A 57,671-nucleotide genomic window follows, 5' to 3' on the forward strand; every position below is an offset into this window, starting at 1 on the left:
TGGCTCAGGCTATAACTGACCGAGTGATGACCGCGCTGACCGAATTCCAGACGCAAGTCACTGGTCTTGTGCTGGTAGCTCAAGGCATCCAGAGGCACGAGGCGCTGAATTTCGCGGAAAAAGAGCCCGAGAATGCGTTGCGGCTCAAGACTGGTTTGCAGCTGCAGGCCCAGTTGCTGGCGCAATTGCGCGAGACTGACTGGCCGCTCCAGGAGAGGAGGCTGCTGACCAAAGCCCAGGCATTGCAATTTGGCGCTATCGAAGTCAATTGCGTTGGTCTGGGAAGGTGATTTCATATGGCGTGAGCCCCTAAGCAGTAAGGCTGTCTTACAGGCTGGGTGAGAGCGGCTTTGGGCTGCGCGTCATACTGGTCCATCAGTCCCGTAGGACATTTGGTACGAGTTTAGTCCGCTTTGTCGAAGATAAGGAATCTCCCGACTCAGGCGCCACCGCCAACTACTTTCACACTGCTGTCTGAACAAAATTAGAGCGAAAGTCGTGCCATTCGGTTCATTCGGATAAAAGCCGTTCAAAATCATTGGATTAGAGCGGCTATTGGAAAATGCTGATGGAAGCAGCGGCATTTGTTTGACTGTAAAGGGCGGAAGTTGCAGCGGATATTGCGTGCCGCGGCAAATAAATGCCGCGGCACAAAAGCGACGTGCGGCGTTACTGGGCGTTGAACGCCTGGCCATTGATGCCCGTGCTGTCCGGGCCCATCAGGTACAGATAGACCGGCATGATCTCTTCCGGCGTCGGGTTGTTCAGCGGGTTTTCACCCGGATACGCCTGGGCGCGCATGCTGGTGCGGGTCGCGCCGGGGTTGATGCTGTTGGAGCGCACCGGTGCCACGGTGTCGACTTCATCGGCCAGGGTTTGCATCAGCCCCTCGGTGGCAAACTTGGAGACGCCATAAGCGCCCCAGTACGCCCGACCCTTGCGCCCGACGCTGCTGGAGGTGAACACCACCGAAGCGTCTTGGGACAGCTTCAGCAGAGGCAGCAAAGTGCTGGTGAGCATGAACATGGCGTTGACGTTGACGTGCATGACGCGCATGAAGTTTTCGCCGGACAACTGCTCGATCGGCGTGCGCGGGCCGATGATCGAGGCGTTGTGCAGCAGACCGTCGAGATGGCCGAATTCGGTCTCGATCATCGCCGCCAGCTCATCGTATTGATGGGGCAGGGCAGTTTCCAGGTTGAACGGGATCACCGCCGGTTGCGGGTGACCGGCCGCTTCGATTTCGTCGTAGACCTGCGTCAGGTTGGCTTCGGTCTTGCCCAGCAACAGCACCGTGGCGCCGTGGGCGGCGTAGGTTTTCGCAGCGGCAGCACCGATGCCACGGCCTGCGCCGGTAACCAGGATGACCCGGCCTTTGAGCAATTCAGGGCGGGCGGAATAATCAAACATAAAAAACCTCTACACAATTAAGGCGAACACCGAGCCTGTGGCGAGGGAGCTTGCTGTGGCCAGGGGGCTTGCCCCCGTTGGAGTGCGAAGCGCTCCCTGCCTTCTCCCCGCTAAGTGTGTTCATCAGCTTTTACGACTGCTTCGCAGCCGAACGGGGGCAAGCCCCCTCGCCACAGGTACTCATCAAGCAGTGCGGATCAGCAGCTACACAGCGCGCTATCGAGAACTTTGCGCAACTCCAGCGGATGATCCACCACCACATCCGCACCCCAATGCCGCGGGTTGTCATCCGGATGGATGTAGCCATAGGTCACGGCGGCGGTCTTGGTGCCGGCGTCGCGCCCCGACTCGATATCCCGCAGGTCATCGCCGACAAACAGCACGCTGGCCGGATCGAGGTCGAGCATCTTGCAGGCCAGGATCAACGGCTCCGGGTCCGGTTTGCTGTTCTTCACGTGATCCGGGCAGATCAGCAGCGCCGAGCGCTCGGCCAGCCCCAGTTGCTGCATGATCGGCTCGGCAAAACGCAGCGGCTTGTTGGTCACCACGCCCCAGATCAGGTTGGCTTTTTCGATGTCGGCCAGTAGTTCGCCCATGCCGTCAAAGAGTTTGCTGTGAACCGCGCAATCCTTGAGGTAACGCTCCAGGAACTCCAGGCGCAATTCCTCGAAACCTGGCGATTCCGGGTCCATGGAGAACGTCACCGCGACCATCGCCTTGGCGCCGCCGGAGATCTCGTCGCGAATATGCTTGTCGTTCATCGGCGGCAAGCCGCGATCAGCGCGCATCGCCTGGCAGATGGCAATAAAGTCCGGCGCGGTGTCGAGCAGCGTGCCGTCCATGTCGAAAAGGACTGCTCTGATTCGCATCGGCTTACTCCTCGCGCAGGGTCTGGATCATGTAGTTGACGTCCACGTCGGCCGCCAGTTTGTAGTGCTTGGTCAGCGGGTTGTAGGTCAGCCCGATGATGTCCTTGACGGTCAGGCCGGCCATGCGGCTCCAGGCCCCCAGCTCGGACGGGCGGATGAATTTCTTGAAGTCGTGGGTGCCGCGCGGCAGCAACTTCATGATGTATTCGGCGCCGATGATCGCGAACAGGTACGCCTTCGGGTTGCGGTTGATCGTGGAGAAAAACACCTGGCCGCCGGGCTTGACCATCTGGAAGCAGGCGCGAATCACCGAGGACGGGTCTGGCACGTGTTCGAGCATTTCCAGGCAGGTGACCACGTCGAACTGCTCGGGCATCTCTTCGGCCAGGGCTTCGGCGGTGATCTGGCGGTACTCGACGCTCACGCCGGATTCCAGCTGATGCAACTGCGCGACCGCCAGCGGCGCTTCGCCCATGTCGATGCCCATGACGGTGGCGCCGCGCTGGGCCATGGCCTCGCTGAGGATGCCGCCGCCGCAACCGACGTCGAGGACTTTCTTGCCGGCCAGGTTGACCCGTTCGTCAATCCAGTTGACCCGCAGCGGGTTGATGTCGTGCAGCGGTTTGAACTCGCTTTCGCGGTCCCACCAGCGATGGGCCAGGGCTTCGAATTTGGCGATTTCGGCGTAGTCGACGTTGCTCATGGTTTAAGTCCTCTAAAACTTGAAAAATCCTGTTGCCCCGGGTTTGCGCCCGAGGTGCTTACGATTCGGTGTGTCCGCTGATGCGTTGGCCCCAGGCCTTGGCCGTGGCGCACAGTTGTGCTTCATCCAGGCGCGTCAGGCGCTTGTCATCGAGCAATTGCTTACCGGCGACCCAAACGTGTTTCACGCAGTCGCGGCCGGTGGCGTAGATAAGTTGCGAAACCGGGTCGTAGACCGGTTGCTGGGCCAGGCCGGACAGGTCGAAAGCGACGATGTCCGCAGCCTTGCCGATTTCCAGCGAGCCGACTTCAGTTTCGATGCCCAGCGCGCGTGCGCCGTTGAGGGTGGCCATGCGCAAGGCGCGATGGGCGTCCAGCGCCGTGGCCGAACCGGCGACAGCCTTGGCCAGCAACGCGGCGGTGCGGGTTTCGCCGAGCAGGTCCAGGTCATTATTGCTGGCCGCGCCATCGGTGCCGACGGCGACGTTAACCCCGGCCTGCCACAAGCGTTCCACCGGGCAGAAACCGCTGGCCAGTTTCAGGTTCGATTCCGGGCAATGAATCACATTGGTGTTGCTTTCTACCAGCAAGGCCAGGTCTTCATCGCTGATCTGGGTCATGTGAACCGCCTGGAAGCGCGGCCCGAGCAAGCCCAGGCGCCCGAGGCGGGCCAGCGGGCGTTCGCCGCGCTGTTCCAGCGATTGCTGGACTTCGAAAGCGGTTTCGTGGACATGCATGTGGATTGCGGCGTCCAGTTCTTCGGCAATCACCCGGATCTTCTCCAGGTTTTCGTCGCCCACGGTGTAGGGCGCGTGGGGGCCGAAGGTGACTTTGATGCGCTCGTGGTGCTTGAGATCGCCGAACAATTCGACGCCCTGACGAATGGCTTCATCCGCCGTGGCGGCACCCGGAATCGGAAAATCGAGGATCGGAATAGCGATTTGCGCGCGAATGCCGCTGTTATGCACGCGTTCGCTGGCAACCTTCGGGAAGAAATACATGTCAGAGAAGCAGGTGATGCCGCCTTTCAGCTGTTCGGCAATCGCCAGGTCGGTGCCATCGCGCACAAACTCTTCATCGACCCACTTGGCCTCGGCCGGCCAGATGTGGTTTTCCAGCCAGGTCATCAATGGCAGATCATCGGCCAGGCCGCGGAACAGCGTCATCGCCGCATGACCGTGGGCGTTGACCAGGCCGGGGCTGAGCAGAACATCCGGGAGCTCGCGGACTTCGGTCGCGTTACACTTCAGCGCTTCGGCACGCGGGCCGATAAACACGATGCGACCGTCGCGGATGCCCAGGCCGTGTTCTTTGAGGACCACGCCAGCGGGTTCGACGGGTACCAGCCAGGTCGGCAGCAATAATAAGTCGAGCGCAACGGCAGGTTTCGGCATCGAGGGTCGGTTCCAGTGCTTTTGTAAAGGATGGCGAAGTATACCCGAGCGTCTTCGCGGGGGGATCGCTATAATCGGCGGCTTTTGTTCATGAGTGCGGGGTGAAGGATGCGCGATCGACTATTGGCTGCAGAGAAAGTTAAGGCCATCGATTGGCGTGATGGCGCCCTGTACCTGCTGGATCAGCGTATTTTGCCGTTCGAGGAAACCTGGATCGCCTACACCAGCGCCGCGGGTGTGGCCGAGGCCATTCGTTCGATGGTGGTGCGCGGTGCTCCGGCGATTGGCATCAGTGCCGCGTATGCCATGGTGCTGTCAGCCCGCGCCCGAATTGCCGAGGGCGATGACTGGCAGGCGTCGTGGGAAGAAGATTACGCGCTGCTGGCCGATTCCCGTCCCACCGCGGTGAATCTGTTCTGGGCCTTGAATCGCATGCGCGATCGCCTGGATCGTCTCAAGGGTGATGCAGACCCGCTGGCGGCGCTGGAGGCAGAAGCCATCGCCATCCACCAAAGCGACCGCGAAGCCAACCTGACCATGGCTCAGTTGGGCGTGGACCTGATCCGCAAGCATCAAGGCAACGCCCAGGCCATCCTGACCCATTGCAACACCGGCGCCCTGGCCACTGGCGGCTTCGGTACGGCACTGGGGGTGATTCGCGGCGCGTTCATTGAGGGCATGGTTGAGCGTGTCTATGCCGACGAAACCCGTCCGTGGCTGCAGGGCTCGCGATTGACCGCGTGGGAGCTGGCCAATGAGGGCATTCCGGTGACCCTCAACGCCGATTCCGCCGCCGCGCACATCATGAAGACCAAAGGCATTACCTGGGTGATCGTCGGCGCCGACCGGATCACCGCCAATGGCGACGTGGCCAACAAGATTGGTACTTATCAACTGGCGGTGAGCGCCATGCACCACGGCGTGCGTTTCATGGTGGTGGCGCCGAGTTCGACCATCGACATGAACCTGGCCAGTGGCGACGACATTCCTATCGAAGAGCGCGACGGCAGCGAATTGCTGGACGTCGGTGGCAAACGGGTCGGGGCGGATGTGGATGCCTTCAATCCGGTGTTCGACGTGACGCCTGCGGATCTGATTGATGCGATCGTTACCGAGAAGGGCATCGTCGAGCGGCCGGATACCGCGAAAATGGCGCAGTTGATGTGTCGTAAGCGTCTGCATTGACGGTATTTGTTGTCAGTTAAAACGCCTTCGCGGGCAAGCCTCGCTCCTACAGATTCCACATTCCTGTAGGAGCGAGGCTTGCCCGCGAAGAACGATGACTCGATCTCTCCTCCCTACTGCCCCATATTCTGCTAGCGAATAGAGGGTTGTGCCGGCTCTAAGCCTCTCTCGTCCCCGTTAAGCCTGTCACCGGTCAACTAACTATGCTCCATGCGCATCAGGGGGATAGGTGCGTGGCGGCTCTTGTGATAACATCCGGCGTTTTCCGAGGCAGTCCCACGGGGTTGTCTTTACTGCGCAGATCCATGGCATAACTCGTTGATTTGTCGTAAGTCGGTGCATGGCACTCAGCCTGCGTCGGCGAGCTTCGTTCGTCCCATATGGATGTGACGAAGTTTCACCAGAAAAAGGAATCAGGCTTCTCATGGGCGAACTGGCCAAAGAAATCCTCCCGGTCAATATCGAAGACGAGCTGAAGCAGTCCTACCTCGACTACGCGATGAGCGTAATTGTCGGGCGGGCACTGCCGGATGCGCGCGATGGCTTGAAGCCCGTGCACCGGCGTGTGCTGTTCGCGATGAGCGAGCTGGGCAACGACTTCAACAAGCCGTACAAGAAATCTGCCCGTGTTGTCGGTGACGTGATCGGTAAGTATCACCCGCACGGTGATACCGCGGTGTACGACACCATCGTTCGGATGGCGCAGCCATTCTCCTTGCGCTACCTGCTGGTAGACGGTCAAGGCAACTTCGGTTCCGTGGACGGCGACAACGCCGCCGCCATGCGATACACCGAAGTGCGCATGACCAAGCTGGCGCACGAGCTGCTGGCTGACCTGCACAAAGAAACCGTGGACTGGGTGCCGAACTACGACGGCACCGAAATGATCCCGGCGGTCATGCCGACCCGTATTCCCAACCTGCTGGTCAACGGCTCCAGCGGTATCGCCGTGGGCATGGCGACCAACATCCCGCCGCACAACCTCGGTGAAGTCATCGACGGTTGCCTGGCCCTCATCGACAACCCCGAGTTGACCATCGATGAGCTGATGCAATACATCCCGGGTCCGGACTTCCCGACCGCCGCGATCATCAACGGTCGCGCCGGCATCATCGAAGCCTACCGCACCGGTCGCGGCCGCATTTACATGCGCGCCCGCTCGATGATCGAAGACATCGACAAGGTCGGTGGCCGCCAGCAGATCGTCATCACTGAACTCCCTTACCAGCTGAACAAGGCCCGTCTGATCGAGAAGATCGCCGAGCTGGTTAAAGAGAAGAAGCTGGAAGGCATCACCGAACTGCGCGACGAGTCCGACAAGGACGGTATGCGCGTCGTGATTGAACTGCGTCGTGGCGAAGTGCCTGAGGTGATCCTCAACAACCTCTACGCCCAGACTCAGTTGCAAGCGGTGTTCGGTATCAACATCGTCGCGCTGATCGATGGCCGTCCGCGGATCCTGAACCTCAAGGACCTGCTGGAAGCCTTCGTGCGTCACCGTCGCGAAGTCGTGACCCGTCGTACCGTGTTCGAGCTGCGTAAAGCCCGCGAACGTGGCCACATTCTGGAAGGTCAAGCGGTTGCCCTGTCGAACATCGACCCGGTCATCGCCCTGATCAAGGCCTCGCCGACGCCGTCGGAAGCCAAGGAAGCGCTGATCAAGACCGCGTGGGAATCTTCCGCCGTGGTCGCAATGGTTGAGCGCGCCGGTGCCGATTCTTGCCGTCCAGAGACCCTGGACCCGCAATACGGCCTGCGTGAAGGCAAGTACTTCCTCTCGCCAGAACAGGCGCAAGCCATTCTGGAGCTGCGTCTGCACCGTTTGACCGGTCTGGAACACGAGAAGCTGCTGGCCGAGTATCAAGAGATCCTCAACCAGATCGGCGAACTGATCCGCATCCTCAGCAGCGCCACGCGCCTGATGGAAGTGATCCGCGAAGAGCTGGAAGTGATCCGCGCCGAATACGGCGACGTGCGCCGCACCGAAATTCTCGATGCCCGTCTCGACCTGACCCTGGGTGACATGATCCCGGAAGAAGAGCGCGTCGTGACCATCTCCCACGGTGGCTACGCCAAGACCCAGCCATTGGCTGCGTACCAGGCCCAGCGTCGTGGCGGTAAAGGCAAGTCGGCTACCGGCGTCAAGGATGAGGACTACATCGCTCACCTGCTGGTCGCCAACAGTCACACCACGCTGCTGCTGTTCTCCAGCAAAGGCAAAGTGTACTGGCTCAAAACCTACGAAATTCCGGAAGCCTCCCGCGCTGCCCGTGGTCGTCCGCTGGTCAACCTGCTGCCGCTGGACAGTGATGAATACATCACCACCATGCTGCCGGTCGACGAATACACCGAAGGTCACTTCATCTTCATGGCGACCGCCAAAGGCACCGTGAAGAAGACCCCGCTGGAATCCTTCAGCCGCCAACGCAGCGTCGGTTTGATCGCGCTGGAGCTGGATGAAGGCGATGTGCTGATTTCTGCTTCCATTACCGATGGCAGCCGCGAAGTCATGCTGTTCTCCGACGGTGGCAAGGTGACTCGCTTCAAGGAAACCGACGTTCGCGCCATGGGCCGTACCGCTCGCGGTGTGCGCGGCATGCGACTGCCGGAAGGGCAGAAGCTGATTTCCATGCTGATCCCGGAAGAAGGCAGCCAGATCCTCACGGCTTCGGCCCGTGGATACGGCAAGCGCACGGCGATCACCGAGTTCCCTGAGTACAAGCGTGGCGGTCAGGGCGTTATTGCCATGGTCAGCAACGACCGTAACGGCCGTCTGGTCGGTGCAGTTCAGGTGCTCGACGGCGAAGAGATCATGCTGATCTCCGACCAGGGCACGCTGGTTCGTACCCGCGTCGACGAAGTCTCCAGCCTGGGTCGGAACACCCAGGGCGTGACCCTCATCAAACTTGCCAGCGACGAAACGCTGGTTGGTCTGGAGCGGGTGCAGGAGCCGTCGGAAGTCGAGGGTGAAGAGCTCGAAGGCGAAGAGGGTGAAGAAGGTGCAGTGTTCGACGGTGAAGTCGTGATCGACAACGTTGCCGAAGACCAGCAACTCGACGCTGCAGCCGACGAAGAACCGCAGGAATAAGCGGACAAGCAGGGGGGCGGATGAGAATTCGCCCCCTTCTTGTTTCGCCTGTTTGAATAGGGAATGTAGGAGCTGTCGAGTGAAACGAGGCTGCGATCTTTTGATCTTGCTTTGTAGGATCCAGGAAAAGATCGCAGCCTCGTTTCACTCGACAGCTCCTACAGGATTTCGAATTTGATCAACTGATATGTTTGTACGATCCACCAAATCAGAGCGAGATTGGATGTGAGCAAGAGAGCCTATAACTTCTGTGCCGGTCCTGCGGCGCTTCCTGAAGCTGTCCTGAAGCGCGCTCAGGGTGAACTCCTCGATTGGCACGGCAAGGGCCTGTCGGTCATGGAAATGAGTCATCGCAGCGATGAGTTCGTGTCCATTGCCACCAAGGCCGAGCAGGATCTGCGTGATCTGCTGAATATCCCCTCGAACTATAAAGTGCTGTTCCTGCAGGGCGGCGCCAGCCAGCAATTTGCCCAGATTCCGCTGAACCTGTTGCCTGAAGGCGGCTCGGCCGACTATATCGACACCGGTATCTGGTCGCAGAAAGCCATCGAAGAAGCTTCGCGCTACGGCCGCGTCAACGTTGCCGCTACTGCCAAGCCTTACGACTATTTCGCCATTCCCGGCCAGAACGAATGGAAGCTGTCGAAAGACGCGGCCTACGTTCACTACGCGCCGAACGAAACCATCGGCGGCCTGGAATTCAACTGGATCCCGGAAACCGGCGACGTTCCGCTGGTGGCCGACATGTCTTCGGACATTCTCTCGCGCCCGGTAGATGTCTCGCGTTTCGGCATGATCTACGCCGGCGCCCAGAAAAACATCGGCCCGAGCGGCATCGTGGTGAACATCGTCCGCGAAGACCTGCTCGGTCACGCCCGTTCGCTGTGCCCGACCATGCTCAACTACAAGGTCGCGGCCGATAACGGCTCGATGTACAACACCCCGCCGACCCTGGCCTGGTACTTGTCGGGTCTGGTATTCGAGTGGCTGAAAGAGCAGGGTGGTGTTGAAGCCATCGGCAAGCTCAATGAAGTCAAACAGCGCACGCTGTACGATTTCATCGACGCCAGCGGCCTGTACAGCAACCCGATCAACAAGTCGGATCGCTCGTGGATGAACGTGCCCTTCCGCCTGGCCGACGATCGCCTGGACAAGCCGTTCCTGGCCGGTGCCGACGAACGCGGCCTGCTGAACCTCAAGGGTCACCGTTCGGTCGGCGGCATGCGCGCCTCCATCTATAACGCCGTCGACATCGTTGCGGTCAACGCACTGATTTCGTACATGGCAGAGTTCGAGAAGGAACATGGCTAATGTCTGAGCAAGAACTCAAGGCACTGCGGGTTCGCATTGATGCCCTGGACACCAAAGTCCTGGAGCTGATCAGCGAGCGCGCACGCTGCGCCCAGGAAGTTGCGCGAGTAAAGATGGCCTCGCTGGCCGAAGGCGAAGTGCCGGTGTTCTATCGTCCTGAGCGCGAAGCTCAGGTGCTCAAGCGCGTGATGGAGCGTAACCAGGGGCCGCTGGGCAACGAAGAGATGGCGCGGTTGTTCCGCGAAATCATGTCCTCGTGTCTGGCCCTCGAGCAGCCGCTGAAAGTGGCTTACCTCGGCCCGGAAGGCACCTTCACCCAGGCCGCAGCCATGAAGCATTTCGGCCACGCGGTGATCAGCAAGCCGATGGCGGCGATCGATGAAGTGTTCCGTGAAGTGGCGGCCGGTGCGGTGAATTTTGGCGTGGTCCCGGTGGAAAACTCCACCGAGGGCGCGGTCAACCACACCCTCGACAGCTTCCTCGAACACGACATGGTCATCTGCGGTGAAGTCGAGCTGCGGATTCACCATCACTTGTTGGTCGGTGAAAATACCAAGACCGATAGCATCAGCCGCATCTATTCCCACGCTCAGTCCCTGGCCCAGTGCCGCAAGTGGCTGGACGCCCATTACCCGAATGTCGAGCGCGTGGCGGTGTCCAGCAACGCCGAAGCGGCCAAGCGGGTTAAAGGTGAATGGAACTCGGCGGCGATTGCCGGCGATATGGCTGCAGGCTTGTACGGGCTGACCCGTCTGGCTGAGAAAATCGAGGATCGCCCGGACAACTCCACGCGCTTCCTGATGATCGGCAGCCAGGAAGTGCCGCCGACCGGCGACGACAAGACTTCGATCATCGTCTCCATGAGCAACAAGCCTGGCGCGCTGCACGAGTTGCTGGTGCCGTTCCACGACAACGGCATCGATCTGACACGGATCGAGACCCGTCCGTCGCGCAGTGGTAAATGGACCTACGTGTTCTTCATCGACTTCGTCGGCCATCACCGTGATCCATTGATCAAAGGTGTGCTGGAAAAGATCAGTCAGGAAGCAGTGGCACTCAAAGTGCTGGGTTCCTACCCGAAAGCAGTTCTCTAAGGGGTAGCAAATGAGTGGTGACTTCCTCGCTCTGGCACAGCCGGGCGTGCAACAACTTTCGCCGTACGTTCCGGGTAAGCCTGTGGACGAACTGGCGCGCGAGCTGGGCATTGATCCGGCCAAAATCATCAAGCTGGCGAGCAATGAAAACCCGTTGGGCGCCAGTCCCAAGGCATTGGCCGCGATTCGCGAAGAATTGGCTGAGCTGACCCGTTATCCGGACGGCAACGGTTTTGCGCTCAAGACTCTGTTGGCCGAGCAATGCCGCGTCGAACTCAATCAAGTGACCCTGGGTAACGGCTCCAACGACATTCTGGAGCTGGTTGCCCGCGCGTATCTGGCTCCGGGCTTGAACGCGGTGTTCAGTGAGCACGCATTCGCGGTCTACCCGATCGTGACCCAGGCCGTCGGTGCTGAGGCGCGCGTTATTCCTGCGAAAGAGTGGGGCCACGACCTGCCGGCCATGCTGGCGGCGATCGATGCTGATACTCGCGTAGTGTTCATCGCCAACCCGAACAACCCGACCGGGACCTGGTTCGGCGCCGAGGCGCTGGACGAATTCCTGCAGGACGTACCGGCCCATGTGCTAGTGGTGCTGGACGAGGCCTACATCGAATACGCCGAAGGCAGCGACTTGCCGGATGGTCTGGATTTCCTCGCGGCGTACCCGAACCTGCTGGTCTCGCGCACCTTCTCCAAGGCCTATGGCCTGGCGGCGTTGCGGGTCGGTTATGGTTTGTCGACCGCTGTTGTTGCGGATGTGCTGAACCGCGTGCGTCAGCCGTTCAACGTCAACAGCCTGGCTCTGGCCGCGGCGTGCGCTGCGCTGCAGGACGCTGAATACCTGGCCGAAAGCCGTCGCCTGAACGAAGCCGGTATGCTGCAACTGCAAGCGGGTTTCCGTGAGCTGGGGCTGAGCTGGATTCCATCCAAGGGCAACTTCATCTGCGTCGATCTGGGCCAGGTCGCTGCGCCGGTCTTCCAGGGCTTGCTGCGCGAAGGCGTGATCGTGCGTCCGGTGGCCAATTACGGCATGCCGAACCACCTGCGCATCACCATCGGTCTGCCGGCTGAAAACAGTCGCTTCCTTGAGGCGCTGACCAAGGTTCTGGCTCGTGGTTGATGTCACTGCACTGCAATCTGCTGAACCTATGATCGGGCGCCTGGTGGTGGTCGGTCTGGGGTTGATCGGTGGTTCGTTTGCCAAGGGTTTGCGTGAAAGTGGCCTGTGCCGCGAAGTGGTTGGGGTTGATCTCGATCCGCAGTCGCGCAAGCTGGCGGTTGAGTTGGGCGTGGTGGATCGCTGCGAAGAAGACCTGGTGGCTGCTTGCCAGGGCGCTGACGTGATTCAACTGGCCGTGCCGATCCTCGCCATGGAAAAAATGCTGGCCCGTTTGGCTGGCATGGACCTGGGGCAAGCGATCCTGACCGACGTCGGCAGCGCCAAAGGCAATGTGGTGCGTGCTGCCACCGAAGCATTCGGCGGCATGCCGGCGCGTTTTGTGCCGGGGCATCCGATTGCCGGTTCCGAGCAGAGCGGGGTGGAAGCCTCCAATGCCGAGCTGTTCCGTCGCCATAAAGTGATTTTGACGCCGCTGGATCAAACCGATCCGGCAGCCTTGGCCGTGGTCGACCGTTTGTGGCGTGAATTGGGCGCCGATGTCGAGCACATGCAGGTAGAGCGCCACGACGAAGTGTTGGCGGCAACCAGCCATTTGCCGCACTTGCTGGCGTTCGGTTTGGTCGATTCACTGGCCAAGCGCAATGAAAATCTTGAGATCTTCCGTTACGCTGCGGGCGGTTTCCGCGATTTCACAAGAATCGCCGGGAGCGACCCGGTCATGTGGCACGACATCTTCCTCGCCAACCGCGAAGCTGTCCTGCGCACACTCGATACATTTCGCAGCGACCTCGACGCCTTGCGCGACGCGGTCGATGCAGGGGATGGGCACCAATTGTTGGGCGTATTCACTCGCGCCCGGGTTGCCCGCGAACATTTCAGTAAAATCCTGGCCCGCCGGGCTTATGTGGACGCTATGAACTCCAACGACCTGATTTTCCTGGCACAACCTGGTGGCCGCCTGACTGGGCGGATTCGTGTACCGGGCGACAAATCGATTTCCCACCGTTCGATCATGCTCGGCTCCCTGGCCGAAGGCACCACTGAAGTGGAAGGTTTCCTTGAGGGCGAAGATGCCCTTGCGACCTTGCAAGCCTTCCGCGACATGGGCGTCGTGATCGAAGGTCCGCACCACGGTCGTGTGACCATTCACGGCGTCGGCCTGCATGGCCTGAAGCCGGCGCCAGGTCCGATCTATCTGGGCAACTCCGGCACTTCGATGCGTCTGCTGTCCGGCCTGTTGGCTGCGCAGAGCTTCGACAGCACCTTGACCGGTGATGCCTCGCTGTCCAAGCGCCCGATGAATCGCGTGGCCAATCCGCTGCGTGAAATGGGCGCCGTGATCGAAACCGCCGCAGAAGGTCGTCCACCAATGACCATTCGTGGCGGCAACAAGCTCAAGGGCCTGACCTACACCATGCCGATGGCCAGCGCCCAGGTTAAGTCCTGCCTGCTGCTGGCCGGTCTGTACGCTGAAGGCAAGACCACCGTCACCGAGCCGGCGCCGACCCGTGACCACACCGAGCGCATGCTGCGTGGTTTCGGCTACCCGGTAACCGTTAACGGCGCTACGGCTTCAGTCGAGTCCGGCCACAAACTGACCGCGACCCACATCGAAGTGCCAGGCGATATCTCGTCGTCGGCATTCTTCCTGGTGGCTGCGTCGATCGCCGAAGGTTCGGAGCTGGTGCTCGAACACGTCGGCATCAACCCGACCCGAACCGGCGTGATCGACATCCTGCGTCTGATGGGCGCGGACATCACCCTGGAAAACCAGCGTGAAGTCGGTGGTGAGCCGGTGGCTGACCTGCGCGTGCGAGCAGCTAAACTCAAAGGTATCGAGATTCCCGAGGCGCTGGTTCCACTGGCGATCGATGAGTTCCCGGTGTTGTTCGTGGCAGCGGCCTGTGCCGAAGGGCGCACCATCCTGCGCGGCGCCGAAGAGCTGCGAGTCAAGGAGTCGGACCGGATCCAGGTCATGGCGGATGGCTTGCTGGCACTGGGCGTCAAATGCGAACCAACCCCGGACGGCATCATCATCGACGGCGGCCAGATTGGCGGCGGAGAAGTGCACGGTCACGGCGATCACCGGATTGCCATGGCTTTCAGCGTGGCTTCGCTGCGTGCCACAGCACCGATCCGCATCCATGACTGTGCCAACGTCGCGACCTCGTTCCCGAATTTCCTTGCGCTGTGCGCGCAGGTCGGTATCCGTGTTGCACAAGAGGCTCAGTCGTGATTATCAAGCCACCGGTCATCACCATCGACGGACCCAGCGGTTCGGGCAAGGGCACTATTGCCGGGATCCTGGCCAAGCGTCTTGGCTGGTGCCTACTGGATTCCGGTGCGTTGTATCGTCTGTTGGCGTTCGCCGCGCGCAACCATGGTGTCGACCTGACCAATGAAGAGTCGCTGAAACTGTTGGCCGCCCATCTGGACGTGCAGTTCGTCGGCGCGACGGAAGGTCATCCGCAGCGAATCATTCTCGAAGGTGACGATGTCACTGATGATTTGCGTAATGAGCAAGTCGGTGCGTGGGCTTCTCAGGTCGCCGCACTGCCGGCGGTGCGTGATGCGTTGCTGCAACGCCAGCGGGCGTTCCAGGAACCGCCGGGCCTGGTGGCCGATGGCCGCGACATGGGCACGGTGGTATTTCCCGAAGCCCCGCTGAAGATATTCCTCACTGCCAGTGCCGAGGAGCGTGCGCGCCGTCGATACTTGCAGTTGAAGGGCAAAGTCGATGGTGTTAGTCTGTCGAGTCTGCTAGATGAGATACGTGTCCGCGATGAGCGTGACACCCAGCGAGCGGTAGCCCCGCTCAAACCGGCGGCTGACGCCATACAGCTGGATTCCACGGAGTTATCCATCGATCAGGTGCTGGAACGCATCATGAGCGAGATCGCCATTCGCGATATCGCCGGGTGACCAAGAAGCTGCGCAGGGGACCAGTCATAGTCTTGCGCTACTTCTTCTAATGAACGTAACCCACGTCGTCTGGGATGTGGAGATGGGCGTATCCTTCGCCCTTATTCAACAGGAATTAAAATGAGCGAAAGCTTTGCGGAACTCTTTGAAGAAAGCCTAAAAACCCTGAACCTTCAGGCAGGCTCCATCATCACCGGTGTTATCGTTGATATCGATTACCAAGCTCGCTGGGTAACCGTTCACGCTGGCCTGAAGTCTGAAGCACTCATCCCGCTTGAGCAGTTCTACAACGATGCTGGCGAACTGACTATCAACGTCGGTGACGAAGTTCACGTTGCTCTGGACTCGGTTGAAGACGGCTTTGGTGAAACCAAGCTGTCCCGTGAAAAAGCCAAGCGCGCTGAATGCTGGATTGTTCTGGAAGCAGCCTTCGCAGCCGAAGAAGTGGTCAAGGGCGTTATCAACGGTAAGGTTAAAGGCGGCTTCACTGTCGACGTTAACGGCATCCGTGCGTTCCTGCCAGGTTCTCTGGTTGACGTTCGTCCAGTGCGCGACACCACGCACCTGGAAGGCAAAGAGCTGGAATTCAAGGTCATCAAACTCGACCAGAAACGCAACAACGTTGTCGTTTCCCGTCGTAGCGTCCTCGAAGCCGAGAACTCCGCTGAGCGTGAAGCTCTGCTGGAATCCCTGCAGGAAGGCCAACAAGTCAAAGGTATCGTCAAAAACCTCACCGATTACGGCGCATTCGTCGATCTGGGTGGCGTCGATGGCCTGCTGCACATTACCGACATGGCTTGGAAGCGTATCAAGCATCCTTCCGAAATCGTCAACGTTGGCGACGAGATCGATGTCAAGGTTCTGAAGTACGATCGCGAACGCAATCGTGTTTCCCTGGGCCTGAAGCAACTGGGCGAAGATCCATGGGTTGCTATCAAAGCCCGTTACCCAGAAAGCACTCGCGTTACCGCTCGTGTAACCAACCTGACCGACTACGGCTGCTTCGCTGAGCTGGAAGAAGGCGTTGAAGGCCTGGTACACGTTTCCGAAATGGACTGGACCAACAAGAACATCCACCCTTCGAAAGTCGTACAAGTCGGCGACGAAGTGGAAGTTATGGTTCTGGACATCGACGAAGAGCGTCGTCGTATCTCCCTCGGCATCAAGCAGTGCAAATCTAACCCATGGGAAGATTTCTCTGGCCAGTTCAACAAGGGCGATAAAATCTCCGGCACCATCAAGTCGATCACCGATTTCGGTATCTTCATTGGTCTGGACGGCGGCATCGACGGTCTGGTTCACCTGTCCGACATCTCCTGGAACGAAGTGGGCGAAGAAGCCGTTCGCCGCTTCAAGAAAGGCGACGAGCTGGACACCGTTATCCTGTCGGTTGACCCAGAGCGTGAGCGTATCTCCCTGGGTATCAAGCAACTGGAAAGCGATCCGTTCTCCGAGTACGTTCAAGAGAACGACAAAGGCGCAATCGTTAAGGGCATCGTGAAAGAAGTTGACGCTAAAGGCGCCATCATCACTCTGGCCGACGATATCGAAGCGACTCTGAAAGCCTCTGAAATCAGCCGTGACCGCGTTGAAGACGCGCGCAACGTTCTGAAAGAAGGCGAAGAAGTAGAAGCCAAGATCATCAGCGTTGACCGCAAGAGCCGCGTAATCCAGCTCTCGATCAAGTCGAAAGACGTTGAAGACGAGAAAGAAGCTATCCAGAGCCTGCGCGATAAGCCAGCTACGGAAGCTGCTGCCACTGGTGATACCACCATGGCTGCACTGCTGCGTGAAGCAATGGCCAAGCAGAACTAAGTTCTGTAAGGCCGTAGAAAAAGGGCGACTTCGGTCGCCCTTTTTTGTGCCTGGAATTTGAGCTCATGAACCAATCCCTCCCGTGCGCTGTCTCTTTCTTTAGTCGGATCAATCGTTTATTTGCAGCTAGGCTTACGCCTGAGGCGAACGAGAGTCGGGTGTAGCGCCCGACATAAGGAAGTGAATGAACAAGCTCATTGTCGCAATAGCGGTGCTGACATTGACGGGATGTGCCACTAACGCCAAGACGCACGTCGTGCGTGGGGTCAGTGGAATCGAGATCGATTGCTCGGGGTTGGGTTCCGGATGGGAGAAATGCCGCAAGCGGGCTGACAGGGAGTGCAAGGCGTCCGGTTACAAGGTGGTTGCTCGATCCGACGATGCCAAAGAGGAGGACGAGTTCCCTTTTGGCTTTAACCCCGCAGGCTACCTGACGCGCACCATGTTGGTCATTTGCAGGTGATAGCGTGGTGCTTATGGTGTTTCGGTGTCCTGGAAATGGGCATCTCGGTACTGGTAACGATATGTCAAACCCTGGGCTGTTCAAATTCCTCCGGGCATGCTAAAACCTTTGAAGCGCTGATCTAGCTGCTTGAAAAAGAAGGGAAAAATATGACGAAGTCGGAGTTGATCGAACGAATTGTCACCCATCAAGGGCTGCTCTCATCCAAGGATGTGGAGCTGGCCATCAAGACTATGCTTGAACAAATGTCCCAATGCCTGGCCACAGGGGATCGTATCGAGATCCGCGGGTTTGGCAGCTTCTCCCTGCACTACCGCGCGCCGCGCGTAGGGCGTAATCCGAAAACCGGTCAGTCGGTTAGCCTCGATGGCAAGTTTGTTCCGCATTTCAAGCCGGGGAAAGAGCTGAGGGATCGGGTGAACGAAGATGAGGATATGGAGTTGCAATCGTGATCTGCGGATGGGTTCTTTTCGATGCGTAATATGAAGCGCATAATTTTCGCTGTGAGTGCGCTGCTAATCGTCTTTGTGACAGTCGTGTTCATGCTTGAGAATAAGCAAGCTGTCTCACTGGTGTTCTTTGGTTGGGCTTTACCGGAGCTACCGGTCGCCGCGTCTCTTATAATGGCGTTGTTGGTTGGAATGATGATCGGTCCTTTCTTGGCTTTCATTTTTGTGCGGAAGAAAAAAAATCCATCTAGAATTAGCTGATTGAGAACTTTGAGTCTCCGAGGTATTGAGTGTGGTAAGGCTGGACGCCGGCGCTGTCAAGTTATCAGCGACTAGTGCAATGTTCATTCAAGTTGCCGCAAGGAGTCATCAATTGTCCGAGAAGCGCAACTCTAAAAATGCACAATAAAAAGGCTGGCCAGAATGACGAATGACCCATCGACCGTACGCGGATCGGAAGAGATAGATTTATTCGAATTGGTGAAATTCCTTTGGGATCAAAAGGTAATGATACTCAGTCTTGCACTGATCGTTGTGATGGGTGCGGCAACCTACGCATTTCTGAGTAAGCCGGTATACGAAGCGCGTGTGTTTCTGCAGCCTCCAACTTTGAATGGCATCGCTGATTTCAACTATGGTCGGACCAAGGAGGCTGAACTCGTACCTTATTCAATTAAAGACGTGTACGAAGTCTTTACTCGTAACCTACAAAGTGAGTCGTTACGTCGTACATTTTTTTTAGACGTTTATTTACCCTCATTGCCTGAGTCTGACCGAAATGGTTCACAGGATGCTTTGTATGAAAAGTATTTGAAGACGCTTACGATCGGGTTGCCCAGTAAAGAGCAGCCAGATCGATATTCTGTAGCAGTTCAAGACGAAGATCCTGCTCGAGCAACAGAATGGGTAAGAACTTTTTCGACAAGAGCGGGTGCTGCTGCCGAGAAGGAAATGATCACAAACGTTACTCGCGAAGCGGGGGTCCGGGCGCGGAATATTGGCCAGCAAATCAGCATTTTGCGCGAAACCGAGAGTAAGGTGCGTAGCGATTCGATCAGTCGTTTAGGAGAGGCGTTGAGGATTGCTCAATCCATTGGTCTTGAAGATCCGCCAATCATTGCCGGCAACGTCGCCGCTGAAGTGTCGGCAACTATGGATGGACAGTTGACGTACATGCGAGGTAGCAAGGCGTTGAGTGCAGAGATAAAAAATCTGCTGGAAAGGAAAAGTGACGATCCGTTCATAGAAAACCTTCGGGCCTTGCAAATCAGAAAAAGCTTTTTTGAGGATCTTCAAATAGATCCGGCCAGTGTGTCTGTTTTTCGACAAGACGGAACTATTGACGTACCTGATCAGCCAATCAAGCCAAAAAAGGCGATGATCATCGGATTAGGCATCATCGGCGGTGCAGCCTTAGGCGTGTTGATCGGCTTGTTTCGATATGTGTGGCATCGTAGGCTGCTGCTTGCTCGAGCTGTTTAGAGGGTATGTAGCCGCATTCCCCCATGTTACACAGCGGGCCAGTCAGCGGCTGCTCCGCTTTCCACCTCTCCGCAGATCGTGCTAGCAACTAGTTACGAGAGGTGAGATTCGACAGGATTCCGTTGTTGGCTTGGCATCTAGGCCGCTTCCAGGTGAGAGAAAATGCTTCTGGTTCCACCCTCTGGCACCCACCAATGTCGGCATGAGTGTATTAATGGCTGTTGTGCGTAACCGATTAATATGGATTGAATGTACAATCGTATGGCTCGTCCTCGGTGGGCGCGGCTATGAACTGGAACGCGCCTGAAAAAGGCGAACAGGAGTGGAATGAAAGGCATAATTTTAGCGGGTGGCTCTGGGACGCGGTTGTACCCTATTACAAAAGGTGTCTCCAAGCAGCTTCTTCCTATCTACGATAAGCCGATGATATTTTATCCGCTGTCAGTATTGATGTTGGCAGGCATTCGCGAAATCCTCATCATCACCACTTCCGACGACCTTGCGGCTTTCCGGCGCCTGCTGGGCGATGGCTCGCAGTTAGGTATATCGCTCGAATACGCTGTTCAGGCTAATCCAGATGGGTTGGCTCAAGCATTTATCATTGGTGAGAAATTTATTGGCCAGGATCGGGTTTGTCTCGTTTTGGGTGATAACATTTTTTACGGGCAAGGATTCACGCCAATGTTGCACGCTGCCAGGGGGCGTCAGGAAGGGGCGACTGTTTTCGGCTATCAAGTTAAAGATCCAGAACGCTTTGGCGTTGTGGAATTCAATACAGATTTGAAAGTTCTATCTATCGAAGAGAAACCAACCCAGCCCAAGTCGAATTTTGCGGTGACTGGGCTTTATTTTTATGATAATGACGTCGTCGAAATTGCTAAGGGTGTCAAGCCATCTTCGCGTGGCGAACTGGAAATTACGAGTATCAACCAAGCGTATATGGAGCGAGGTGACTTGCACGTACAAATGCTAGGAAGAGGATTCGCTTGGCTTGACACAGGCACCCATGAAAGCTTACTTGAAGCGGCACATTTTGTTGAAACGATAGAGAAGCGACAGGGCTATAAAATAGCTTGTCTAGAGGAAATCTCCTTTAAAAATGGTTGGCTGACTGTGGAACAATTATCTGTCATTGGTACTGAGCTTAGTAAAAATAGTTACGGCCAATACTTGCTTAGTATTGCAAAGGAAAATCAGATGATTACAGTGGCGAAACGTTGACCATTTTTTTCGTTCCGAAAAACTAAAGAACGAAACAGGACCGCTGTCAGACTACGCAAGCATGTCATCGCCGGGGAGACAGAGTGATTTCCTAGGATGTTGAGATTGTATTCGGTTGGGTGATCGGCTCAATGGCATTGCTGACTCGATCAACCGAGGCGTGGAGATTAAATGCAAGTGCGCCAGCGAAGCTTACTCAAGCAACGCCAGAAGGACTTGCTGGAACTCGAAGTTGAATTCTTAAACGAGCAGAAAAATGATTCCATTTAATAAGCCTCCTTACACCGGCAATGAAGATCAGTACGTTCTCCGCGCGATGCGCAGCAGCAAAATGTCGGGCGATGGCGAGTTCACTGCGTTGTGTCATAAGTGGTTTGAGAAATCCTTGGGTTGTGTCAAGGCGTTGCTCACCCCTTCGTGCACCCAAGCACTAGAGATGGCGGCAATTCTGATTGATATTCAGCCTGGTGATGAAGTCATCATGCCGAGCTATACGTTTGTCAGTACCGCAAACGCGTTCGTACTCCGTGGAGCCAAGATCGTTTTTGTCGATATTCGCCCAGACACAATGAACATTGACGAAACGCTTATTGAGCAAGCTATTACGCCTCGGACCAAAGCGATTGTTCCTGTGCATTATGCTGGCGTCGCCTGTGAGATGGATACGATCATGGATATCGCCGAGCGCAATAGCCTGTTTGTTATCGAAGACGCTGCTCAGGGTATGATGTCCACATATAAAGGGCGACAACTTGGCTCCATCGGCCACATGGCCGCTTTTAGCTTCCATGAAACAAAAAACTTTACCAGTGGCGGTGAAGGAGGCCTGCTGATAATAAATGACGAGCGCTTCGTTACTCGTGCCGAAATTATCAGGGAGAAGGGAACTAATCGGAGCCTATTCTTCCGCGGAATGATCGATAAATATACTTGGGTTGACGTGGGAAGTAGCTATCTTCCTGGAGAACTCCAAGCTGCTTATCTTTACGGTCAGTTAGAGAAAGCTGAGTATATCAATTCAGCGCGCCTAAGTGTCTGGGGTAAGTACCACGAGCATTTCAAAAGTTTGGAAGAGGGTGGGGTTGTCGATCTTCCGATTATACCTGATGGCTGCGTAGCGAACGCCCATATGTTTTACATCAAGCTCAAGGATATTAATGTTCGTTCGGCGGTATTAAATGAGCTTAGAGAGGCCGGCATTGGTGCTGTATTCCATTATATCCCATTGCATTCGGCTCCTGCAGGTAAAAAACTTGGCGTGTTTGTAGGTCAGGATAAATACACGACTATTGAAAGTGAACGACTTATTCGTTTGCCTCTTTGGCTAGGTATGAGTGACGATGAAATAAATCTGGTTAAAAATACCGTGACGTCTGCGATTATGTCCTGTGATGCGTAATGCATCCAGCGACTCGGTACAATACCGGAAAGCTTTGTCTAGTGCCGTATTGACTACGTTCGCTCAGGCTTCAAAGATTCTCGTCGGCTTCTCGATCCTCAAACTGATAGCCCTATATCTGGGGCCGGAAGGATTAGGGAAGCTCGGCCATTTTATGAGTCTGACTTCTATACTTGCCCTCCTTGCCGGGGGGGGCATCAGTCATGGAGTTATAAAGTATTCTGCTGAATATAAGAATAGTAACTTCAGTCTGTATAAGTTGTTAAGTACTTCTTCAGTATTCGCATTTGTTTTTTCTGTTGTAATTGCTCTAATGTTTCTGGCTTTCTCTCGTCCTCTATCATTATTGATATTTGCGGACGAGCAGCTGTCGTGGGTCATATCGTTGTTGTCGGTTTTTCAGGTGATGCTTGCATTTAACATGCTATTTTCATCTGTGGCCAACGGGTTGGGGGATGTAAAGTCATTTGCATTTTCTCAGATAATAGGCAACATAATTGCGCTGCCTGTTGCTTGGTTTTTTATATATGGCTTTGGCGTTCCGGGTGCCGCTTTGGCGGTTGTTGCAATTTTGGCGATGGCATCGTTTCCGAGTATATATATATATTTAAGATCCTCATTGCGTTTCAGATTCCGATTAAAAAAAGTTGACTCTGTTCTACTTAAAAAACTAAGTTGGTTCAGTCTGATGTTGTGTGTCAGTGCTGTGGCGTTTCCCGTGGTTGAGATGTATATACGACAAAATCTAATTGATAGCGCGGGCTACAATCAGGCTGGTATCTGGCAGGGCGCTATCAGGCTATCTAGCGCGTATCTGGGCTTTTTTAGTGTTTTTCTTGCGTCCTACTTTATGCCAATGGTTTCGGGGATTGATAACAAAAAAGATATTGAACATCTTACCTACAAATTCATTGCTTTGGTGATGGCCGTATTTGCTGTTGGAGGGGCTTCGCTTTATTTTGGTCGAAGTTTCTTTATTCCATTATTGCTTTCTCGAGAGTTTGAAGAGCTTAATGGATTTATTTTGTTCCAGTTGGTGGGGGACCTCTTCAAAACAGCTAACTATGTTATCGGCTTTGTCGCTGTTGCTCGTGCAGCGACCCGAGTTTATATTCTCTCGGAAATTGTTCAGGCTAGTCTATTCGTCTCGCTGAGTATGATTGTGGGGCATTTCATCGCTGGCGCTGAGGGTGTCACAGTTGCTTATATGATTACATATGTCATATATTTTTCTATTAGCCTTGCTGTATTCAGATTTTGGGCGCGTAACTAATGTCCTTTAATTTTGTTTGGCCTATCTATGCTGTCTTTGGTTTCCTGATTATTTCAGGATGCATGGAGACACTAATAAAGCAGGGTTGGGTAAAGCAACTAGCGATTTTCTTCTCCGCTATGGTGTTGGTGCTCTTAGCTGCTTCGCGAAGTTTAGGAGTGGGTAGCGATGATGGCGCGTATGCGGAAATATTTTCTAATGTTCCCCCGTTCTTCGATTGCGATCAGTTTTTGTGTGGTTATCGCTATGCGGACTATAATATAGAACTCGGGTTCTTCATATTGTTGTCTATGTTGCGAAGCTTCAGTAGTGAATACTACGTGCTTTTCGGTGTGGTCGCTTTGATAGCCGTTACTATGAATGTGAGGGCTATCAAGTATTTCTCCTCCAGCGCCGGTGCGGCAATCATCGTATATTTCAGTCATTTCTATCTCAACAAAGAATTGAATGCCATTCGTCTTGGTCTGGCGTCGGCGCTTCTCTTTTGGGGGGCGACGTATATCCCTCGAAAAAAAACATGGACTGTATTGTTCTGGGTTATATGCGCCTCATTTGTGCATGTGTCATCAGTATTGTTTTTGCTACCTTTCGTTGTCTATCGGCTTCGACCAGGACGTGCGCTCTACGCGGTAGTTGCAATTCTTCTTCTCGCTTTCACGGCAACATTCGATATCCAGACTTTTTTCTCATATTTGACTAACTTCGGGTTTGTAGGCGAAAAGCTTAGTTTGTATATTAACGCGGATATCTATAATTATCCTCTTCCACTTCTGAGCGCTGTTAACTTAAAGAATCTGCTTTTTGTGGGCTTGGCGCTAATCTTCTGGAAGAGAATATCGGCTAGGTACGAATACTTTGAGTTGGCATTCTGCTTCTTCTTTTGTGCAGCATTCGTGCGAATAGCGCTGGGTGATTTTGCAATTGTCGCGGGCAGAAGTTATGCTGCAATTTCAATGTTTGAGTACGTGTTAGTACCCTATATCGTTTTTGCCATTTGCGGGCGGTGGTTGGGGTTCCTGCTGATAGTCGTGTACTCGGGGCTAATTTTGTATTTGAATTTAACCGATAACGCAGGTTGGACTGGTGCGGCTCTAAGTTTTTTTAATTTTAATAGTTTATAAGTTGAGAGTGAATTGAAGAATATACTTTTTGTGATGGGCGGGTTGTCAATGGGTGGCGTAGAAACTTATGTAGTTCGCCTGGCCTCTGAATTAAAAAAACAGGGGCATACCATTACTGTTATTCTGCTTTCGAATAAATATGACGATCTACTCTTTGATAGGCTATCGGCTGTAGCCGCCATTCACGTGATTGAATATTTTCCATTTTTAGGCGCGTCAAGTTGGCTTAACACATTGGTGCCCTCGAAGGCGGTCTGCCATACACATTTTGATGTGGTGCACGTTGTTGACCTGTTGACGTTATCGTTTATGTATTTTCAGCGTAAGAAGTATTCTTTCACTACGTTGACTATTGGTATTTATCATTCACGAGAAATTGCTTGGTGGCGTGATCGCGATGTGTATTTCCGGCAGAAAATGCTTGAGTTATATGATAGAAATATCAAGCTCACACTGTTTCCTAATGAAAGTACTGCGGAATTAGCGGCAACGTTCAAGTCGTTGCCAAGCAATGAGGTCAAACTCTTACCATTGGGCATATCTCTTGGTAGTTACAGGGCCACATACCCAAAAAAATCGTCACTCAAGTTATTGTCTGTCGGCAGGCTTGTGGATTTTAAAATTTACAATCGCCACGTTATTTCCATTTTGGCAAATTTGCGCAAGATGGGTGATTTTCAGTATTTTATATACGGCGAAGGGCCAGAAAAAAAATCGCTTGAGGATTACTCCATCGAGTGTGGTGTCTCACAATTCGTCCATTTTATGGGCGAGGTTGAATATTCGGCGCTTCCAGAAGTTCTGAATGAGGCATTTTGTTTTATCGGCTCGGGCACAACTCTTATTGAGGCTTCAGCAGCTGGAGTTCCATCAATTGTTGGCATAGAGTCTATTTCTACACCTGATACCTGCGGATTTTTTTCGGAGATTGAGGGTTATTCTTATAATGAAGCCTCAGCGACTACTCGTCGTGTACCCATTGCCGATTGTATTGAATTGCTATTTAAATGTGTTGAGTCGAGATATCAGGTTATATCTGATGAACATCGCAATAAAGCTTCTCAGTTCAATATCGAAGAAACGACTGGTCAGTTTGTTAGTTTAGCGACGGATCATCCGGATTTCGATGTCCGGTTTAGTAGGTGTCGTGCAATTCTGTCTTTCTTGTGGTCTGTTTGCACATTAGGGTCGAAGGCCCTTAAGTCTCGATTTGATAATGTTTAGTTGAATATCATTGCATATAGGGTGGGTAGTTATTATTTATGAATTGTCGCGGAACGTCTTGTTTCGCGGCTTTTCTGTGTCTTCGTCAAAATTCTTGTTAGTTTGTGCCCCAACGGTCGAAAGGACGAAGGATCGGAGGCCTCCGCTTTTCTGCGCCAGAATTTCTTGTGGGGTGACCCAGTTGCAACCGCTGGCAACTAGTATCAAGCGACGTGGATAGACGACCCTACCGGGTAGGATGGGTTTGCTGACATTGAGCATGTCGTGTGGGAGGCCATAGGCAGCGCCGATGCCTTGCCAATTGAAGCGCCCGGGTGCTGATGTGAGCCGTTAGGCTAAGTAAAGATGTCGACTACGTTCGGACTCAAGGCCGTTTGAAAATGATGATGGCTCCCTGTGTGACATTAGGTATAATTTCGGATTTGCGCAGCTACGACGCTCGTTCAAGGCGCCTGGATGTGAAATGATTTTTCGATCGGCTCAACAAAATGTGACGAAGGGAATTGGCTGTTGATTCGTTTTTTGCGCAAGAGTATCTCCGAAACTGCCTTGGTGAACGTGGTCTCCAGTTACGGGCGACGTGCATTCGCATTATTTATACAGTGTGGATGCACCGCTAGCGGCGTACGTGGTGCCGTTTCAATAGCGGCCGTTCGCTGTAATCGTGACATTCGTCCAGTTTATATATCTGCTAGTGATGACTATTATTTTGCAAGATTCGAGCCCTTCGTTTTTTTTATAAGATTTTTACAGTTTTTAGAGGTTTTTTTTCGAGCTCTAGTGCGAGGTTGCTACTGGTTGCACTTGATTAAAATGTACTCGCTCATCCCGTTCGGTTTGAAATCAATGATCACAACTTCTGGGTTCGAAAAACAAATCATTTTCGTTGCGGATCTCCGTCAGAGCGTTCCTTATCAACCTATGTTGCGCCCCCAAGAAGGTGTTTAATACATGAATGTTCTCGTGGTTTCGCAATATTTTTGGCCGGAATCTTTTATCATTAATGATTTGGTCAAGAATTTGGTTGCCCAAGGGCATGTTGTAAAGGTACTGACTGGCAAGCCAAATTATCCAGATGGTGTAGTTTACGACGGTTATAGTGCTTCCGGATATCAGGAGGAGCAGTATGGGGCTTCCGTTCGCATTTTCCGTGCTCCTCTTAGACCTCGTGGTTCGTCGGGTGCAAAAAATCTGTTGTTAAATTATCTTTCTTTTATTGTGAATGGCCTGAAGTTCTACCCCGGTGCGGTCAAAGGTGAGCATTTTGACGCTATTTTTGTGTTTGCAGTTTCTCCCATTACATCGGTCATCCCTGCGATATACCTGAAGTGGAAGCTTAAGAGCCATCTTGCAGTGTGGGTTCAGGATCTTTGGCCAGAGAGTTTGAGCGCGACCGGATTCATTAAAAATAAATATGCGCTGCGTGTAGTAGGGTGGTTGGTAAAGGGTATCTATAAATTTTCCGATACCTTACTTATCCAATCAAGGGCATTTCATGATCCGGTGGCGCGTTATGCGAACCCTGAGAAGGTTGTGTATTACCCAAACTCTTATCAGGATGTACCTGCCAGTACTGGAGCACCTCAAATACCTGCGCCCTTACTTGCAGAACTTGATAATAATTTCTGTTTGGTGTTTGCCGGAAATCTGGGCACAGCGCAGTCGGTCGAAACCCTTGTAGAAGTCGCAGACAGGCTCCGTCATTTATCCGGGCTCAAAATCATGCTGGTCGGTAGTGGGAGTATGTCAAGTTGGATCGAAAGTCAGAAGCAATCCCGAGGGTTGGACAACCTCCTCCTCGCCGGACGGTTTCCCGCTAGCGAAATGCAGCATTTTTTCAGCCGTGCGGCAGGATTGTTGGTGACGTTGAAGCAGGATGAGGCGTTCTCCTATACCATCCCCAGCAAAGTCCAGGCTTACCTGGCCGCCGGAAGGCCGATCGTCGCTGCGCTAGATGGAGAGGGCGCTCGTGTCATTAACGAGGCCAAGGCCGGTCTGACGTGCCCCGCGCAAGATGCCGAAGGTATGGCGAGCAAAATTGAACAACTTTTTCATATGACTTCTGATGAACGGGAGTCGTTAGGGCAGTCAGGGCGAACGTACTACCTCGAGAATTTCGAAATGGAGCGCCAAAGCCGGCGTCTGATCGAAATTCTCAGTACCAGGATCAATGAATTGAAAGGCAGGTCAAAATGAAAGTTCTTGTGTTAGGGGCCACCGGAATGCTGGGTAGCACGGTGTTCAGGCAATTCCAGGGAAACCCGCACTACGAGGTGTGGGGCACTTTGCGCAACCCTCGTGGCGCAAAACACTTTTCTGAAGACACTCGCTATTCGTTGATCGGTAACGTTGACGTACTTGATCACGATTCGCTGGTTTCGGTGCTGGCACGGGTCAAGCCTGATGTTGTCATCAACTGCATCGGCTTGATTAAGCAACTGGCGGACGCCAAGGACCCGCTTTCAGCGCTTCCAATCAATGCAATGCTGCCGCATCGCTTGGCGAAATTATGCGCGTTGTCCGGTGCTCGCTTGATTCACATCAGCACGGATTGCGTGTTTTCTGGCCGCAAAGGTTTGTACACCGAAGAAGATGTCTCGGATGCGGAGGATCTCTATGGCAAGTCGAAATATATCGGTGAGCTTGACGATGAGCCAAATGCGGTCACTCTTCGGACCTCTATTATCGGACACGAATTGGGAAGCCATTTTTCTCTGGTCGACTGGTTTCTTTCCCAGAGTGGGCCTGTTAAAGGTTACGAGAAAGCAATTTTTTCGGGGCTTCCTACTGTGGAGCTGGCTCGCGTCATTCGCGATTTTGTGATACCGAATCCTGAGCTTAAAGGGCTTTATCACGTTTCCGTGGCACCCATCGACAAGCTGTCGTTACTGAAGCTGGTAGCAGAAGTTTACGAAAAGAAAATTGATATCATTGCTGATAGCCAGGTCACCATAGATCGGTCGTTGGACTCATCTAAATTTCAATCTGCAACCGGTTACGTTCCACCCTCGTGGTTGGAATTGGTCAAATCGATGCGCGCGCTGCGTTGATCATTAAATTCAATCAATTTTGGGAAGGTTACTATGTTCGATAATAAAGTTTTGATGATCACGGGCGGTACGGGTTCGTTTGGCCATACGGTGTTGAAGCGTTTTCTTGATACTGATGTCAAAGAAATTCGCGTCTTCAGCCGTGATGAGAAAAAGCAGGAAGACATGCGTATTGCCCTGTCGAACGACAAGGTGAAGTTCTATATCGGTGACGTGCGCGATCGCGATAGCCTGACCCAGGCGATGGTTGGCGTGGATTATATTTTCCACGCGGCTGCATTGAAGCAGGTGCCGTCCTGCGAGTTTTACCCGATGGAAGCGGTACGCACGAACGTCATGGGCACCGAAAACGTTCTAAATGCGGCCATCGCTTCGGGTGTGAAGCGCGTTGTCGTACTGAGTACAGACAAGGCAGTTTATCCGATCAATGCCATGGGTATTTCCAAAGCCATGGCGGAGAAATTGATGGTTGCCAAATCACGGATGATTCCAGCAACCGGTCCTGTGATCTGTGCCACTCGTTACGGCAACGTAATGGCATCGCGCGGTTCAGTGATCCCGTTGTTCATCAATCAACTGCAGAATGGCGAGCCGCTGACGGTCACTGACCCGAATATGACACGTTTCCTCATGTCGCTCGAAGACTCCGTTGACTTGGTACTGCACGCGTTCGAGCATGCCGAGCAAGGCGATATCTTCGTACAGAAAGCGCCTGCCTCAACCGTTGCAGATCTGGCGCAGGCACTCAAGGAATTGTTCTCTTGCGATAACGCGGTCAAGGTCATTGGTACCCGCCACGGTGAAAAACTCTACGAGTCGCTGATCTCCCGCGAAGAAATGGCCAAGGCCGAAGACATGGGGCGTTACTATCGTATCCCGTCGGATAATCGCGACCTGAATTACAAGAAGTTCTTTGTTGAAGGCGAGCAAGAGATTTCCGATCTGGACGATTACACCTCGCACAATACCGAACGTCTGGACGTTGAAGGCGTGAAAAAAGTTCTTTTGAATCTGGAATACATTCAGGAGAAGCTTGATGCTTAAGGTGATGACACTGGTCGGTACGCGACCAGAACTTATCAAGATGAGCCGCGTCATTGCTGAACTTGATAAACAAGTGAATCACGTGCTGGTTCATTCGGGTCAAAACTACGACTTCGAATTGAATCAGGTTTTTTTCGATGAGCTCGAAATCCGTAAGCCGGATTACTTTCTCGGTGCTGCTGGCGATACCGCGGCCAAAACCATCGCCGAAGTGATTTCAAAGGCGGATGAAGTATTTGAAGCCGAAAAGCCTGATGCATTGCTCCTGTACGGTGATACCAACACCTGCCTGGCGATCATTGCCGCCAAGCGCCGCAAGATTCCGGTATTCCACATGGAAGCCGGTAATCGCTGCTTTGACCAGCGTGTTCCCGAGGAATTGAATCGCAAGGTGCTCGATCACCTGAGTGATATCAATATGGTGCTGACCGAACACGCCAGACGTTACTTGATCGCCGAAGGCATTCGTCCTGAAACCATCATCAAGACCGGTTCGCACATGGAGGAGGTGCTCGACTATTACATGCCGAAAATCCTCTCGTCCGACGTGCTGGTTCGCGAAGGGCTGGAGCAGGACAAATTCTTTATCGTCAGCGCTCATCGTGAGGAAAACGTCGATACGCCGGACAACCTTCGGGATTTGCTCAAAACACTGCGGGCCCTGGCCGACAAGTATCAGTTTCCGATCATCGTTTCTACGCATCCACGTACTCGCAAGCGTCTCGAAGCGATTGGCGAATCGCTGGATCATCCGCTGATTCGTTTCTCGAAACCGTTCGGTTTGCTTGACTACATCAAGTTGCAGATGTCGGCTTTCTGCGTATTGTCCGACAGCGGTACTATCACTGAAGAAGCCTCTCTTCTGAACCTGCCCGCCATTACTATACGTAATGCGCACGAGCGTCCAGAAGGGATGGATGAAGGGACGCTCATCATGAGCGGCCTGAAAGTGGACGGTGTGCTGGATGCCGTGCGGGTTGTGACGAGTCAGCATGATCGTACTCAGCGCGTCATTCCGGTCGTACGGGATTATCAGGCGGGTCCAGTATCGAAGCAGGTAGTCCGGGTTGTATTGAGTTATACCGACTATATCAATCGTACTGTCTGGTCGAAATCCTGAGCGGAGTCGAGGTTTGAAAATGCGTGTTTTATTGACAGGCGCCACCGGGTTTGTTGGTCGTGCCGTGCTGGGTCGGTTAGCGGCCTCTGACGATCTCGAACCGGTGGCGGCCATCCGAGGGCACGCCTTGCCTGAGTCTGCACCGCGCGTTACAACCGTTAAAGTCGCCGGACTCAGCGCTGATACCGACTGGTCGCAAGCGTTGAGTCAGACGGAAGTAGTCATTCATAGCGCAGCTCGCGTCCACGTTATGAATGACACCGAGGCCGATCCGCTGGAGGCGTTCCGCAAGGTGAATGTCGAGGGCACACTGAGTCTAGCTAGACAAGCCGCCGCCCTGGGCGTTCGTCGTTTCATATTCATCAGTTCGATCAAGGTGAATGGCGAAGGCACACCGCTCAATGTGCCTTATGTTGCCGACGCGGTGCCTGCGCCGGCCGATCCATATGGCATTTCGAAAATGGAAGCCGAGCAAGGTTTGCGTGACATCGCTGGCGAATCCGGGATGGAAGTGGTGATCATCCGCCCCGTGCTCGTTTACGGTCCGGGCGTAAGAGCCAACTTTCTGAACATGATGCGCTGGCTAGACAAGGGTATACCACTGCCGTTCGGGGCTATCCATAATCGGCGAAGCCTGGTTGCGCTGGATAACCTGGCTGATCTGATCGTGACCTGCATGCGTCATCCGGCAGCGGCGAATCAGACCTTTCTCGTCAGTGACGGGGAAGATTTGTCCACGACGCAATTGTTGACACGGATGGGTCAAGCACTGGGTAAACCAGCCCGTTTGTTGCCTGTGCCGAGTATATTGCTCGAGCGAGGCGCACAGCTTTTAGGCAAGCGGGCTTTGTCGCAGCGACTGTGCGGTTCGTTGCAAGTCGATATAAGCAAAACTCGAGAGTTGTTGGGCTGGAACCCTCCGGTCGGCGTTGATGAAGCGCTTGTATCGGCTGCCAACTATTACAAGGATAGGCAGCGTTAAGCTGGCTAATAACAGCGCTGGTTCAATTGCAGAATTGATTTTGGCTGTTTCAGGAACTTGACCTTTGAACACAATATGGTTGTTAGCTGTAGTGGTTGGTATTTCATTGTTGGCCACCGGTGCCTTGCGCAAATATGCCTTGGCACGCAGCTTAATAGATGTTCCCAATGCACGCAGTTCTCATTCGGTCCCGACTCCTCGGGGTGGTGGTGTCGCCATCGTCTTGAGCTTTCTGTTCGCGCTGCCGGTTCTAGCCTGGACAGACGCCATCGTTTGGCCGATGGCTTTGGCGCTGCTCGGCGCTGGCGGTTGGATCGCCATCATCGGTTTTCTTGACGACCATGGGCATATCGCTGCTCGCTGGCGTTTGCTTGCGCATTTCAGCGGTGCCTTCTGGGCATTGTTCTGGATAGGGGGAATGGCCCCGATTAATGTGTTTGGATACACGTTCAATCTGGGGTGGTTTGGTTTTGTCATCGGGGCTTTCTATCTGGTGTGGATGCTGAATCTCTACAATTTCATGGATGGTATTGATGGTCTGGCGAGTATCGAAGCGATTTGCGTATGTGTCGGTGCCAGCTTCGTCTATTGGATTAGCGGCCACGCCAGCCTGGCCGTTGCACCGCTTGTACTGACAATGGCGGTATTAGGCTTCCTTGTCTGGAATTTCCCACCTGCGAAGATCTTCATGGGCGATGCCGGTAGTGGTTTTCTGGGAATCGTGTTGGCCGTACTGTCGCTTCATGCCGCTTGGACTGATCCGGTATTTCTGTGGGCGTGGCTCATTTTGTTGGGCGTCTTTATTGTGGATGCCACCTTTACCCTTATTCGGCGCCTGTTGCGCGGGGACAAAGTCTATGAAGCTCATCGCAGTCACGGATATCAGTACGCTTCACGGAAATTCCGTAGCCATCGCGCTGTCACAGTAGCAATAGCCGCCATCAATATGTTGTGGTTGGTGCCGGTTGGTATATTGGTGGTCATGCAATATCTCAATGGCGTTGTGGGATTGCTGTTGGCTTATGTGCCGCTGGTGTTGCTGGCCTTTAAGTTTCACGCAGGCGAGTTGGAAATCGCGGACAATGCCTGATGGCTGCTTGGCTATTGAGTAGTGCTTCATCCGCAAGTGAGATGCCGAAAGCTGCAATTGCTTTATCAATGCTAGGAGCTTCGAGAGGTGTTTAGAGGGGTTATGGATAAGATTCGGGCAAAGTTGTTAAGTCTTCCAAGACGACATAAGCGTATTCTGCAGGTGCTGACTGATATTTCGTTGGTCTGGTTTGCCTTGTGGATGGCATTTGTTGTGCGTCTCGGGATAGACGAGATGGTCAACCCATTCACTCAGCACCTCTGGCTATTTGTCAGCGCGCCTGTCGTGGCAATTCCTCTATTCATCCGCTTTGGCATGTACCGTGCTGTCATGCGTTATTTCGGGAATGATGCGCTCATTGCCATTATCAAGGCCGTCACCTTATCGTCACTGATACTGGGCGTGGTGGTGTATTGGTACAGCAATCATCAAAACGTCGTTCCTCGCTCGATCATTTTCAACTACTGGTGGTTGAGCCTGATCATGATCGGCGGATTGCGTTTGGCCATGCGTCAGTATTTTTTGGGTGACTGGTTCAGTGCTGCTCAACACGTCCCGTTTACCAACAGGGATGATGGTTTACCAAGGGTCGCTATTTATGGCGCGGGTGCCGCCGGTAACCAACTTGTTGCCGCACTGCGGATGGGGCGAGTCATGCGCCCCGTTGCCTTTATCGATGATGATAGCGGAATTGCCGACAGGGTCATTTCCGGATTGCAGGTGTACAAGCCTAAACATATCCAGCAAATGATCGACAACACTGGCGCTCAGGAGATCCTCCTTGCGATCCCTTCTTCCAACCGTGCTCGCCGTCGTGAGATTCTTGGTTTTCTCGAAGGTTTCCCTCTGCATGTTCGAAGCGTTCCGGGTTTCATGGACCTGGCCAGTGGTCGAGTGAAAGTCGACGATATCCAGGAAGTGGATATCGCAGATTTGCTCGGACGGGATGCAGTACCAGCCCAAGCTGATTTACTTGAACACTGTATCAAGGGGCAGTCTGTACTGGTCACCGGCGCTGGCGGATCCATCGGGTCTGAACTATGTCGTCAGATTCTCGCGTTGCGCCCAACCACTCTTCTGTTGTTCGAGCACAGTGAGTTCAATCTCTACAGCATTCTGTCTGAGTTGGAACAGCGAATCGCTCGGGAGTCATTGTCGATTAGACTGTTGCCGATCCTGGGATCTGTGCGTAACCAGAGCAAGTTGCTGGACGTCATGAAGTCCTGGCGCGTGGACACGGTGTATCATGCAGCCGCTTATAAGCACGTTCCCATGGTCGAACATAACATCGCTGAAGGCGTGCTCAATAATGTCATCGGCACGCTGAATACCGCCCAGGCAGCACTTCAGGCAGGCGTCGCCAACTTTGTTTTGATCTCGACCGACAAGGCTGTGCGTCCGACCAATGTCATGGGCAGCACCAAGCGTCTTGCCGAATTGACGTTGCAGGCGCTCAGTCTGGAGCTTGCGCCGGTACTATTCGGAGACACAACCAACGTTTCTCGGGTGAATAAGACCCGCTTCACGATGGTGCGTTTCGGTAATGTCCTGGGTTCATCCGGTTCGGTCATTCCCTTGTTTCACAAGCAGATCAAGTCAGGCGGCCCGTTGACCGTCACGCATCCCAAGATCACCCGTTATTTTATGACCATTCCTGAAGCCGCGCAGTTGGTCATTCAGGCTGGGTCCATGGGGCAGGGCGGTGATGTTTTCGTCCTGGATATGGGGGAACCGGTGAAGATTGTCGAGCTTGCCGAGAAGATGATTCATTTATCCGGCTTTAGTGTCCGTTCGGAAAAAAATCTGCACGGCGACATTGCTATCGAGTTCACGGGACTGCGCCCCGGTGAAAAGCTTTACGAGGAATTGTTGATCGGCGACAACGTAGCAGCGACTCAACATCCAATGATCATGAGCGCAAACGAAGATCACCTGTCATGGGATGTGCTTAAAGCCAAGCTGACAGAATTGCTCGCTGCGGTTGATCGCGACGACTACACGCGCGTGCGTCAATTACTACGCGATACTGTTAGCGGCTACACCCCAGACGGGGAAATTGTAGACTGGATCTACCAGCAACGCCGTCTCGAGCCCTGATTGTTTCATATTTGGTAACGAACACATTTTTGACGGCTCCTTTAAATCGCCTAAGGTTGAAGAGCAGCTTCGGAAAAGCTGCTTTCTCAATCGATATTATGGAGCTTCACTCATGCGTATCAGCTATTTTTACTCCCTCGTCTTTGCTCTTCTCACCAGTGCTTCTATTGCGGCTGTCGCCGCGCCAGCAACCAAACCAGAGACGGCCACAGCCCCTCTTGTAGTGGAAGCCGCAAAAGACCGAACTGAAAAAGTAGATCTGAATAATGCAGATGCACTTACGTTGCAGCGCGAACTGGCTGGCGTCGGCGAGGCAAAGGCAAAGGCGATTGTTGCTTATCGTGAAAGCAATGGGGCCTTCTCATCAATAGACGAATTGCTTGAAGTGAAGGGAATCGGTAAGGCCATTCTGGAGAGAAATCGCGACAAGATTGAAGTGAACTAAGCGAGTGATTAATGACAAAGGCCGATCAATCGATCGGCCTTTGTTTGTTGATTTAAGCGCCTTGACCAGAATTAATCTTGGTATAGCAGCACTTTTTAATTAACGCGGGGTTGAAGAATCGACACTGCGCTACCAATCAGCGATGAGATGTGCGAAGCGAAAGTACGGCGATTCTTAAGATGGCAACACCCAAGCCCAGTATGAAACCAAATACCAGGCCAAGACCTACAATGAGTGCTTTCTTCGGTTTTACCGCGGATTTAGGTTCTGTCGCGACCTTATCTATCTGCACCAGATCAAATTGGTCGAAATTAACATTCATTTGTTTCAAGTGCGTTAACTCACCGCTGATATCTGCAAAGTCCTTGAGGAACAGTTCAGGATGATCACGTTCCTTGAGAAGCACTGCCTCGCGATTGGTCGTCAGCAGGCTGAGTTCTTTTTGTATTTCATCAATGCGTGGCTCGGTAAAGTCATCGGAGCGGCGAGTTTCCAAGTTGGCCCGCTCAGCCTGCAATGCTGACTGGCCCAAGAAATACAGTGGGATTTGCTGATTGTTCACTTCTGTTCGGATCATGCTGCCTTGATGCGATTGATCCCCATCGCCCAACGCTGAGGGTGTGGTCGGTTTAACGATGTCCAGTTTCTTGGCAATGACAATCGCCTCATCAAGCTCTTTGATACGGTTCTGTCGGCGGCTTTGCAATTGTTGACGCAGGGCTTTCAATTCGTCTTGAAGTATTTGCTTTTTCAGTTGGTCTTTTTCAAGCAGGCTGGCAATTTTAGAGTCTTTCTCTGCTTCGTACGCCGATTTTTTTGACTCAAGTTTTTTTTCCACTTGTATGATGCGGTTAGCCAGTAATGTATTAAAGCTTGAAGAAATCTTTTCTTTCTCGGTTTTTAAGACGAAGTTGGTAAAATCCCTTGCGATACCGACTCCATCTATACCTTGTGGGTATCTAAGCTCGAGACCAATCGACTCGGAAAGGTTCGTACTTTTCTTGGGGTCGAGTTTGGTCAGCGAAAAAGCTTTTTCGTTGAATTTTTCGAACACAGCTTCAATAGGTTGTCCAGGTGCCTTTAAGGGCTCAAGGTACTGCGGATTGGCTTTAAAAAACTTTAGTCGGACATCATAAGATTGCATTGATGAACCGATGAGTGTCAGCGCATCTTCTGGCAGTATTTTGAATAGACCTGATTCATTCAGCTCATCCAGATCAGCCTTTGCAACTGGACGAATAGAAGTTTCAACTTCATATTCCGGTTTGGTCAGCACCGTATAGGCAACGGCGGTTGTGACACTCAGCGCAGTAAACAATAAAATAATAGCCCTTTGATCCCAAAGGCTATTAAGGAGTTCTTTAACTTGGATTATTTCGTGCCGGGAGTTATCTATGATTACTGGACTGTTCATCGCGCGCTCAGAAGATCTTCGACAGAATGTTCCAAAAATTTCCTGGAATTACCGTCATATATGATGGAGGAAATTAACATCAGGTAACAGATTTGAGATTTTCCAACATTTGTATACAAACAGCAAGAGTTTGAAACAGTCGTAAATACCGGTTTAGAGTCGCGAGACTGTCCGTGGACAGAGGCTGGAGGCAAAAGGCGGGAGGCAGACGCTGAATTCCACGGACGGAAAGGACTTCGACCTCGTAGCAAAATTTTTACCCATGCCCGTAAGATTATACTCAATGCTCATTCCTTGAGAGATTCCGGCGATTTTGCCATCAAGCAAAGGTCTATCTTTTTCATGGTAGTGGCTACAGCAAGGCACTCAGCTATTTCTCTGGTGTGAAAAATTATGTGTATCATATGGCTTTGAAATTATGTCTATAATATAACCTCGTTCGCCGATGCAGTCTCGCGTGCGGTGTCTATTAAGTGACCCTCAGGAGCATTGCCATGAATACCATTGAGTCCCAAGGTACAGCCCTCGTCACCGGCGCTTCTTCCGGCATCGGCGCCATCTACGCCGAACGATTGGCAGCCCGTGGTTTTGATTTGTTGTTGGTGGCTCGCGACGAGCAACGGCTGGAGGCAGCAGCGAGTAAGTTGCGCGCCGAGCACGGTGTTCAGGTGGAAGTGCTCAAGGCCGACCTGACGCAAAAGGACGAAGTATTGAAACTTGAGCAGCGTCTGCGCAGCGATTCAAGTATCAGCCTGCTGCTCAACAACGCCGGCGTCGCGGCCGATGGTTTGCTGGCTAACGCCGACACGGAGCAATTGGAGCGCTTGATTCAACTCAACGTCACCACCGTCACGCGGTTGGCTTCGGCAGCCGCCGCCAGTTTTGCCAAGGCCGGTCGCGGGACGATCATCAATATCGCTTCGGTCGTCGCTTTGTTCCCTGAGCGGTTCAACGCGACGTATAGCGCCAGCAAGGCGTATGTTCTCAGTCTGACCCAATCTTTGAATGCTGAATTGAATGGTACCGGGGTCAAGGTTCAAGCGGTGTTGCCAGGGGTGACGCGCACCGAAATCTGGGAGCGTTCCGGTATCGATGCCAGTGGTATCCCGGCGGAAATGATTATGGAGGCAGGGGAAATGGTCGACGCGGCGCTGTCCGGTCTGGCCCAGGGTGAATTGATCACCATTCCTTCGTTGCCCGACGCTGCCGATTGGGATGCCTTTGTTGCGGCGCGCTTGGTGTTGGCTCCGAATCTTTCCAAAAGTAAGGCCGCCACGCGTTACCAGTGAGGCGCCATAAATCGGTTTGAGGTGAATGCGGTATGAGTGATCGTCGAGTGGTTGTAACGGGTATGGGCATCGTGTCGCCGCTGGGCACTGGCGTCGAGGCGGTTTGGGCGCGTCTGTTGGCCGGGCGCTCTGGACTGCGGGCGTTGCCGGATGAGGTGGTACTGGATTTGCCGGCCAAGGTCGGTGGTGCGGTGCCGAGTGTGGCTGAAGATGCGCAAGCAGGCTTCGACCCGGACCGGGCCATCCCGCCCAAAGAACAGAAAAAGATGGATCGCTTCATCATGTTTGCCATAGAGGCTGCACGCCAAGCGCTGGAGCAGGCTGGCTGGCAAGCACTGGACGCCAATGCCCAGGAACGGACGGCAACCATCATCGGTTCCGGTGTGGGTGGTTTCGGCGCGATAGCCGATGCAGTGCGCACCACGGACACTCGGGGTCCGCGACGGTTGTCACCGTTCACCATTCCGTCGTTCCTGGTCAATCTCGCGGCCGGCCACGTGTCGATCCTGCATGGTTTCAAAGGCCCCTTGGGGGCGCCGGTCACTGCGTGTGCGGCGGGCGTTCAGGCGATCGGTGATGCGGCGCGGCTGATTCGTTGTGGCGAAGCCGATATTGCCGTGTGCGGCGGGGCGGAGGCGTCAATCGATCGTGTCAGCCTGGCTGGATTTGCCGCCGCCCGCGCCTTGTCCAGCGGTTTCAATGAGACCCCGGAACGTGCGTCACGGCCGTTCGACAGTGATCGCGATGGCTTCGTGATGGGCGAGGGCTCCGGCCTGTTGGTGATCGAATCCCTTGAGCATGCGTTGGCCCGTGGTGCCCAGCCCATCGCGGAACTGGTCGGCTACGGCACCAGCGCCGATGCCTATCACCTGACCGCCGGGCCCGAGGATGGCAGCGGTGCGCGACGGGCGATGGCGCTGGCGTTGGCGCAGGCGGGGATTTCGCCGGCTCAGGTCCAGCACCTTAACGCCCACGCCACCTCGACACCGGTTGGGGATCTGGGGGAATTGGCGGCGATCAAGTCCTTGTTCGGGACGGACAACAAGATTGCAGTAACGTCGACCAAGTCTGCCACGGGGCATCTGCTCGGGGCTGCCGGCGGTATCGAGGCGATCTTCACGCTGTTGGCCATCCGCGATCAGATCGTGCCTGCGACCCTTAATTTCGAAAATCCGGATCCGGCTGCCCAAGGCGTGGACATCGTCCATGGCGAGGCGCGATCGATGCCGATCGAATACGCGCTGTCCAACGGCTTCGGCTTCGGCGGGGTCAATGCCAGCGTGCTGTTCAAGCGTTGGCAGGGTTAGTCGTCGGACTGCTTGAGATGATCGCGAGTGACGTCGAGAATCCGCTGGGCCAGCTCAGCGTTCTCGACACTGCGGGATAATAGAAGCGCCCCGATCAGCGTCGACATGATGACGATGCTGCGTTCGGCGGCGTTTTCGCCTTCAAGGGTAGCTTGCACTTGCTCGAGTCGCGCATTGAGCACTGCATCGGTGGTGGCGCTCGGTTGCCCGCGCAACCCGAGTTCCGACGACATGGTCGGCAGCGGACAACCCTCTTGGGGTGAGGTCTGGTGCCATTCGGACAAATAACTGTCGATAAACGCCTCCAGCGGATGCTCGGAAGCAAACAACTGGGCGCACAACCCATCGAGCTCTTCGCGTGCGGCCACCAAGGCCTTTTCTACCAGTTCGTCCTTGGACTTGAAGTGTGAATAAAAGCCGCCGTGGGTCAGCCCCAGCGCTTTCATTAATGGTTGCAAGCCGGTCGCACCGATTCCGTCGCGGCGGAAACGTGCTGACGCTTCCTTGATGATGCGTTGGTGGGTCTGGGCTTTATGGTCCTGCGAGTAACGCATCTCTAATCTCCGCGACAATGCGCCATCTTAACCAATGAATGTTGGATGGTGACTGTACTTCTACTCCTAAAAAGCATGCAGATGCGTCGAACCACAAAAAATAAACCCCGCCTTGATGGCGGGGTTTTTTGTCAGCGGTCCTGTGCTTCCTTGGCATCCATTTCCGCATTGCGTTCGGCGACGCGTTTACGTTGCTCTTCGGTCAGATCGACCTTGGTGGCGGTGTCGCGCAACATCATCAAACCGCCAACGATCGAGCCGATTGCAACGACCAGAATCAACCAGGCATACCAGGGCATAGGGCTCTCCTTGAGGGCAGGCCGATTGGCGGATTTCGCCAACCGATCGTGCATACCACTTTGAGCGATTTATGTTCGCAGTGGTTCCATTCTATGCCTGATACGACAGCAGCACCTGTGCTGTTTAGAGCCCGGTCAACATCGCATCTGCCGGTGCATCAGCGCGCAGTTGTGCAGTCAGCATGAAGTACACAAAACCCACCGCCATGAAGCCGAGGAAGATCACCCCGATCAAGGCGTTGAACCAGGCCATCGCCACCAGGCACACCACCGCCAGCACCAGCGCGATCATCGGCACCAGCGGATAGCACGGCGCACGGAAGGTGCGTTCCAGGTTCGGCTCGGTTTTACGCAGTTTGAACAGGCTGAGCATGCTCATGATGTACATCACGATCGCGCCGAACACCGCCATGGTGATCATCGCGGCCGTCAACGTCATGCCGCCGAGGTTGATCAAGCCATCGCTATAAATAGCAGCGATGCCGATCAGGCCGCCGGCAATGATCGCCCGATGTGGCGTCTGGAAGCGCGACAACTTGGCCAGGGATTTTGGCAGGTAACCGGCGCGAGCCAAGGCAAAGAACTGCCGCGAATAACCAAGGATGATCCCGTGGAAACTCGCCACCAGGCCGAACAATCCGATCCACACCAGCATGTGCAACCAGCCGGAGCTTTCGCCGACCACGGTTTTCATCGCCTGTGGCAGCGGATCGTTGATGTTCGACAGGGTGCGCCAGTCACCGACACCGCCGGCAAAGAACATCACGCCCATGGCCAGCAGCACCAGGGTCAGGATGCCGCTGATGTAAGCCTTCGGAATCGTGCGTTTCGGATCCTTGGCTTCTTCGGCGGCCATGGCGGCGCCTTCGATGGCGAGGAAAAACCAGATCGCAAACGGGATCGCCGCAAACATCCCGGCAATTGCCGGCGCGCCGAACACGTCGGAACCGGCCCAGCCATTGAGGGCGAAATTGCTGAAGCTGAATGCGGGGGCGACCACGCCCATGAACACCAGCAGTTCGGCCACGGCCAATACGCAGACGATCAACTCGAAGGTTGCGGCGAGTTTCACCCCGAGAATGTTCAGGCCCATGAACACGATGTAGGCGCCGACGGCCGCGTGTTTTGGATCAAGGGCTGGAAACTGCACATTCAGGTAGGCACCAATCGCCAATGCGATAGCGGGCGGGGCGAAGACGAATTCGATCAGGGTCGCCAGCCCGGCGATCAGTCCGCCTTTCTCGCCAAAGGCGCGGCGGCTGTAGGCGAACGGGCCGCCGGCATGGGGAATCGCCGTGGTCAGCTCGGTGAAGCTGAAAATAAAGCAGGTGTACATGGTGGCGACCATAAAGGAGGTCACCAGAAAGCCCAATGTGCCCGCCACGCCCCAGCCATAACTCCAGCCGAAGTACTCACCGGAAATCACCAGCCCGACCGCAATGCCCCACAGATGCAGCGTGCCCAGCGTGGGTTTGAGTTGTGTGTTCATGCGTTTGCTCCCTGAACGGTTTGGAAAGCTCGGGGGAGGGCGTTGCAGTGGGCGTGCCATTTTGTATTTGGGCGTCGTAAAGCGGTTAAAGCTGTCGTATCGGGGATGATCGCTGCGGTATGTGTGTTTTTTGTGCGCCAGTTGGGGGCGGTGGTGGCTGTTCTGCCGTCTTCGCGGGCAAGCCTCGCTCCTACAAAAGCGAGACACCGCGAACCCTGTAGGAGCGAGGCTTGCCCGCGAAGAGGCCCGCCCAGACGCCACAAAACCCGCCTGTAACGCCAGCATAAACCCACTCTTTACGCTTTCTTTATGCCCCGCCACACCCCTCGCTCTCGTTCCTTTACAGCCTCCCTGCGGACAATGACTCCACACGCGGCAATACGCCGTAACACGGAGAACTTCCATGAGCGTTCTGGACGGGGTGTCACTGCTATTGGCAGTGGGGCTGTTCATTTATCTGTTGGTTGCGCTGTTGCGCGCGGATCGGAACTAGGAGCGGCTATGCACAGTTATGACTATTGGCTGATCCTGGCCTTCTTCGCCCTGGTGCTGATACCGGCACCGTTCCTGGGGCGTTTTTACTACAAGGTGATGGAAGGGCAGCGCACCTGGCTGTCGCCGATTCTCGGACCGGTCGAACGCGGCTGTTATCGAATTTCCGGTGTAGACCCGCAAGAAGAACAGACCTGGCAGAAATACACCCTGGCCTTGCTCGCCTTCAACCTTGCGGGCTTCTTGCTGTTGTTCGCGATCCTGTTGTTCCAGGACCACTTGCCACTCAACCCGCAAAACCTGCCGGGTCAGGAATGGACGCTGGCGTTCAACACCGCCATCAGTTTCATGACCAACACTAACTGGCAGGCCTATAGCGGTGAAGCGTCCCTGAGCTACCTGAGTCAGATGGCCGGCCTCACCGTGCAGAACTTCGTCAGTGCCGCCACCGGCCTCGCTGTGTTGGTCGCGTTGTGCCGCGGTATCGGTCGCAAGTCGACCAAGACCCTGGGCAACTTCTGGGTCGACATGACCCGCGCCACCCTCTACGGTCTGCTGCCACTGTGCTTGCTGTTGGCGCTGTACCTGGTCTGGCAGGGCGTGCCGCAAACGTTCGCGCAGTACGTGAATGCGGTGACCATGCAGGGCGTCGATCAAGTGATCCCGCTCGGCCCGGCGGCCAGCCAGATTGCGATCAAGCAACTGGGCACCAACGGCGGTGGCTTCTTCGGCGTCAACTCGGCGCACCCGTTCGAGAACCCGACCGCATGGGCCAACCTGTTCGAGATGGCCTCGATCATCCTGATCCCGGTCGCTCTGGTGTTCACTTTCGGCCATTACGTGAAGGACCTGCGTCAGAGCCGCGCGATCATCGCCTGCATGCTGGCGCTGTTCATCATCGGTGGCGCGACATCGCTGTGGGCTGAATACCAACCGAACCCAACCCTGGCCAACGCTGCCGTCGAACAAACCGCACCGCTGGAAGGCAAGGAAGCGCGTTTCGGTACGACTGCCACCGTGCTGTGGTCGGTGACCACCACCGCGGCGTCCAACGGTTCGGTCAACGGCATGCACGACAGCCTCAACCCACTGAGCGGCATGGTTGCGCTGGTCAACATGATGGTCGGCGAAGTGATCTTCGGCGGCGTCGGGGCCGGGCTCTACGGCATGTTGCTCAACGTGTTGATCGCGGTGTTCCTCGCCGGCCTGATGATTGGCCGCACCCCGGAATACCTCGGCAAGAAACTGCAAGCCAAAGAAGTGCAGCTGTTGGTGGTGACCTTGCTGGTGATGCCGGTCGGCGTGCTGGTGCTGGGCGCAATTGCCGCCAGCCTGCCAGGCCCTGCCGGGGCGATCAGTAACCCAGGCCCTCATGGTTTCAGTCAGTTGCTTTATGCCTACACCTCGGCCAGTGCCAACAACGGTTCGGCGTTCGGCGGTATGAGTGCCAACACCCCGTTCCACAACCTGATGCTGGGCCTGGGCATGTTGATCGGTCGCTTCGGTTACATCCTCCCGGTTCTGGCGTTGGCCGGCAGCCTGGCGATGAAGAAAACTGCACCAATCGGCCAGAACAGCTTCCCGACCCACGGCCCGCTGTTCGTGACGCTGCTGACCGTGACCATTTTGCTGGTGGGTGGCCTGACCTTCTTGCCGACCCTGGCTTTGGGCCCAATCGCTGAACATTTGAGCATGGGCTTCTAAGGAGTTGATGATGAATATGCCCGTCAATAAACCGGTGGTCGCCAAGGCCCCGGAGCAACCGAAAACCGCGATCTCGGCCCTGTGGCGTCCGGCGCTGGTGCAAGCCTTCGTCAAGCTCGACCCACGGCAATTGCAGCGCGCGCCGGTGATGCTGGTGGTCGAACTGACCGCCGTGCTGACCACCGTGCTGTGCTTCATTCCCGACGGCAGCGTGCCGACCTTTGTCGCGGCGCAAATCGCCTTGTGGCTGTGGTTCACGGTGCTGTTCGCCAACTTCGCCGAAGCCTTGGCCGAAGGTCGCGGCAAGGCGCGCGCCGACAGCCTCAAGGCCGGCAGTGAAGGCTTGAGCGCCCGTCGCCGCACTTCCAATGGCACCTTTCAGGTGGTGCCCGCCACCAGCCTGCGCAAGGATGACGTGGTGCGCGTCGAAGCCGGGGAAATGATCCCCGGTGACGGCGAGGTGATTGAAGGTATCGCGGCGGTCAACGAAGCGGCGATTACCGGTGAATCCGCACCGGTGATTCGCGAATCCGGCGGTGACCGTTCGGCCGTCACCGGTAATACCCGGCTGGTGTCCGACTGGCTGCTGGTGCGCATCACCGCCAACCCGGGCGAGTCGACTCTGGATCGCATGATCGCTCTGGTCGAAGGCGCCAAACGCCAGAAAACCCCGAACGAAGTGGCGCTCGACATCCTGCTGATCGGCCTGACGCTGATCTTCCTGCTGGTGGTCGTGACCCTGCAACCGTTCGCCCACTTCGCCAACGGCAGCCTGCCGCTGGTGTTCCTGGTGGCGTTATTGGTCACGCTGATTCCAACCACGATTGGCGGTTTGTTGTCGGCCATCGGTATCGCCGGGATGGATCGCCTGGTGCGCTTGAATGTGATCGCCAAGTCCGGTCGCGCCGTGGAAGCGGCGGGGGACGTGCACGTCCTGCTGCTGGACAAGACCGGCACCATCACCTTCGGTAACCGTCGTTGCACCGCGGTGTATGCGGCGCCGGGCGTGAGCGCAAAAGAGCTGTCTGAAGGTGCGTTGTTTGCCTCGCTGGCCGATGACACGGCTGAAGGCAAGTCCATCGTCGAATACCTGCGTGGCCTGCATCCGCAGCCAGAGCCAAGCGCCGAACTGCTGACCGCCGTGCCATTCAGTGCCGAGACGCGCCTGTCCGGTGTCGACTATCAGGGCCGTGTGTATCGCAAAGGCGCAGTGGATTCGCTGCTGGCCTTCGTCGGTCTGAAACGTGCTGACCTGGCACCGTCCCTGTCCCGGGAAATCGACAAGATCGCCCAGAGCGGCGGCACCCCGTTGCTGGTCTGCGCCGACGGCAAATTGCTCGGCGCGATTCACCTCAAAGACGTGGTCAAGCCTGGCATTCGCGAGCGTTTTGCCGAGCTGCGCAAACTGGGGATTCGCACCGTCATGGTGACCGGCGACAACCCGCTGACCGCCGCCGCGATTGCCGCTGAAGCGGGCGTCGATGACGTCCTGGCCGAAGCCACCCCGGAGAAAAAACTGGCGCGCATTCGCCACGAGCAGAACGACGGTCGCCTGGTCGCCATGTGCGGCGACGGTGCCAACGATGCCCCGGCCCTGGCCCAGGCGGACGTGGGCATGGCGATGAACGACGGCACCCAAGCGGCGCGCGAAGCAGCCAACATGGTCGACCTCGACAGCGACCCGACCAAGCTGCTGGACGTGGTGCAGATCGGTAAAGAGTTGCTGGTGACCCGTGGCGCGTTGACGACCTTTTCCATCGCCAACGACGTGGCCAAGTACTTCGCGATCCTGCCGGCACTGTTCGCCTCGATCTACCCGCAACTCGGGGTGCTGAACGTCATGCACCTGAGCAGCCCGCAGAGCGCGATCCTCTCGGCGATTGTGTTCAACGCCTTGATCATTGTTGTGCTGATTCCCCTGGCGCTGCGCGGTGTACGGGTGCAAGCAGCGAGTGCGGCGGCGCTGTTGCGACGCAACCTGCTGATCTACGGCCTGGGCGGGATTCTGGTGCCGTTCGTGGGCATCAAGGCCATCGACATGCTGTTGACGGCGTTGCATTTGGTTTAGGTGTGAGGCGGTTTTCGCATCGGAGCAGGGCTTGAAATCGACCCCTCACCCTAACCCTCTCCCCAAGGGGGAGAGGGGACTGACCGAGGTGTTCATTCGGGTGACATCGACCTGAAATACCGAGCCGAACTCCGATTTTGAAAAGCACAAAGATCGGCTCCCTTTCCCCTCTCCCCTCTGGGGAGAGGGCTGGGGTGAGGGGTGACCCCACCTGACACACCACAGTTTTTTGCATTCCCCACATTCGAGGATTTTGAAATGTCCACAATGATACGTCCGGCCCTGAGCCTGCTGGTGCTGATGACCCTGATCACCGGCGTCGCCTACCCGTTGGTGGTCACCGGCGTGGCCCAGGTTGCGTTCCCGGACCAGGCCAACGGCAGCCTGGTGCGCGACGCCGACGGTAAGGTCCGCGGCTCGTCGCTGATTGCCCAGGATTTCGTCGGTGACGCCTGGTTCCATCCACGACCATCGGCCGGCGCGTTCGCCACCGTGTCGAGCAGCGCGAGCAACCTCTCGCCGAGCAACCCGGCCCTCGCTACCCGGGTGTTCGACGATGCCAATAAACTGCTGGTGCCGGGGCAAGGTCCGGTGCCATTGGCGATGCTGACCACCTCCGGCAGCGGCCTCGATCCACACTTGCCACCGGCGGCGATTGCCTATCAACTGGCGCGTGTTGCGGCGGCGCGTAATTTGCCGGTGTCTACGCTTCAACAACTGCTGAACGCGAACATCGAACAGCCGCTGGTTGGGCCGCCGGTGGTGAATGTGTTGGCGTTGAACATCGCGCTGGAAAAGCTGTAAGAGATGATCGTTCCCACGCTCTGAGTGGGAATGCATCAAATGGACGCTCTGCGTCCGCTGTTGGGACGCAGAGCGTCCCGGGCTGCATTCCCACGCGGAGCGTGGGAACGATCAAAAAAGAGATCCCCAAGCATGAGCGATTCCGGCCGCGCCGACGCATTGTTAGCAGACCTGCCCCGCGACGGCCGTGGCCGGCTCAAGGTGTTCCTCGGTGCCGCGCCCGGTGTCGGCAAGACCTACGCCATGCTGCAAGCCGCCCACACCCAGCTGCGCCAAGGCGTGAAAATCATCGCCGGCGTGGTCGAGACCCACGGCCGCGCCGAAACCGAAGCCCTGCTCGGTGGCCTGCCGCAACTGCCGTTGGTGCGCTCGGAATACCGTGGCGTGATGCTCGAAGAAATGGACCTCGACGGACTGCTCGCCGCCAAGCCGAAACTGGTGCTGGTCGACGAACTGGCCCACAGCAACGCCCCCGGCAGCCGTCACGCCAAGCGCTGGCAAGATATCCAGGAACTGCTGGCCGCCGGCATCGACGTCTACACCACCGTCAACGTCCAGCACCTGGAAAGTCTCAACGACAAAGTGCGCGGCATCACCGGCGTGCAGGTCCGCGAAACCTTGCCGGACTGGGTCCTTCAAGAAGCTTACGAACTGTTGCTGATCGACCTGCCACCCCGTGAATTGCTGGAGCGTCTGCGCGACGGCAAGGTCTACGTGCCGGAGCAGGCGCGGGCCGCGATTGATGCGTTCTTCACCCAGACCAACCTCACCGCCCTGCGGGAGATGGCGATGCAAACCGCCGCGGCCCAGGTCGATGACGACTTGGCCCAGGGTTATCGCCAACTCGGTCAGGCCGCGCCAGCGGTGCGCGGTCGCTTGTTGGTCGGTGTCGACGGCGATGCCCAGGCCGAGCGTCTGGTGCGGCATGCCAGCCGTGTCGCCCAGCGTCGGCATTTGCCGTGGAGCCTGGTGCATGTGGACAACGGCAGTGTGCGCGACGAGCAATCGCGCCTGCGCCTGCAAAGTGCCCAGCAACTGGCCGAACGCCTCGGCGGCGAAGTCGTTCTGCTGCGCGCCGGCGAGGTGGCGAAAACCCTGATCCAGCACGCCGCCGAGCGCCGCGCCAGCCTGGTGTTGGTCGGCCAGTCCCGCCAGCGTTTGCGTCGGCGCTTGTTCGGCGGCGGTCTGGCGTCTCGCTTGCTGCGCGATGCCCGTGGCCTGGAAATCAACGTCCTCGACAGCGATCAGGAAGAGCACTCACCCCGTCAGCGTTCGACGCGCTCACTGGTCTGGTTCGACTACGCGCTGGCGCTGGTAGCAACGGTTTTGGCCAGTGCGTTGGCCTGGGCAGTGGCGAGTGTTTTGCCGCTGCCGAATATCTCCCTGGTGTTCCTCGCCGCCGTGTTGCTGGTGGCGGTGCGCAGCAGCCTCGGCCCGGCGCTGGCCTGTGCGGCGTTGTCGTTTCTGACCTACGACTTTCTGTTCATCCCGCCGAACTTCTCGTTCGCCATCCAGCGCGAAGAAGACGTCCTGACCTTGTTGTTCTTCCTGCTGATGGCGGCGCTCACCGGCAACCTCGCCGCGCGGCAGCGCCGGCAATTACAGGCCCTGCGCGACACCCAGGAAGAAACCACCGAACTGCTCGACCTGTCGCGCAAACTCACCGCCGCCACCGACCGCCAGGCGGTGGTCAGCGCCGCCGCCCAGCATTTGAACGGCTGGAGCGATCTGCAGTTGTGCCTGCTCAACCGCGACGGGCAGGGCGGCTGGAAAGTCGAGACCGGTGGCCCGCTGGAGTTCTCCGAAGCCGAACGCGCCGCCGCCGATTGGGCCTGGCAACACGATCAACCGGCGGGCGCCGGCACCGGCACTTTGCCGTTCGGGCGTTGGTGGTGGTGGCCGTTGTCGGTTGAGGATGGGCCGCTGGCATTGCTCGGTGTCTGTGCCAACGAAGGCCAGACCTTGAGCGGCCAGCGCCGGCGCTTGTTGACCGCGTTGAGCCAACCGCTGGCCCAGGCCCTGGCCCGTGCGCAATTGGCTGAAGACCTGGAGGCGGCGCGGCTGCACGGCGAAACCGAACAATTGCGCAGCGCCTTGTTGGCTTCGGTATCTCACGATTTGCGCACACCGCTGACTTCGATGCGCGGCAGCATCGACAGCCTGCTGGCCCTCGGCGAAGCGATCCCGCTTGAGGATCGCCGCGAGCTGCTCGAAGGCACCCGGGATGAAGCCGAACGCCTGGACCGCTACATCCAAAACCTGCTGGACATGACCCGTCTCGGTCACGGCGCCCTGAAACTGGCGCGGGACTGGGTGTCGCCCGCCGATATCGTTGGCAGTTCACTCAATCGTCTGCGCGCGGTACTGGCGCCGTTGCAGGTCAGCACCGAAGTGCCGGCCGAATTGCCGCTGCTGTACGTCCATGCAGCGCTGATCGAACAGGCACTGGTCAACGTGATCGAAAACGCCGCGCGGTTTTCCCCGACACACGGGCGCCTGCAAGTGCGCGCCGGGGCCGATGACAACGAGTTGTTTTTTGCCGTCAGTGATGAAGGCCCGGGGATTCCGGAGGACGAACGGGCGAAGATTTTCGACATGTTCTACACCGCCGCCCGTGGCGATCGCGGCGGGCAGGGCACCGGGCTGGGGCTGGCGATCTGTCAGGGCATGGTCGGCGCCCATGGCGGGCGGATCAGCGTCGCCGACGGCATCGAAGGGCGGGGCACCTGCATCACGCTGCATCTGCCATTGCAGGAACAGCCAGGCTTTGAAAGTGAAGCCTGATCGCGCTTGCGCTACTCTCTTGCCACTTCTTTGTGTTGATGTGAATTCATGAGCCAGACCGCGACCATTTTGGTCATCGACGACGAACCGCAGATCCGCAAGTTCCTGCGCATCAGCCTCGCCTCCCAGGGCTATAGAGTGCTGGAGGCCGGCACCGGCAACGAAGGCTTGGCGCAAGCCGCGCTGAACAAACCCGACCTGCTGGTGCTCGACCTCGGCTTGCCGGACATGGACGGCCAACAAGTGTTGCGCGAGTTTCGCGAATGGTCGACGGTGCCGGTGCTGGTATTGTCGGTGCGAGCCAGCGAAGGGCAGAAGGTTGAAGCGCTGGATGGCGGCGCCAACGACTACGTGACCAAACCATTTGGCATCCAGGAATTTCTCGCCCGGGTGCGTGCCTTGTTGCGCCAGGCCCCGGCCGGCGAAGCCCAGCAAGCGGCCCTGACGTTCGGCCCGTTGACCGTGGACCTGGCCTATCGCCGAGTACTGCTCGACGGCGCCGAAGTGGCGCTGACCCGCAAGGAATACGCCGTGCTGGCGCAACTGGCGCGGCATCCGGGGCGGGTCATCACCCAGCAGCAATTGCTCAAGGACATCTGGGGGCCGACCCATACCGAGGACAGCCATTACCTGCGGATTGTGGTCGGGCATTTAAGGCAGAAACTGGCGGATGATCCGACCCAGCCAAGGTTTATCGTGACCGAGGCGGGGGTTGGGTATCGGTTGATCGAGTCCTGATCGTCCCCACGCGCTGATCATGATCGTTCCCACGCTCCGCGTGGGAATGCATCCTGTGACGCTCCGCGTCACGACCTTAACGGCGGACGCGGAGCGTCCATGGCGGCATTCCCACGCGGAGCGTGGGAACGATCAGGTACTTTCAGATGCTCAGTTCTGCTCATTCTCATACCGATCCATCGTATCCCGCGCAATCTCCCGTCCCAGTGCGATCAATTCCGGCGCTTTGTAAAACTCGAAAAACCGGCACACACGCTTCGGCACGTTGATCAGGACGTCCGGCGGATACCCGGCAATCTTGTACTGCGCCAACGAGGTCTGCATCACCTCGAAACTCTGGTTGATCAAGTCCAGCAAGGACGCCGGCCCGACGTTGTCGATGATGAACGAACCGGTGGCGGACTTCGGCGCACCATCGGCTTGTGGCGCGGCGGCGGGTTGCTGGGCTTCGGGTTCAGCGGATTCGATCCACGGGTTGATTTCCGCCGCTTCTGCTTTCAACGCTTCCTGTTCCAGCAACAATAATTGCTCAGCCTGTTTGCGCCGGAACGGCATCTTCGAACCCAGTGAATTGACCAGGCTGTTGAAACGCGACTTGAATGCCGGAGGACGCGGGATCACCGGCAGTTGATAGTGGCGCTGGTTGGTCGAGTTGAGGTTGACCGCGATGATCAAATCACAATGGCTCGACACCACGGGCACGATCGGCAACGGATTCAGCAAGCCGCCATCGACCAGCATGCGATTGCCCTGCATCACCGGCGTGAACAAACTGGGGATCGCCGCCGAGGCGCGAATGGCCTGGTGCAGGCAACCGGCCTGGAACCAGATTTCCTGCTGGTTGGTCAGGTCGGTGGCCACCGCCGTGTAGGGGATGCGCAGGTCTTCGATATTGATCTCGCCAACGATCTTGCGGATCTGGCCGAAGACTTTTTCTCCGCGAATCGCCCCCAGCCGGAAGCTGACATCCACCAGACGTAACACATCGAGGTAATCCAGGCTTTCGATCCAATTGCGATATTCGTTGAGTTTGCCGGCGGCATAAATCCCGCCGACCACCGCACCCATGGAGCAACCGGCGATACAGGCGATGTCGTAGCCACGCCGTTCGATCTCTTCAATGACACCGATATGGGCATAGCCCCGGGCTCCACCTGAGCCCAGCACCAATGCGACACGCTTTTTCATGAATCGCCCTCGTCTGACAAGGTTCAACAATGCACCCATCGAGGGTCGCGCTTCAATCGGTAAGGTCGTAAGGGAGGGCAGGGGCGTCGTTTTTTCGACACTGCATGGCGACAGATGGGTATGCTCGCGAGCGCTATAGTTTGTACGGGCGGCGCAAGGCACTTTTTGCGCGCCGCACCGTCTTACCTGCACAACTGTTTATCTATCTTTGAGGTGTTATCGATGAAAGCCTGGATCTGTGTGCCTTTGATTGCCCTGGCACTGGCCGGTTGTGCCGGGAAAACTGCGTACCGCGACAGCTGCGGCACCCAGATCGATGCGGCGTGGCATGAGCTGGATCTGGCCAAGGCCGAAGGTTTCGCCGGCACCGTCAGCTACTCTAAAGCACTGTCGCTGTTGACTGGCGCCAAGACACAGCAGCAATTCGAAGCCTACGAAGGCTGCACCAGCAAGGCCGAGAAGGCGCGTTTCTATATTCGTGAGTCCCGCGCCGGTCGTTAAGCGCATGATGTAGCTCAATGCCTGCGGGTTTCGACGCAGGCAGGATGACATTGAGCGCGATAGCGGAAATTCGATACAGGGAGCAAGTGATGTCTGCCTTGGTTGACCGGTTGGTGGCTCAGGTTCTGAGCATTGAAGTCCGTTTGCTGGCCTGCCAGGCACGCTTGAGTGCCCGCACCGACCCGGAAGCGCTGCACGATTTGCGCACCACGGTTCGGCGTTTGCGCAGCCTGTTGCGACCGCTGCGGGGGTTGCCCGGGGTCGAGCAACTGGAAGTGGCGGCGTCCGGTGTCGGGCAACTGACCACACCGTTGCGTGATCGCGAAGTGTTGGCGGCATACCTGCTCCAGCACGGTCAACCCGAGGCAGCGCAACGGCGCATGGCGCAAATGGACGTGGCCTATCCCACCGTCGCCACCAGCCCGCAAGTCATTCAATTGCTGATGATCCTTGACGCTTTTCCGCGATTCCTGCGGGCCTCCCAGCGTCAGGGATTGCTCAAGGGCTTGCGTAAACGCATCGAGAAACGCCTGGCCAAGCAGTGGGAAAAACTCGATGAAGCCCTGCACGACCCGGCCCATGACCGCCATCGTTTGCGCTTGTTGATCAAGCGTGTGCGCTATGGCATCGAGGCTTATCCCGAACTGGATCGCTTGCCGAAACCGGCGATGCCACGGCTAAAATCGGCCCAGGCCGCGTTGGGCGATTGGCACGATTGCTGGCAGTGGCTTCTTCGGGCGGAACAAGAGGCCGACTTGCACCCCTGTGTTGCGGTCTGGAAAACCACCATGGCCAAGGCTGAAGGGCGTGCCGACCGCGTGCTCGACAAACTCAGCGCCGCCTGCTTCAAATCCTGAAGTCAGCACTAATCCTCTGTGGGAGCGAGCCTGCTCGCGAAAACGGTTTGATTGATCGTTCCCACGCTCCGCGTGGGAATGCATCCCGTGACGCTCCGCGTCACTTTTGAAACGGACGCAGAGCGTCCATGGCGGCATTCCCACCAGAGCGTGGGAACGATCAAAACAGTTGGTTTTGTGTCGGGCATAAGACCTGCGCGGCTCTTCTGTCAGTGCATTTGTCCGGAATAAGCGCTGTATCCCCTCCGCAGGCTGGTTAACATCCCCCACATCCTTTTCCGTTTTCTGAGGTTCCCATGCGCTTTTCCGATCTGCTCGACGCTGTCCGCCGCCAGCCGCAGGCGCTGTCGATTCCCGCCGAATGGGGCCAGGGCCGGGCCAGTTTCGGTGGTCTGGTCGCCGCGTTGCAGTACGAAGCCATGCGCGCGCAAGTCCCGGCGGAGCGTCCGGTGCGTTCGCTGGCGATCACCTTTGTCGGCCCGGTCGAGCCCGATGTGCCGGTCAGTTTTGAAGTCGATGTATTGCGCGAAGGCAAAGCCGTCAGCCAAGTGCTGGGTCGGGTGATGCAGAAAGGCCAGGTGGTGACATTGGTCCAAGGCAGTTTCGGCGCCTCGCGACCTTCTGAAGTGGCGGTGGAAGCCGAGCCTGCTCCCGAGATGAAACACTGGGACGATTGCCAGGAACTGCCTTACATCAAAGGCGTAACCCCGGAATTCATGAAGCATCTGGCGATGCGCTGGAGCGTCGGCGGGCTGCCGTTTACCGGGAACAAGTCGCGGGACATGGGCGGGTGGGTGCGGTTGCGCGGGGATGTGAAAGAAGAGGCATTGAGCGAGGCGTACATCCTCGCGCTGGTCGATGCCTGGCCGCCGGCCCTGTTGCCGCACCTGAACAAACCGGCGGCGGGCAGTACGCTGACCTGGACCATCGAATTCGTCCAGCCGCTGTTGGCGCTGAACACCCTGGACTGGTGCAAGTACCTGGTGGACATCGAACTCGCCCGTGACGGCTACGGTCACGCGGCGGCGAAGCTGTGGAGCGCTGACGGTCAGTTGATTGCCATGAGCCGGCAAACCGTGACGATCTTCGCCTGACTCAGCGCCGGTGGCGCTTGCGCCAGGCGCGCCACCAGCCGCCGCTGAGGAAAAACCTTGGGAAGGTCAGAAACTGCTCGACCAGCAAGCGTGACATCGCATCTTTGCGATCAGCGAACGGCTCGGAGGCTTGCGCCTCCAGGCTATGACCGTGGCGTTGCAGGCCCAGACCGGCAATCACGCCGATGACGCCAATCACGACATTCAACAGGCTCAGGCTGAACACCCCGGACACAATCAGCAGAAAGCCGATGATGAACAACGGAACGGCGATCAGGTGAATGGCCAGGTTGGTCGGGTGCTGGTGATTCTGCGGGTAGGACTTCCATTGCCAGGCCGGAAGGTTGGGGTGACGTTTGCCCATTTTTGAAACTCCTCAATCCATGTTGAACACAATGGTTGAAGGATAGGCGCGGCGGGGGCGGGCGGCGAATCGAGGTTGGCTATCGGAGTGATAGGGGTCATGGTCAATATTGATGTTGGCCGGGTTGACGCCTTCGCGGGCAAGCCTCGCTCCTACAGGATTGAGTCGTTCGCAATATTTTTGAACGAGCGCGGTCCCGTGTAGGAGCGAGGCTTGCCCGCGAAGAGGCACTCAGAGTTTCAACTGCCCGATCGCCTTGCTCAACTCCCCAGCCAACGTCGCCAACTCATTACTGGTGTTCGCCGAATCCACGGTCTGCTGCACAGTATTCTCGGTCACGTCGCGAATGCTCACCACCGAGCGATTCATCTCCTCCGCCACATGACTCTGCTGCTCAGCTGCCACCGCAATCTGCGTGTTGCTTTCACGCATCTGCGCTACGGCGCTGGTGATTTGCGCCAACGCCGCGCCGGCCTCTTGAGCCTGCTGCACGCAATCGTCAGCCTTGAATGAGCTTTCCTGCATGAAATCCACCGCGTCCCGGGTTCCGGCCTGCAACGCGGAAACCATCAACGTGATTTCATCGGTGGAGGTTTGCACACGCTTGGCCAGGTTGCGCACTTCATCGGCGACCACTGCAAAGCCTCGGCCCATCTCACCGGCTCGCGCGGCCTCGATGGCGGCGTTGAGCGCCAGCAGGTTGGTTTGCTCGGCGATGCTGTGAATCACACCGACGACGCCGTTGATCTTCTGGCTGTCCTCGGCCAGGCGCTGGATCATCTCGGCGGTCTGCTGCACGCCGCTGGACAACCCGGCAATCGACTTCTGCACCCGACTGACCACTTCCTGGCCGCTGCCGGCCAGGGTGTCGGCACTTTGCGACAAGTCGCGGGTAGCGCCGGCATGTTGGGCAATGTGATAAACCGTGGCAGTCATTTCGTTGATTGCCGTGGCGGCCTGATCGGTTTCACTTTGCTGACCGAGCATGCCGTGGCGCACTTCATTCATGCTCGCCGCCAATCGCGCCGCGCCGACATCCAGTTGCCGGGCGGTGTTGGCGACCGTATTGACCACCCGCTGATAACCGGCCTGCATGGCGTTGAACGCATTGGCCATCTGCCCGACTTCGTCCTTGCAGGCCAGCGGCACGCGAGCCGACAGGTCACCAGTTTTCTCGACGTGCAGCATCACGTCTTTCAAGGTGTTGAGCTGGCTGAGCAGGAAGCGGATCAGCAGTTGCGAAGCCCCGAGCATCGCCAGCATCAGGATCGCCACCGCCATCGCATAGTTGAAGAATCGTTCGCTGAACACTTGGCTCAAGCTCGGGCCATAAGCGATCACCGCAACTTGCTGGCCATCGGAGCGGCCGAAGACTTCGGCGCCCATCAACGGGTTTTCACCCAACAGCGGCATGCTGTTGATCTCGACCCAGCCGTTGTTGGTATCGGTCAGCTCCAACACCGGTTGTTCGTTTAGCCGTGGTGCCTGGCCGTGATTGAAGATCAGCACGTTGTTGGCCTTGGGCAGCGGCTGCCCGGCGGGCCATGCATCGAGCAAGCGCGCCTGAGCCTGGGCGGACGCCTGGGACGCGTGGCTGCGGGCCTGTTGTTCAAGCTGCACGGCGTACAGTACCAACAACAACGTGGTGATAAAGGCGACCGCATTGACCGCCCAGAATTTGTATTTCAGCGAGATGTTGCTAAGCCAGGCACCCATAGGAAGGTCTTCTCTGATAGCGGAAACAGCATTGGCAAGGTGCCAGTATTGTGCCGCTATGCAGGGATTCGGATTTTGATGCAGGTCAATAATCACTGCACAGGTCTTGTGGCAACACCAATCAAATGTGGGAGCGAGCCTGCTCGCGATGGCGGTGGCACATTCACTATCAAGGTGCCTGTCAGACCGCTATCGCGAGCAAGCTCGCTCCCACAGGAGAGTTGGGGTTACTGAGTGATTGAGGGGAGACGGAAGAATGCCCGCGCACAAGCCGTCGTATGCGCCGCGAGGTCTTCCTCGCTCTCCTCGCGATGCAGCGCCACTTCACGCAGCACTTCGGTCAAATACGCCGGCTCGTTGCGCCCGTTCTTTGGCTTCGGCCGCAGGCTGCGCGGCAGCAGGTACGGCGCGTCACTCTCCAGCATCAAGCGGCCGCGTTTGATTTCCTTTACCAACGGATGCAGATGCGTGCCCCGACGCTCATCACAAATCCACCCGGTAATGCCGATGTGCAGATCCAGGTCGAGGTAGCTGAAGAGCGCTTTCTTTTCACCGGTGAAGCAATGCACCACGGCGGCCGGCAACTGATCGCGGTAGTCCCGCAGGATTTCCAGCAGGCGCTGGCTGGCATCGCGCTCGTGCAGGAACACCGGCAATTGCAGCTCGACCGCCATGGCCAGATGCTGCTCTAGGACCTTTTCCTGCTGTGGGCGTGGCGAGAAGTCGCGATTGAAATCCAGCCCGCATTCGCCCACGGCCACCATGTTCGGTTCCTTGAGCAAACTGCGCAGGCGCTGCTCGCTGTCGGCGTTCCAGTCGCTGGCGCAATGGGGGTGAATACCGGCGGTGGCGAACAGCCGCAGCGCGCTTTCATCCAGTTGCCGGCACAGCTCCAGTGCCTGTTCGCTGCCGTCGACACTGGTCCCGGTGAGCACCAATTGGCAGACCCCGGCAGCGTAGGCGCGATCGAGTACAGCCTGGTGTTTGTCGTCGAAACTGGGGTTGGTCAGGTTGACGCCGATATCGATGAGTTGCATGGTGCTACCTCGGACCAAAGGCCGGAAAGCATATCAGAGCTGTAGATTTAAAAGAAAAACGAAGAACTACAACGAGTTGAAGCTGTCTCTTGATGCCGCGAGACAGGTCGGGTTGGTGAAACTGCCATCACTGTGCCAGTCTTTCGCACTTTGCCAGCGCTCCAAGCGCTCTGTTTCTGATGTTTTTCCCCATGAAAATTGTCGTGGGGTTGACCAGTATTCTTTCCGGAGAGTGGATGACACGTCCCTCGGTTTTGCTACTGCTGTGTTGTTCGTTGCTGCTGCCGCTGCCGGCGGTTGCGCGTCTGGCCGGACCGCTGCAAGCCGTGCCGTCCACCAAGGTGCGCGACCTGGCGGAAATCCGCAGCAGTCGTGTGCTGAAAGTCTTGGTCAACCAGAGCCGCAACAGCTCCGGCGAAGTCCAGGGCCAGGCCATCGGCGTCGAATACCATCGTCTGCGCGCCTTCGAGCAATACCTCAACGGCCATGCCCGCGACGGTCAGGAAATCACCCTCAAGATCATCCCCAAAGCCAAGGATCAATTGCTTGGTGCGCTACAGCGCGGGGAGGGCGATCTGGTAGCGCCGGGGGAGTTGCTC

The 57,671-nt window shown here is 56.3% G+C and carries 49 protein-coding genes (2 of these 49 only partly in view); 36 read left to right on the plus strand and 13 right to left on the minus strand.

What is annotated here, in order from left to right; genetic code table 11:
- From BK667_RS18920 to BK667_RS18940, 5 genes are all read right to left on the minus strand, one after another.
- Positions 1–296, minus strand: the 5' portion of a protein-coding gene (locus BK667_RS18920; RefSeq protein ID WP_123598538.1) for a GGDEF domain-containing protein. 631 nt of this gene lie to the left of the window's left edge; 296 of the gene's 927 nt are visible here — the first part of the coding sequence; the start codon lies at positions 294–296; the stop codon falls past the left edge of the window.
- Between the two features lie 373 nt (positions 297–669).
- Positions 670–1,410: a YciK family oxidoreductase gene (locus BK667_RS18925; RefSeq protein ID WP_123598539.1), complete on the minus strand. Its 741-nt coding sequence runs from the start codon at positions 1,408–1,410 to the stop codon at positions 670–672.
- Between the two features lie 197 nt (positions 1,411–1,607).
- Positions 1,608–2,279: an N-acetylmuramic acid 6-phosphate phosphatase MupP gene (mupP, locus tag BK667_RS18930; RefSeq protein ID WP_123510125.1), complete on the minus strand. Its 672-nt coding sequence runs from the start codon at positions 2,277–2,279 to the stop codon at positions 1,608–1,610.
- Between the two features lie 4 nt (positions 2,280–2,283).
- Positions 2,284–2,982 (minus strand): bifunctional 2-polyprenyl-6-hydroxyphenol methylase/3-demethylubiquinol 3-O-methyltransferase UbiG, encoded by a 699-nt coding sequence (gene ubiG / locus BK667_RS18935; RefSeq protein WP_123510127.1) that lies wholly within the window; start codon positions 2,980–2,982, stop codon positions 2,284–2,286.
- A gap of 58 nt (positions 2,983–3,040) precedes the next feature.
- A complete protein-coding gene (locus BK667_RS18940) occupies positions 3,041–4,375 on the minus strand; it encodes a TRZ/ATZ family hydrolase (protein WP_123510129.1) in 1,335 nt (444 codons plus the stop codon).
- A gap of 108 nt (positions 4,376–4,483) precedes the next feature.
- On the opposite strand from BK667_RS18940, the gene mtnA reads away from it, so the two are divergent.
- The 24 genes from mtnA (at position 4,484) to BK667_RS19070 (ending at position 35,373) form a co-directional block, all read left to right on the plus strand.
- On the plus strand, positions 4,484–5,560 hold the full coding sequence (gene mtnA, locus BK667_RS18945) for an S-methyl-5-thioribose-1-phosphate isomerase (RefSeq protein ID WP_123510131.1): 1,077 nt from the start codon (positions 4,484–4,486) through the stop codon (positions 5,558–5,560).
- 424 nt (positions 5,561–5,984) lie between these two features.
- Positions 5,985–8,648 (plus strand): DNA gyrase subunit A, encoded by a 2,664-nt coding sequence (gene gyrA / locus BK667_RS18950; protein ID WP_123598540.1) that lies wholly within the window; start codon positions 5,985–5,987, stop codon positions 8,646–8,648.
- Between the two features lie 225 nt (positions 8,649–8,873).
- Complete coding sequence (gene serC / locus BK667_RS18955) at positions 8,874–9,959, plus strand: 3-phosphoserine/phosphohydroxythreonine transaminase (protein ID WP_123598541.1); 1,086 nt, start codon at positions 8,874–8,876, stop codon at positions 9,957–9,959.
- On the plus strand, positions 9,959–11,053 hold the full coding sequence (gene pheA / locus BK667_RS18960; protein ID WP_028620536.1) for a prephenate dehydratase: 1,095 nt from the start codon (positions 9,959–9,961) through the stop codon (positions 11,051–11,053). Before serC ends, pheA begins: the two co-directional genes overlap by 1 nt.
- Positions 11,054–11,063: 10 nt before the next feature.
- Positions 11,064–12,176, plus strand: a complete 1,113-nt coding sequence (gene hisC, locus BK667_RS18965; RefSeq protein WP_123598542.1) for a histidinol-phosphate transaminase — start codon at positions 11,064–11,066, stop codon at positions 12,174–12,176.
- A gap of 28 nt (positions 12,177–12,204) precedes the next feature.
- On the plus strand, positions 12,205–14,412 hold the full coding sequence (locus BK667_RS18970) for a bifunctional prephenate dehydrogenase/3-phosphoshikimate 1-carboxyvinyltransferase (protein ID WP_259698129.1): 2,208 nt from the start codon (positions 12,205–12,207) through the stop codon (positions 14,410–14,412).
- A complete protein-coding gene (cmk, locus tag BK667_RS18975) occupies positions 14,409–15,098 on the plus strand; it encodes a (d)CMP kinase (RefSeq protein ID WP_123510141.1) in 690 nt (229 codons plus the stop codon). Before BK667_RS18970 ends, cmk begins: the two co-directional genes overlap by 4 nt.
- Positions 15,099–15,218: 120 nt before the next feature.
- A complete protein-coding gene (gene rpsA, locus BK667_RS18980) occupies positions 15,219–16,913 on the plus strand; it encodes a 30S ribosomal protein S1 (protein ID WP_054051916.1) in 1,695 nt (564 codons plus the stop codon).
- Between the two features lie 184 nt (positions 16,914–17,097).
- Positions 17,098–17,376, plus strand: coding sequence for a hypothetical protein (locus BK667_RS18985; protein WP_123510143.1), 279 nt, complete (start codon positions 17,098–17,100; stop codon positions 17,374–17,376).
- A 149-nt stretch (positions 17,377–17,525) separates the two neighbouring features.
- Positions 17,526–17,828, plus strand: coding sequence for an integration host factor subunit beta (ihfB, locus tag BK667_RS18990; RefSeq protein ID WP_123598544.1), 303 nt, complete (start codon positions 17,526–17,528; stop codon positions 17,826–17,828).
- 420 nt (positions 17,829–18,248) lie between these two features.
- A complete protein-coding gene (locus BK667_RS19000; protein ID WP_123598546.1) occupies positions 18,249–19,307 on the plus strand; it encodes an LPS O-antigen chain length determinant protein WzzB in 1,059 nt (352 codons plus the stop codon).
- A gap of 327 nt (positions 19,308–19,634) precedes the next feature.
- Positions 19,635–20,528 (plus strand): glucose-1-phosphate thymidylyltransferase RfbA, encoded by an 894-nt coding sequence (rfbA, locus tag BK667_RS19010; RefSeq protein ID WP_123598548.1) that lies wholly within the window; start codon positions 19,635–19,637, stop codon positions 20,526–20,528.
- A gap of 256 nt (positions 20,529–20,784) precedes the next feature.
- Positions 20,785–21,927, plus strand: a complete 1,143-nt coding sequence (gene rffA / locus BK667_RS19015; protein ID WP_123598549.1) for a dTDP-4-amino-4,6-dideoxygalactose transaminase — start codon at positions 20,785–20,787, stop codon at positions 21,925–21,927.
- Between the two features lie 49 nt (positions 21,928–21,976).
- On the plus strand, positions 21,977–23,200 hold the full coding sequence (locus BK667_RS19020) for an O-antigen translocase (RefSeq protein WP_185058244.1): 1,224 nt from the start codon (positions 21,977–21,979) through the stop codon (positions 23,198–23,200).
- Positions 23,200–24,321: an EpsG family protein gene (locus BK667_RS19025; RefSeq protein ID WP_123598551.1), complete on the plus strand. Its 1,122-nt coding sequence runs from the start codon at positions 23,200–23,202 to the stop codon at positions 24,319–24,321. Before BK667_RS19020 ends, BK667_RS19025 begins: the two co-directional genes overlap by 1 nt.
- Before the next feature lie 12 nt (positions 24,322–24,333).
- Positions 24,334–25,545: a glycosyltransferase family 4 protein gene (locus BK667_RS19030; protein ID WP_123598552.1), complete on the plus strand. Its 1,212-nt coding sequence runs from the start codon at positions 24,334–24,336 to the stop codon at positions 25,543–25,545.
- 951 nt (positions 25,546–26,496) lie between these two features.
- Positions 26,497–27,741, plus strand: coding sequence for a glycosyltransferase family 4 protein (locus BK667_RS19035; protein ID WP_123598553.1), 1,245 nt, complete (start codon positions 26,497–26,499; stop codon positions 27,739–27,741).
- A complete protein-coding gene (locus tag BK667_RS19040) occupies positions 27,738–28,595 on the plus strand; it encodes a dTDP-4-dehydrorhamnose reductase family protein (protein WP_123598554.1) in 858 nt (285 codons plus the stop codon). The genes BK667_RS19035 and BK667_RS19040 overlap by 4 nt, the downstream gene beginning before the upstream one ends.
- Positions 28,596–28,628: 33 nt before the next feature.
- A complete protein-coding gene (locus BK667_RS19045) occupies positions 28,629–29,639 on the plus strand; it encodes a polysaccharide biosynthesis protein (RefSeq protein ID WP_123598555.1) in 1,011 nt (336 codons plus the stop codon).
- On the plus strand, positions 29,632–30,759 hold the full coding sequence (wecB, locus tag BK667_RS19050; protein WP_123598556.1) for a non-hydrolyzing UDP-N-acetylglucosamine 2-epimerase: 1,128 nt from the start codon (positions 29,632–29,634) through the stop codon (positions 30,757–30,759). The genes BK667_RS19045 and wecB overlap by 8 nt, the downstream gene beginning before the upstream one ends.
- A 19-nt stretch (positions 30,760–30,778) precedes the next feature.
- Entirely contained in the window at positions 30,779–31,741 is a 963-nt protein-coding gene (locus BK667_RS19055; protein WP_123598640.1) for a UDP-glucose 4-epimerase family protein, read from the plus strand.
- Positions 31,742–31,805: 64 nt separating this feature from the next.
- Positions 31,806–32,831 (plus strand): MraY family glycosyltransferase, encoded by a 1,026-nt coding sequence (locus BK667_RS19060; RefSeq protein WP_123598557.1) that lies wholly within the window; start codon positions 31,806–31,808, stop codon positions 32,829–32,831.
- Between the two features lie 102 nt (positions 32,832–32,933).
- A complete protein-coding gene (locus tag BK667_RS19065; protein ID WP_123598558.1) occupies positions 32,934–34,928 on the plus strand; it encodes a polysaccharide biosynthesis protein in 1,995 nt (664 codons plus the stop codon).
- A gap of 112 nt (positions 34,929–35,040) precedes the next feature.
- On the plus strand, positions 35,041–35,373 hold the full coding sequence (locus BK667_RS19070; RefSeq protein ID WP_123598559.1) for a ComEA family DNA-binding protein: 333 nt from the start codon (positions 35,041–35,043) through the stop codon (positions 35,371–35,373).
- A gap of 136 nt (positions 35,374–35,509) precedes the next feature.
- On the opposite strand, the gene BK667_RS19075 is transcribed toward BK667_RS19070, so the two are convergent.
- Positions 35,510–36,787, minus strand: a complete 1,278-nt coding sequence (locus BK667_RS19075) for a Wzz/FepE/Etk N-terminal domain-containing protein (RefSeq protein ID WP_123598560.1) — start codon at positions 36,785–36,787, stop codon at positions 35,510–35,512.
- A 494-nt stretch (positions 36,788–37,281) separates the two neighbouring features.
- Here BK667_RS19075 and BK667_RS19080 point away from each other — a divergent pair, with 494 nt between their 5' ends.
- Positions 37,282–38,076, plus strand: a complete 795-nt coding sequence (locus tag BK667_RS19080; RefSeq protein WP_123598561.1) for an SDR family NAD(P)-dependent oxidoreductase — start codon at positions 37,282–37,284, stop codon at positions 38,074–38,076.
- 32 nt (positions 38,077–38,108) lie between these two features.
- A complete protein-coding gene (fabF, locus tag BK667_RS19085; RefSeq protein ID WP_123510181.1) occupies positions 38,109–39,383 on the plus strand; it encodes a beta-ketoacyl-ACP synthase II in 1,275 nt (424 codons plus the stop codon).
- Here the strand turns inward: fabF and BK667_RS19090 are convergent.
- From BK667_RS19090 to eat, 3 genes are all read right to left on the minus strand, one after another.
- A complete protein-coding gene (locus BK667_RS19090) occupies positions 39,380–39,937 on the minus strand; it encodes a TetR/AcrR family transcriptional regulator (protein ID WP_123510183.1) in 558 nt (185 codons plus the stop codon). The genes fabF and BK667_RS19090 overlap by 4 nt on opposite strands.
- A 131-nt stretch (positions 39,938–40,068) precedes the next feature.
- Entirely contained in the window at positions 40,069–40,236 is a 168-nt protein-coding gene (locus BK667_RS19095; protein ID WP_081744012.1) for a DUF2897 family protein, read from the minus strand.
- 124 nt (positions 40,237–40,360) lie between these two features.
- The gene (gene eat / locus BK667_RS19100) at positions 40,361–41,725 is read right to left on the minus strand and encodes an ethanolamine permease (RefSeq protein ID WP_123598562.1); all 1,365 of its coding nucleotides are present in this window, start codon (positions 41,723–41,725) and stop codon (positions 40,361–40,363) included.
- 403 nt (positions 41,726–42,128) lie between these two features.
- On the opposite strand from eat, the gene kdpF reads away from it, so the two are divergent.
- The 6 genes from kdpF (at position 42,129) to BK667_RS19130 (ending at position 50,315) form a co-directional block, all read left to right on the plus strand.
- Entirely contained in the window at positions 42,129–42,218 is a 90-nt protein-coding gene (kdpF, locus tag BK667_RS19105) for a K(+)-transporting ATPase subunit F (RefSeq protein WP_007899818.1), read from the plus strand.
- An 8-nt stretch (positions 42,219–42,226) separates the two neighbouring features.
- Positions 42,227–43,921 carry a potassium-transporting ATPase subunit KdpA gene (gene kdpA / locus BK667_RS19110; protein WP_123598563.1) on the plus strand — a complete coding sequence of 565 codons (1,695 nt, stop codon included), beginning with the start codon at positions 42,227–42,229 and terminating at the stop codon, positions 43,919–43,921.
- 10 nt (positions 43,922–43,931) lie between these two features.
- Positions 43,932–45,989 carry a potassium-transporting ATPase subunit KdpB gene (kdpB, locus tag BK667_RS19115; protein WP_123598564.1) on the plus strand — a complete coding sequence of 686 codons (2,058 nt, stop codon included), beginning with the start codon at positions 43,932–43,934 and terminating at the stop codon, positions 45,987–45,989.
- Positions 45,990–46,247: 258 nt separating this feature from the next.
- Positions 46,248–46,793 (plus strand): potassium-transporting ATPase subunit KdpC, encoded by a 546-nt coding sequence (gene kdpC, locus BK667_RS19120; RefSeq protein WP_123510191.1) that lies wholly within the window; start codon positions 46,248–46,250, stop codon positions 46,791–46,793.
- A 132-nt stretch (positions 46,794–46,925) separates the two neighbouring features.
- Positions 46,926–49,577, plus strand: coding sequence for a DUF4118 domain-containing protein (locus BK667_RS19125; protein ID WP_123598565.1), 2,652 nt, complete (start codon positions 46,926–46,928; stop codon positions 49,575–49,577).
- 48 nt (positions 49,578–49,625) lie between these two features.
- Complete coding sequence (locus tag BK667_RS19130) at positions 49,626–50,315, plus strand: response regulator (protein WP_123598566.1); 690 nt, start codon at positions 49,626–49,628, stop codon at positions 50,313–50,315.
- 150 nt (positions 50,316–50,465) lie between these two features.
- Here BK667_RS19130 and BK667_RS19140 read toward each other — a convergent pair whose 3' ends face one another.
- Positions 50,466–51,503 carry a patatin-like phospholipase family protein gene (locus tag BK667_RS19140; protein ID WP_123510197.1) on the minus strand — a complete coding sequence of 346 codons (1,038 nt, stop codon included), beginning with the start codon at positions 51,501–51,503 and terminating at the stop codon, positions 50,466–50,468.
- Positions 51,504–51,725: 222 nt separating this feature from the next.
- Here BK667_RS19140 and BK667_RS19145 point away from each other — a divergent pair, with 222 nt between their 5' ends.
- The 3 genes from BK667_RS19145 (at position 51,726) to BK667_RS19160 (ending at position 53,955) form a co-directional block, all read left to right on the plus strand.
- Complete coding sequence (locus BK667_RS19145) at positions 51,726–52,004, plus strand: hypothetical protein (RefSeq protein WP_054051974.1); 279 nt, start codon at positions 51,726–51,728, stop codon at positions 52,002–52,004.
- An 89-nt stretch (positions 52,005–52,093) separates the two neighbouring features.
- Positions 52,094–52,861 (plus strand): CHAD domain-containing protein, encoded by a 768-nt coding sequence (locus tag BK667_RS19150; RefSeq protein ID WP_123510199.1) that lies wholly within the window; start codon positions 52,094–52,096, stop codon positions 52,859–52,861.
- A gap of 296 nt (positions 52,862–53,157) precedes the next feature.
- Complete coding sequence (locus BK667_RS19160; RefSeq protein WP_123510203.1) at positions 53,158–53,955, plus strand: acyl-CoA thioesterase; 798 nt, start codon at positions 53,158–53,160, stop codon at positions 53,953–53,955.
- A gap of 1 nt (position 53,956) precedes the next feature.
- On the opposite strand, the gene BK667_RS19165 is transcribed toward BK667_RS19160, so the two are convergent.
- The 3 genes from BK667_RS19165 to BK667_RS19175 all read right to left on the minus strand — a co-directional run bounded on the left by BK667_RS19165 (position 53,957) and on the right by BK667_RS19175 (position 57,072).
- The gene (locus tag BK667_RS19165; protein ID WP_123510205.1) at positions 53,957–54,319 is read right to left on the minus strand and encodes an Mpo1-like protein; all 363 of its coding nucleotides are present in this window, start codon (positions 54,317–54,319) and stop codon (positions 53,957–53,959) included.
- A gap of 231 nt (positions 54,320–54,550) precedes the next feature.
- Positions 54,551–56,035 carry a methyl-accepting chemotaxis protein gene (locus BK667_RS19170; protein ID WP_123598568.1) on the minus strand — a complete coding sequence of 495 codons (1,485 nt, stop codon included), beginning with the start codon at positions 56,033–56,035 and terminating at the stop codon, positions 54,551–54,553.
- 227 nt (positions 56,036–56,262) lie between these two features.
- The gene (locus BK667_RS19175; protein ID WP_123598569.1) at positions 56,263–57,072 is read right to left on the minus strand and encodes a TatD family hydrolase; all 810 of its coding nucleotides are present in this window, start codon (positions 57,070–57,072) and stop codon (positions 56,263–56,265) included.
- 236 nt (positions 57,073–57,308) lie between these two features.
- On the opposite strand from BK667_RS19175, the gene BK667_RS19180 reads away from it, so the two are divergent.
- Positions 57,309–57,671, plus strand: the 5' end (the start) of a protein-coding gene (locus tag BK667_RS19180; protein ID WP_123510211.1) for an MltF family protein. It continues 1,059 nt past the right edge of the window; 363 of the gene's 1,422 nt are visible here — the first part of the coding sequence; it begins with the start codon at positions 57,309–57,311; its stop codon lies off the right edge, out of view.

The sequence above is a fragment of the Pseudomonas frederiksbergensis genome (assembly GCF_003732705.1).
GTDB lineage: Bacteria > Pseudomonadota > Gammaproteobacteria > Pseudomonadales > Pseudomonadaceae > Aquipseudomonas > Aquipseudomonas frederiksbergensis_F.

Coding starts and splice junctions, on each gene's coding strand:
- BK667_RS19045 (WP_123598555.1), top strand. CDS start 28,629: ATGTTCGATAATAAAGTTTTGATGATCACGGGCGGTACGGGTTCGTTT.
- BK667_RS19095 (WP_081744012.1), bottom strand. CDS start 40,236: ATGCCCTGGTATGCCTGGTTGATTCTGGTCGTTGCAATCGGCTCGATC.
- ubiG (WP_123510127.1), bottom strand. CDS start 2,982: ATGAGCAACGTCGACTACGCCGAAATCGCCAAATTCGAAGCCCTGGCC.
- BK667_RS19165 (WP_123510205.1), bottom strand. CDS start 54,319: ATGGGCAAACGTCACCCCAACCTTCCGGCCTGGCAATGGAAGTCCTAC.
- BK667_RS18970 (WP_259698129.1), top strand. CDS start 12,205: ATGATCGGGCGCCTGGTGGTGGTCGGTCTGGGGTTGATCGGTGGTTCG.
- BK667_RS19000 (WP_123598546.1), top strand. CDS start 18,249: ATGACGAATGACCCATCGACCGTACGCGGATCGGAAGAGATAGATTTA.
- BK667_RS18925 (WP_123598539.1), bottom strand. CDS start 1,410: ATGTTTGATTATTCCGCCCGCCCTGAATTGCTCAAAGGCCGGGTCATC.
- BK667_RS18985 (WP_123510143.1), top strand. CDS start 17,098: ATGAACAAGCTCATTGTCGCAATAGCGGTGCTGACATTGACGGGATGT.
- fabF (WP_123510181.1), top strand. CDS start 38,109: ATGAGTGATCGTCGAGTGGTTGTAACGGGTATGGGCATCGTGTCGCCG.
- BK667_RS19170 (WP_123598568.1), bottom strand. CDS start 56,035: ATGGGTGCCTGGCTTAGCAACATCTCGCTGAAATACAAATTCTGGGCG.
- BK667_RS19075 (WP_123598560.1), bottom strand. CDS start 36,787: ATGAACAGTCCAGTAATCATAGATAACTCCCGGCACGAAATAATCCAA.
- BK667_RS19150 (WP_123510199.1), top strand. CDS start 52,094: ATGTCTGCCTTGGTTGACCGGTTGGTGGCTCAGGTTCTGAGCATTGAA.
- rffA (WP_123598549.1), top strand. CDS start 20,785: ATGATTCCATTTAATAAGCCTCCTTACACCGGCAATGAAGATCAGTAC.
- BK667_RS19065 (WP_123598558.1), top strand. CDS start 32,934: ATGGATAAGATTCGGGCAAAGTTGTTAAGTCTTCCAAGACGACATAAG.
- BK667_RS19090 (WP_123510183.1), bottom strand. CDS start 39,937: ATGCGTTACTCGCAGGACCATAAAGCCCAGACCCACCAACGCATCATC.
- BK667_RS19040 (WP_123598554.1), top strand. CDS start 27,738: ATGAAAGTTCTTGTGTTAGGGGCCACCGGAATGCTGGGTAGCACGGTG.
- ihfB (WP_123598544.1), top strand. CDS start 17,526: ATGACGAAGTCGGAGTTGATCGAACGAATTGTCACCCATCAAGGGCTG.
- BK667_RS19130 (WP_123598566.1), top strand. CDS start 49,626: ATGAGCCAGACCGCGACCATTTTGGTCATCGACGACGAACCGCAGATC.
- BK667_RS18940 (WP_123510129.1), bottom strand. CDS start 4,375: ATGCCGAAACCTGCCGTTGCGCTCGACTTATTATTGCTGCCGACCTGG.
- kdpF (WP_007899818.1), top strand. CDS start 42,129: ATGAGCGTTCTGGACGGGGTGTCACTGCTATTGGCAGTGGGGCTGTTC.
- BK667_RS19175 (WP_123598569.1), bottom strand. CDS start 57,072: ATGCAACTCATCGATATCGGCGTCAACCTGACCAACCCCAGTTTCGAC.
- BK667_RS19080 (WP_123598561.1), top strand. CDS start 37,282: ATGAATACCATTGAGTCCCAAGGTACAGCCCTCGTCACCGGCGCTTCT.
- BK667_RS19035 (WP_123598553.1), top strand. CDS start 26,497: ATGAATGTTCTCGTGGTTTCGCAATATTTTTGGCCGGAATCTTTTATC.
- BK667_RS19070 (WP_123598559.1), top strand. CDS start 35,041: ATGCGTATCAGCTATTTTTACTCCCTCGTCTTTGCTCTTCTCACCAGT.
- BK667_RS19125 (WP_123598565.1), top strand. CDS start 46,926: ATGAGCGATTCCGGCCGCGCCGACGCATTGTTAGCAGACCTGCCCCGC.
- mupP (WP_123510125.1), bottom strand. CDS start 2,279: ATGCGAATCAGAGCAGTCCTTTTCGACATGGACGGCACGCTGCTCGAC.
- mtnA (WP_123510131.1), top strand. CDS start 4,484: ATGCGCGATCGACTATTGGCTGCAGAGAAAGTTAAGGCCATCGATTGG.
- hisC (WP_123598542.1), top strand. CDS start 11,064: ATGAGTGGTGACTTCCTCGCTCTGGCACAGCCGGGCGTGCAACAACTT.
- kdpA (WP_123598563.1), top strand. CDS start 42,227: ATGCACAGTTATGACTATTGGCTGATCCTGGCCTTCTTCGCCCTGGTG.
- BK667_RS19055 (WP_123598640.1), top strand. CDS start 30,779: ATGCGTGTTTTATTGACAGGCGCCACCGGGTTTGTTGGTCGTGCCGTG.
- BK667_RS19160 (WP_123510203.1), top strand. CDS start 53,158: ATGCGCTTTTCCGATCTGCTCGACGCTGTCCGCCGCCAGCCGCAGGCG.
- BK667_RS19145 (WP_054051974.1), top strand. CDS start 51,726: ATGAAAGCCTGGATCTGTGTGCCTTTGATTGCCCTGGCACTGGCCGGT.
- wecB (WP_123598556.1), top strand. CDS start 29,632: ATGCTTAAGGTGATGACACTGGTCGGTACGCGACCAGAACTTATCAAG.
- rpsA (WP_054051916.1), top strand. CDS start 15,219: ATGAGCGAAAGCTTTGCGGAACTCTTTGAAGAAAGCCTAAAAACCCTG.
- eat (WP_123598562.1), bottom strand. CDS start 41,725: ATGAACACACAACTCAAACCCACGCTGGGCACGCTGCATCTGTGGGGC.
- BK667_RS19025 (WP_123598551.1), top strand. CDS start 23,200: ATGTCCTTTAATTTTGTTTGGCCTATCTATGCTGTCTTTGGTTTCCTG.
- gyrA (WP_123598540.1), top strand. CDS start 5,985: ATGGGCGAACTGGCCAAAGAAATCCTCCCGGTCAATATCGAAGACGAG.
- BK667_RS19140 (WP_123510197.1), bottom strand. CDS start 51,503: ATGAAAAAGCGTGTCGCATTGGTGCTGGGCTCAGGTGGAGCCCGGGGC.
- rfbA (WP_123598548.1), top strand. CDS start 19,635: ATGAAAGGCATAATTTTAGCGGGTGGCTCTGGGACGCGGTTGTACCCT.
- kdpC (WP_123510191.1), top strand. CDS start 46,248: ATGTCCACAATGATACGTCCGGCCCTGAGCCTGCTGGTGCTGATGACC.
- pheA (WP_028620536.1), top strand. CDS start 9,959: ATGTCTGAGCAAGAACTCAAGGCACTGCGGGTTCGCATTGATGCCCTG.
- kdpB (WP_123598564.1), top strand. CDS start 43,932: ATGAATATGCCCGTCAATAAACCGGTGGTCGCCAAGGCCCCGGAGCAA.